The 57,671-nt window shown below is 37.1% G+C and carries 39 protein-coding genes (2 of these 39 cut by a window edge); 11 read left to right on the forward strand and 28 right to left on the reverse strand.

The features are described 5' to 3' along the window. From BMX24_RS10790 to rpsA, 4 genes are all read right to left on the reverse strand, one after another. Positions 1–936, reverse strand: the beginning of a protein-coding gene (locus BMX24_RS10790; protein ID WP_170835687.1) for a T9SS-dependent M36 family metallopeptidase. It extends 1,683 nt beyond the left edge of the window; the window shows 936 of its 2,619 coding nt (coding positions 1–936); its start codon is at positions 934–936; the stop codon falls past the left edge of the window. Positions 937–1,060: 124 nt separating this feature from the next. Then, complete coding sequence (locus BMX24_RS10795) at positions 1,061–3,655, reverse strand: T9SS-dependent M36 family metallopeptidase (RefSeq protein WP_228404783.1); 2,595 nt, start codon at positions 3,653–3,655, stop codon at positions 1,061–1,063. Between the two features lie 163 nt (positions 3,656–3,818). Continuing rightward, positions 3,819–5,327, reverse strand: a complete 1,509-nt coding sequence (locus BMX24_RS10800; protein WP_139176825.1) for a T9SS type A sorting domain-containing protein — start codon at positions 5,325–5,327, stop codon at positions 3,819–3,821. Between the two features lie 160 nt (positions 5,328–5,487). After that, positions 5,488–7,284 carry a 30S ribosomal protein S1 gene (gene rpsA / locus BMX24_RS10805; RefSeq protein WP_089792404.1) on the reverse strand — a complete coding sequence of 599 codons (1,797 nt, stop codon included), beginning with the start codon at positions 7,282–7,284 and terminating at the stop codon, positions 5,488–5,490. Between the two features lie 987 nt (positions 7,285–8,271). Between rpsA and BMX24_RS10810 the strand changes: the two genes are divergently transcribed. Then, a complete protein-coding gene (locus BMX24_RS10810) occupies positions 8,272–9,579 on the forward strand; it encodes a DEAD/DEAH box helicase (RefSeq protein WP_089792406.1) in 1,308 nt (435 codons plus the stop codon). Positions 9,580–9,755: 176 nt separating this feature from the next. Here BMX24_RS10810 and BMX24_RS10815 read toward each other — a convergent pair whose 3' ends face one another. Continuing rightward, positions 9,756–10,649, reverse strand: coding sequence for an SMP-30/gluconolactonase/LRE family protein (locus tag BMX24_RS10815; RefSeq protein WP_089792408.1), 894 nt, complete (start codon positions 10,647–10,649; stop codon positions 9,756–9,758). A gap of 197 nt (positions 10,650–10,846) precedes the next feature. Between BMX24_RS10815 and BMX24_RS10820 the strand changes: the two genes are divergently transcribed. Both BMX24_RS10820 and BMX24_RS10825 read left to right on the forward strand, forming a co-directional pair. After that, on the forward strand, positions 10,847–11,191 hold the full coding sequence (locus tag BMX24_RS10820) for a MerR family transcriptional regulator (RefSeq protein WP_089792409.1): 345 nt from the start codon (positions 10,847–10,849) through the stop codon (positions 11,189–11,191). Between the two features lie 131 nt (positions 11,192–11,322). Further along, positions 11,323–12,378, forward strand: a complete 1,056-nt coding sequence (locus tag BMX24_RS10825; protein ID WP_089792411.1) for a ComEA family DNA-binding protein — start codon at positions 11,323–11,325, stop codon at positions 12,376–12,378. 158 nt (positions 12,379–12,536) lie between these two features. Here BMX24_RS10825 and rluF read toward each other — a convergent pair whose 3' ends face one another. From rluF to BMX24_RS10855, 6 genes are all read right to left on the reverse strand, one after another. Then, entirely contained in the window at positions 12,537–13,259 is a 723-nt protein-coding gene (rluF, locus tag BMX24_RS10830; protein ID WP_089792413.1) for a 23S rRNA pseudouridine(2604) synthase RluF, read from the reverse strand. Continuing rightward, positions 13,259–13,834 (reverse strand): hypothetical protein, encoded by a 576-nt coding sequence (locus BMX24_RS10835; protein ID WP_089792415.1) that lies wholly within the window; start codon positions 13,832–13,834, stop codon positions 13,259–13,261. The genes rluF and BMX24_RS10835 overlap by 1 nt, the downstream gene beginning before the upstream one ends. Then, a complete protein-coding gene (gene truB, locus BMX24_RS10840) occupies positions 13,831–14,529 on the reverse strand; it encodes a tRNA pseudouridine(55) synthase TruB (RefSeq protein WP_089792417.1) in 699 nt (232 codons plus the stop codon). The genes BMX24_RS10835 and truB overlap by 4 nt, the downstream gene beginning before the upstream one ends. A 47-nt stretch (positions 14,530–14,576) precedes the next feature. Then, positions 14,577–15,395, reverse strand: a complete 819-nt coding sequence (locus BMX24_RS10845; RefSeq protein WP_089792419.1) for an undecaprenyl-diphosphate phosphatase — start codon at positions 15,393–15,395, stop codon at positions 14,577–14,579. 81 nt (positions 15,396–15,476) lie between these two features. Further along, positions 15,477–15,776 carry a DUF3098 domain-containing protein gene (locus BMX24_RS10850; protein ID WP_089792422.1) on the reverse strand — a complete coding sequence of 100 codons (300 nt, stop codon included), beginning with the start codon at positions 15,774–15,776 and terminating at the stop codon, positions 15,477–15,479. A gap of 2 nt (positions 15,777–15,778) precedes the next feature. Beyond that, positions 15,779–16,678 carry a cell division protein FtsX gene (locus BMX24_RS10855; RefSeq protein ID WP_089792424.1) on the reverse strand — a complete coding sequence of 300 codons (900 nt, stop codon included), beginning with the start codon at positions 16,676–16,678 and terminating at the stop codon, positions 15,779–15,781. A 92-nt stretch (positions 16,679–16,770) separates the two neighbouring features. Between BMX24_RS10855 and rsmA the strand changes: the two genes are divergently transcribed. Then, positions 16,771–17,541, forward strand: coding sequence for a 16S rRNA (adenine(1518)-N(6)/adenine(1519)-N(6))-dimethyltransferase RsmA (gene rsmA / locus BMX24_RS10860; protein ID WP_089792426.1), 771 nt, complete (start codon positions 16,771–16,773; stop codon positions 17,539–17,541). A gap of 209 nt (positions 17,542–17,750) precedes the next feature. Here rsmA and BMX24_RS10865 read toward each other — a convergent pair whose 3' ends face one another. From BMX24_RS10865 to BMX24_RS10900, 8 genes are all read right to left on the reverse strand, one after another. After that, complete coding sequence (locus tag BMX24_RS10865) at positions 17,751–20,123, reverse strand: choice-of-anchor L domain-containing protein (RefSeq protein ID WP_089792428.1); 2,373 nt, start codon at positions 20,121–20,123, stop codon at positions 17,751–17,753. A gap of 123 nt (positions 20,124–20,246) precedes the next feature. Next, a complete protein-coding gene (locus BMX24_RS10870; protein WP_089792430.1) occupies positions 20,247–23,828 on the reverse strand; it encodes a choice-of-anchor L domain-containing protein in 3,582 nt (1,193 codons plus the stop codon). A gap of 173 nt (positions 23,829–24,001) precedes the next feature. Further along, a complete protein-coding gene (locus BMX24_RS10875) occupies positions 24,002–26,371 on the reverse strand; it encodes a choice-of-anchor L domain-containing protein (protein ID WP_089792432.1) in 2,370 nt (789 codons plus the stop codon). Between the two features lie 207 nt (positions 26,372–26,578). Beyond that, a complete protein-coding gene (locus tag BMX24_RS10880) occupies positions 26,579–27,109 on the reverse strand; it encodes a DUF1003 domain-containing protein (RefSeq protein WP_089792434.1) in 531 nt (176 codons plus the stop codon). A gap of 12 nt (positions 27,110–27,121) precedes the next feature. Next, a complete protein-coding gene (locus BMX24_RS10885; RefSeq protein ID WP_394332535.1) occupies positions 27,122–27,892 on the reverse strand; it encodes a TIGR02757 family protein in 771 nt (256 codons plus the stop codon). Further along, positions 27,886–28,815, reverse strand: a complete 930-nt coding sequence (locus BMX24_RS10890; RefSeq protein WP_089792436.1) for a ribonuclease Z — start codon at positions 28,813–28,815, stop codon at positions 27,886–27,888. The genes BMX24_RS10885 and BMX24_RS10890 overlap by 7 nt, the downstream gene beginning before the upstream one ends. A 120-nt stretch (positions 28,816–28,935) precedes the next feature. After that, positions 28,936–29,511 (reverse strand): RdgB/HAM1 family non-canonical purine NTP pyrophosphatase, encoded by a 576-nt coding sequence (gene rdgB, locus BMX24_RS10895; protein WP_394332536.1) that lies wholly within the window; start codon positions 29,509–29,511, stop codon positions 28,936–28,938. Positions 29,512–29,614: 103 nt separating this feature from the next. Beyond that, a complete protein-coding gene (locus BMX24_RS10900; protein ID WP_089792438.1) occupies positions 29,615–30,445 on the reverse strand; it encodes a CPBP family intramembrane glutamic endopeptidase in 831 nt (276 codons plus the stop codon). A gap of 336 nt (positions 30,446–30,781) precedes the next feature. Between BMX24_RS10900 and BMX24_RS10905 the strand changes: the two genes are divergently transcribed. Both BMX24_RS10905 and BMX24_RS10910 read left to right on the forward strand, forming a co-directional pair. Next, entirely contained in the window at positions 30,782–32,377 is a 1,596-nt protein-coding gene (locus BMX24_RS10905; RefSeq protein ID WP_089792440.1) for a peptide chain release factor 3, read from the forward strand. A 485-nt stretch (positions 32,378–32,862) separates the two neighbouring features. Continuing rightward, positions 32,863–33,795 (forward strand): DUF4349 domain-containing protein, encoded by a 933-nt coding sequence (locus tag BMX24_RS10910; protein WP_089792442.1) that lies wholly within the window; start codon positions 32,863–32,865, stop codon positions 33,793–33,795. A gap of 278 nt (positions 33,796–34,073) precedes the next feature. Here BMX24_RS10910 and BMX24_RS10915 read toward each other — a convergent pair whose 3' ends face one another. Together BMX24_RS10915 and BMX24_RS10920 are read right to left on the reverse strand one after the other, a co-directional pair. Then, complete coding sequence (locus BMX24_RS10915; protein ID WP_089792444.1) at positions 34,074–34,436, reverse strand: hypothetical protein; 363 nt, start codon at positions 34,434–34,436, stop codon at positions 34,074–34,076. 27 nt (positions 34,437–34,463) lie between these two features. Then, complete coding sequence (locus BMX24_RS10920; protein WP_089792446.1) at positions 34,464–35,603, reverse strand: acyl-CoA dehydrogenase; 1,140 nt, start codon at positions 35,601–35,603, stop codon at positions 34,464–34,466. 267 nt (positions 35,604–35,870) lie between these two features. Between BMX24_RS10920 and BMX24_RS10925 the strand changes: the two genes are divergently transcribed. Continuing rightward, positions 35,871–37,649 (forward strand): AMP-dependent synthetase/ligase, encoded by a 1,779-nt coding sequence (locus BMX24_RS10925; RefSeq protein WP_089792448.1) that lies wholly within the window; start codon positions 35,871–35,873, stop codon positions 37,647–37,649. Positions 37,650–38,026: 377 nt separating this feature from the next. Here BMX24_RS10925 and BMX24_RS10930 read toward each other — a convergent pair whose 3' ends face one another. The 3 genes from BMX24_RS10930 to BMX24_RS10940 form a co-directional block, all read right to left on the reverse strand. Then, positions 38,027–38,803: a zinc ribbon domain-containing protein gene (locus tag BMX24_RS10930; RefSeq protein ID WP_089792450.1), complete on the reverse strand. Its 777-nt coding sequence runs from the start codon at positions 38,801–38,803 to the stop codon at positions 38,027–38,029. A gap of 3 nt (positions 38,804–38,806) precedes the next feature. After that, on the reverse strand, positions 38,807–39,904 hold the full coding sequence (locus tag BMX24_RS10935) for a Nif3-like dinuclear metal center hexameric protein (RefSeq protein WP_089792452.1): 1,098 nt from the start codon (positions 39,902–39,904) through the stop codon (positions 38,807–38,809). A gap of 143 nt (positions 39,905–40,047) precedes the next feature. Continuing rightward, on the reverse strand, positions 40,048–40,896 hold the full coding sequence (locus BMX24_RS10940; protein ID WP_228404785.1) for a hypothetical protein: 849 nt from the start codon (positions 40,894–40,896) through the stop codon (positions 40,048–40,050). A 250-nt stretch (positions 40,897–41,146) separates the two neighbouring features. Between BMX24_RS10940 and BMX24_RS10945 the strand changes: the two genes are divergently transcribed. After that, positions 41,147–41,974 (forward strand): ion transporter, encoded by an 828-nt coding sequence (locus BMX24_RS10945; protein WP_089792456.1) that lies wholly within the window; start codon positions 41,147–41,149, stop codon positions 41,972–41,974. 44 nt (positions 41,975–42,018) lie between these two features. After that, the gene (locus tag BMX24_RS21185) at positions 42,019–42,177 is read left to right on the forward strand and encodes a hypothetical protein (RefSeq protein ID WP_170835688.1); all 159 of its coding nucleotides are present in this window, start codon (positions 42,019–42,021) and stop codon (positions 42,175–42,177) included. A 460-nt stretch (positions 42,178–42,637) separates the two neighbouring features. On the opposite strand, the gene BMX24_RS10950 is transcribed toward BMX24_RS21185, so the two are convergent. From BMX24_RS10950 to dnaE, 4 genes are all read right to left on the reverse strand, one after another. Beyond that, positions 42,638–44,614: a T9SS type A sorting domain-containing protein gene (locus BMX24_RS10950; protein ID WP_089792458.1), complete on the reverse strand. Its 1,977-nt coding sequence runs from the start codon at positions 44,612–44,614 to the stop codon at positions 42,638–42,640. A gap of 138 nt (positions 44,615–44,752) precedes the next feature. Then, positions 44,753–46,609: a T9SS type A sorting domain-containing protein gene (locus BMX24_RS10955; RefSeq protein ID WP_089792460.1), complete on the reverse strand. Its 1,857-nt coding sequence runs from the start codon at positions 46,607–46,609 to the stop codon at positions 44,753–44,755. Positions 46,610–46,950: 341 nt separating this feature from the next. Further along, positions 46,951–49,710 carry a T9SS type A sorting domain-containing protein gene (locus BMX24_RS10960; protein ID WP_089792462.1) on the reverse strand — a complete coding sequence of 920 codons (2,760 nt, stop codon included), beginning with the start codon at positions 49,708–49,710 and terminating at the stop codon, positions 46,951–46,953. A gap of 352 nt (positions 49,711–50,062) precedes the next feature. Continuing rightward, positions 50,063–54,739, reverse strand: coding sequence for a DNA polymerase III subunit alpha (gene dnaE / locus BMX24_RS10965; RefSeq protein WP_089792464.1), 4,677 nt, complete (start codon positions 54,737–54,739; stop codon positions 50,063–50,065). Between the two features lie 266 nt (positions 54,740–55,005). On the opposite strand from dnaE, the gene BMX24_RS10970 reads away from it, so the two are divergent. Together BMX24_RS10970 and BMX24_RS10975 are read left to right on the forward strand one after the other, a co-directional pair. Further along, complete coding sequence (locus BMX24_RS10970) at positions 55,006–57,108, forward strand: S8 family peptidase (RefSeq protein ID WP_089792466.1); 2,103 nt, start codon at positions 55,006–55,008, stop codon at positions 57,106–57,108. A 77-nt stretch (positions 57,109–57,185) separates the two neighbouring features. Next, positions 57,186–57,671 carry the 5' portion of an alpha-ketoacid dehydrogenase subunit alpha/beta gene (locus BMX24_RS10975; protein ID WP_089792468.1) on the forward strand. 1,587 nt of this gene lie beyond the right edge of the window, so the window shows 486 of its 2,073 coding nt (coding positions 1–486); the start codon lies at positions 57,186–57,188; the stop codon falls past the right edge of the window.

Below are 57,671 nucleotides of genomic sequence, written 5' to 3' on the forward strand. Positions count from 1 at the left end.
TCTTGTTGCTCCACCATCAACTGTTGTACCTGTAAAAAAATCATCATCATATAAATCCTGATAAGCAAAAACGTTATTTCCCTGAGCGGTTGTATAATGAATTGTTCCGTCAGAATGCCATCCTTCCGGTGAAGCCGTAAGATTCCATGGATTTGTTACCACTGATCTTGATCCGAAAGTCGGAGCTTCTATTGGAAAAGGAAATACATTATAAGAGGCATTGTCCGGAGATAATAATACACTTGTTTTCGGAATTGCAGATTCATAGTTTTCTTTTCCTAAAGGGAAAACAGCCAAACTGTTTTCATGTGAATGTCCATATGGATGATCAACGAAATTACAGCTAAGATTTAAATTATTTTTTTCAATAATTTCTCCTGTATTGGCATTTACTAAAATATCCCAGTAATTCGAAGTCTTTCTCTCAGGAAAAGTGAATTCGTAGCATAAAACCAAATCTTCACCTTTCTTTACATATACCAATTGATGCTTCGCGAAAGCATCTTTAGTGTCAGCATCATGAAAATTAAGAATCTTTACCTTGCTTGGATCTTCAATATTGGTTCCTTTCGAAGCAAACCCAAAAGCAGTTTCTTTTGAAATTGCAGGAATATTAGAATCAACATTCTGGTAATCTTTTTCAAAACTATCATTATAAAGTACAACCTGATTATTTTTAATCAAAACAGATCCTAATGATCTATAAACAGGTAGACCTTTATACATTTGTTGTATTTTCACAACATCTCCATTCATACTTTCAGAATGGTCATTCACATCAATACTAAAATTAGTAAGGTCAGATTTCTTATATTCCCTGATTTTATTTTTAGAGATATAATTTTTAATTAATGTCTCATTATTTTGAGAAAATAAGCTTGAAGATGAGAAAACTGCTAAGGCAGCAAACATAAGGGGTAGAGTTCTCTTTTTCATATTGATTAATAAAGGTGCTAATTTACAAATATTATTCAATTGAAAAGTTTTTTAATAATATATTTTAAAACAAAAATGACCATTCAATATTGAACAGTCATTTTTATTAGTATTTAAGTTAATATTATTTTCTTACAATTACTTTTGAAGTTGCATCGAAACCTAAACCTTTTACTTTAACCATATACGTTCCGTTGATCAGCTTGTCTGTAGAAATTGATTTTTTAGCATCGGGAGAAATCTTGTCTTCAGAAGACACCAACTTTCCAGACATATCATAAATCTCAACACTTACTTTTCCTAAAGTATTGCTTGGGAATTTGATAAAGAACTCATTTTTAGCCGGATTTGGATAGATTGAAATATTATTTTTAACTGTATTTACCTCATCCGTTGCTAGCACACATTCTGCCGGTACCGTAAAATCCTGAACCTGGTCATTGATGTTGGTTTTAGATCCTGCAGAAGCATTCACTCCTAATCCTCTTTTTGCAAAGGTTCTCCAGATCATACATTTGTCAACACCACCCGTCGTTGCAAGATCTGCATTTAAAATTGCATTTCTTCCATCAATAAAAGTAGGGTTACAAATCTGAAGCTTCAAACCATCCGTTACTAATTGTAGTACTCTTGAGCTACCGTTAGTCGTATTCGCCATCACGTCTGAAGAATAACCGTATTGAGCAACATATTGCCAGTGAAGATCCCACAGCATCGTTGCCCAAATAAAACCGATAGAGTGTGAATCAGGAACGAGTTGACCACTTGTATTGGTATATTCCATTCCGTTTGTATCTCCGTAAGTAAAGCCATTAATTGTAAAATCAGGTGAATATTTTGCAGGTCTGATTCCACCACCTGTAATTGGCTGTCCCATGACATAAGTCCCGGTTCCTCTTGGAACAGAGGCATTGTCTCCTGGTTTATTTGTTAACATTAGCGCAAAGAAATCAGACCAGCCTTCTCCCATTTGTTCCTTATCAGCACTTGAACTTAAACATCCTGAACCTGTACCTGTTAATCTATTAGAAATTCCATGTCCGTATTCATGAGTAACGATTCCGTTATCAAAACTTCCATCCGGAGTGATGCTTGTTGCAGGATCGTTTTTCAACGTTACGTTTACTATTGTACTTGCTGAAAGCTGGCTTTTAATATATTCTCCCTCCGAATTAGTAATTAAAACAGAAGGAATGGTAATCGTAGCATCAGTTCCCGACATATTCGACAACGTAGAACCATTTGCCGTATTATTATAAATGATCGCTGCAGTAGCACCGGCATTCTGTACATTTTTAACCTTAACTGTAAATGCACATGTTCCTCTTTCTACTAATCCTATTTTTCCTGCAAGTGAAGCCGCCGGCAATGCTGTACATCCATCCAGAACAGATGAAAGCTGCACATCTCCTGTAACTCCCGTTGCATCTAAAGGATTTCCAAATAATGCCGTTCCTACACTCGGTTGTCTCGGAACTGCCGCACTTGGCGCATTATAAAAGAAATTTCTATTTCTGGTAGACCAAAGATACATTTGCATTCTCGGCTTAGTTCCATCGGCAGGGGTTGCAAAGTTGGCATTGTTTATACCTCCTCCATCTTGTGCTTCTGCATTTACATAATCACTTCCCAAACCGCCAAGTCCGAAGTTGGTCTGCTGGAAATTTCTTGCCGCTGGTGTAAAGCCAAACATATAAAATATATCGTGTATCTTATTATTCATGTAGAATAAATTGGTAACAGATGCACTTAAATTGCTGGAAGGATCTGCATTAATACTGAACGGATAATCAAAATTTCTTGCAGCACCTCCATCAGGTGAAAAACCGATTATATTCGTTCCTGCAGTATCCTCATATGCATAGACATTATTTCCTCTTGTGTAGGTATATCGGGTTGTTCCGTCATAATGCCAGCCTTCCGGAGATGCCGTAATTATCCATGGATTATTCACAATTGATCTTGAGCCAAAAGTAGGAGCCTCCAACGGTAATGCAAAAATATTATACGAAGCATTATCCGGTGCAAGGAGTGAAAAACTTTGCTGAGTTCCATTCACGGGCCCAATGAAATTGTTCTGAATTTCTGTGTGATCATGTGAAAATGCATCATCATTGAAATTACAGGATAAATTCAAATCCAGTTTGCTGATGATATTTCCATTAGTTGCATCGACCAAAATATCCCAGTAATTCGGGGAATCCGGTTCCGGAAGGGAAAACTCATAGACAAGTTTTAAAACACCTCCGTTTTCAACATATACCAATCGCTGTTTAGCTGCCTGCTGATTTACCGGATCTGCATCAGAAAAGCCAAGAATAGGATAATTTTCAATTTTTTGCTTTTGCAGGTTCTGTGATATTTTTTGAAGTGCCGCAGTTTTACTGATTAAAGCATTATTTGGGGTAGCCGAGCTGTAATCCTTTAAAAAATTATCAATATAATACGTAATTTTATTATCTCTCACGATGGCTGTCCCTGCTGCATTGTAGACAGGCAATCCATTATAAGTCTGTTGAAATTTAACAACATTCCCATTCAATGATTTTGAAGGATCTACATTTTCTATAATAAAATTGGTAAGATCAGATTTCTTATATTCTCTAATCTTGTTTTGAGAAATGTAATCCTTAATCAACTTCTCATTATCTTGTCCGTATAAAACAGACGGAAAAATTGCCGATACGGCAAATAAAAGGGGTAAAGCTAACTTTTTCATATACACTAATAAAGTTGTTAATTTACAAATAATTAACAATAAAATAATATTTTATTTAAGGGATTATCATTAAAAACAGCAATCATTATATTATTTATAATTTTAAAATAAAAAAAGGCTGTCAACTGACAGCCTTTAATTAAATTTTTATTGTTTATTGATCTTATCTCTTAATTATTTTTTCTGTGTAAGTTATATTCTTATCAGAAACTATTTTCACAAGATAAATCCCTTCTTTTTGAGAATGCAAATCAACGTTTACTTCTTTTTCATTATTAAATGATGTGTTGTAAACGGTATTTCCGTTCAGGTCAAGAACCTGTAACTTTCCTGTTTCAATTCCTTTATTTAAAACAACTTTAAACATTCCATTGGTAGGATTCGGCGTAAGCTGCAATTTTTGTTCAACTGTTACCAAATTCTTTTTGTAATGATTCGGATCGGCATTTCTGTCCAGTTTAAAATCATTATTATTATTTTTTTGTTTTAAAAGCGGAGTACTTGGAACGCCTTTCATACAATCGAAATTGATATCATAACTAAAGAAAGGATACGTATTCCAGCTGGATGTATAATAGGTCTGACCGCCCACTTCATAAGCTAATGTCAGTAAGAATTTAAACTGCCCCGTTAAAGCACTTGGAGGAACACTGCTGAAATCGGCAGCTGTCATCCATTGCCAGAATCCGTTTGGAGGAGTCAATGTAGGGTTATATGAAACCGGATATTCATCACCAGTTGTAAGACTTACTATTGATAAATTTAAACCTATAAATGTTGCTCCGGCAGGTAAATCATAAGTTCCGAAAACAGACTGTACGGTATTGAATCCGCCACAATCATTTGGTTCATAATACATTTCTATATTTCCACCACCTGAATTTTCACAAACACCTTTCGTGATTTCTGTGATTTCGTCCGGCGTTAATAAAAAACTAGGCTTCCCGAAATATAATCTTGGAGAAATTCCGAAATCAGGATCATCTGTATTGTTTTCAACTGTCCCGAAATAAGAACCTCCCGCACTTGCAATAGATGCTGCAGCCTGAGTTGAATAGCTGTCATAGCTCACGTGCACGACAGCAAATTTTGTTTTTCTGTCTCTTTTGAATACTGTTACATTTTTAAATGCAGCCGGATCAGCATAGGTCGTGTCATAGTAATTTACAAGATAAGAACCACTTACGAGATCTCCTCCTGCTCTTCCTGCATCCGTGAACAAAATAAAGACAAAAGAATTTGAAGGATCTCTGTGTAAAGTAGTTTGAGGGCTCACAATATCCGGGTTGGGAGTACCATCCAAAGCATTTCCTACCAGCCCTAAAGCTTCATGAAAATGATCTCCGACGTCTAATCTTCTTACAAAACTTTGAGCCGTAACTATATTATTCGTAAAATCTGACTCGATATAAATGATCGGGTGGCTTGGTGAGCTTCCCAACAGGGCTGTTCCGTAGTGAACCACACTTACCCTGTTTTTTGGATTACAGGCTAATATTTTCTCGATAAGTTTTTTAGCACTGATTCTCATTTCCTCATAAGCCTGACTGCCAATGGAGGCACTGTTGTCGATACAGATGATAAAATCGGTTCCGGCGCCCGGTGTCTGGGCTTTTGAGAAGTTTAATGACATAAAAAATGCCATAAGCAAAAATAAAAATGCTTTTTTCATAGTTAATATTTTGTTTTTTGATTCAGGTAAAAGTAATAATTTTTCTTTATTTGGTGATATATTTTTAAAAAAATAAATCAAATTATTAAAAAAGCATAATTTGATAAACAAAAAAAAGCCACTCAAATGAGTGGCTTAATTATTTAAATAGAGGTCAGGATTATTTACCTTCTTCCATTTTTCTTTTCAATTCTGCTAATGCATCGATATCTCCTAAAGTAGATCTTTCTTCATTGTTTGAAGAAGATACATTGTTAGATCTGTTGTTAGAAGCTTCTCTTGCATTTTTCTTCTCTTCATCTCTGAAGATACCTGTGTGAGAAACAACAACTCTCTTGAATTCTTTGTTGAATTCGATAACTTTGAATTCAGCAGTTTCACCTTTCTTGATTTTAGATCCATCTTCTTTCTCTAATAATCTTGAAGGGCAGAACGCTTCAACTTCAGCATCTTCGAATTGTACAGAAGCTCCTTTATCGTGAACTTCTACAGCAGTTCCTGTGTGTACAGTTCCTTCAGCATATTTAGTTTCGAATGCATCCCATGGGTTTTCAGTCAATTGTTTGTGACCTAGAGATAATCTTCTCGCCTGGATGTCTAATTCTAGAACTACAACATCTAATTTATCACCTACTGCGCAGAACTCAGATGGATGCTTGATTTTCTTAGTCCAAGAAAGATCAGAGATGTAGATCAACCCGTCGATACCTTCTTCCAACTCTACGAATACACCAAAGTTTGTGAAGTTTCTTACAGTTCCTACATGCTTAGATCCTACAGGATACTTAGTTTCGATATTTTCCCATGGATCTTTAGATAATTGTTTGATACCAAGAGAAATCTTTCTTTCGTCTCTATCTAAAGTAAGTACTTCAGCTTCCACCTCGTCACCTACTTTTACGAAATCACCTGCAGATCTCAAGTGAGTAGACCAAGACATTTCAGAAACGTGGATCAATCCTTCTACACCTGGAGCGATTTCTACGAATGCACCATAGTCAGCAAGAACTACTACTTTTCCTTTTACTTTGTCACCTACTTTCAAGTCAGCAGAAAGAGCATCCCAAGGGTGAGCTTCTAATTGCTTCATACCCAATTGGATTCTTGTTTTCTCATCATCGAAATCAAGGATAACTACTTTTACAGTTTGTCCGTCCTCAAGGATTTCAGATGGGTGATTTACTCTAGACCAAGAAAGATCTGTAATGTGGATCAATCCATCTACACCACCTAAGTCGATGAACACACCGTAAGAAGTGATATTCTTAACAGTACCTTCAAGAACCTGACCTTTCTCTAATTGAGAGATGATTTCTTTTTTCTGACCTTCGATATCTGCTTCGATCAATGCTTTGTGAGAAACTACTACGTTTTTGAACTCAGGGTTGATTTTCACAACTTTGAACTCCATAGTTTTTCCTACGAACTGATCGTAATCTTTAATTGGCTTAACATCAATTTGAGAACCAGGTAAGAATGCTTCGATTCCGTGTACGTCTACGATCATACCCCCTTTTGTTCTTGATTTTACAAAACCGTTTACGATTTCTCCAGTTTCGTGAAGTTCGTTTACTTTATCCCAAGCTTTAAGCGTTCTAGCTTTTCTGTGAGATAATTGTAACTGACCAGTTTTGTCTTCTCTCTTGTCAACCATTACTTCTACTTCATCACCTACCTTAAGACCTTGGTTGTAACGGAATTCGTTTAGAGAGATTACACCTTCAGATTTGAAGTTGATGTCTACGATAGCTTCCTTGTCAGTTAATCTTACAACTTTCCCAATTAGAACGTCGTTATCGTCTAAGTTGTTTAAAGATCCGTTGTAGATTTCTTCTAGATCGCTTTTTTCTTTTCTCGCATCTGCATCAAGACCTGATTCGAAAGAATCCCAATCAAATTGTTCTGGTGCTACGTTTTGGTTTAAAATAACCTCTGCTGAATTTGTCTCTTTTGACATTTTCTAATAAAATTTGTATTCCTTCTTTTTTAACGGTTTGAATAAATGCGGATTAAAAAATACGGAAGTAATTAATTTTTAGTAATTTACTCTTCAAACCTTCTCGCCACAAAAGTGGGTGCAAAGATATGAAAATTATTTAAGAAAAACAACAATTTCAAAAGTCTTAAAATAACACTTAACACATTCATAATCAACCTACAATATTTTCAGGAGCTTGATCTCGCTATCCACTTTTACTCCTCGTTCCGGCGCTGTCCAACACCAAACCCTCCCCTTTCCATTCCTTACTGCGGGGTAACCGTTACTATCGAGGCTAGGGTCGCGGGGTCTGTTTCAATATCTGTCATTACGAACAGACTGAAGGTTTGCGAAAGTAGTTCAGAAACAACGAAACAACCTCAATAAGTGTAAACTTTTATTGCATCAAGTTTGTCATACTGAAAGGATCTCAACAATGATATAATTATAATGTTGTATCGTATGTCATTGCGAAGAGCGTAGCGACGAAGCAATCTCACTTTCTAATTAAGCCTAGCGTTACTCTGGATACTTCCAGCCTGACAAATTTTGAGTATAATTATCAAAGACCTTTGAGTCTGACTTTTGGTGTTATTGTAACGAGATTGCTTCGTCGCTACGCTCCTCGCAATGACCTAAACATGTTGAATCAGTCGAAATATTGAATAACAGCCAAAAACCCTAGCCCCGATTGAAGTGAAAATCCCGCAATGGAGCGGCGGAGCGAAGCGGAGCCGCGTAATGAGGAATTGCAATGGAAAGCGGGAATAGCTTCTAATAAAAGAAGGAAGCGGGAGGATGGGTGATGGAAGTTTTACAGGGTTGAAAAAAGAGATTCTTCACTTCGTTCTGAATGACACAACGCAAAAAAACTCAAAACATTCAACTTTAAACATCGAACCTTAAACTATAAACCAGCAACAGGCAACCATCAACAACCAACCCCAAATTCATTACCTTTGCAGCATGGAATTAGAATCTATCTACAAAAAACTGCAGATTCAGGATATGAATCAGATGCAGAAATCTACATATAAAGCCACTGAAAACAAGCAGGATGTGGTTTTGCTCTCTCCTACCGGTTCGGGAAAAACGTTGGCTTTTTTATTTCCTGTCCTTCGAAATCTTAAGAAAAATGGTTCCGGGATTCAGACTTTAATTTTGGTTCCGGCGAGGGAATTGGCACTACAGATCGAACAGGTTTTTAAGGCGATGGGTACAGATTTTAAAGTTTCCGTTTGTTACGGAGGCCATGATAAAAAAATTGAAGTGAATAATCTGATTGAAGCTCCGGCGGTATTGATCGGAACTCCCGGAAGGGTTGTTTACCACCTAAGAAATAACAATTTTGATCCGAAAACAATTCAGACATTAGTGCTGGATGAGTTTGATAAAGCTTTGGAACTTGGATTTCATGATGATATGGAATTTATTTTAAACGCTTTAAAAAACACTTCACAAAGGATTTTGACTTCCGCTACAGCGATGGATGAAATTCCGCAATTCACTGGGTTAAAAGATGAGAAAATCATAGATTTTTTAAAATTAAGTGAAGTAAAACCGGATATTCAGTTGCGAAAAGTAATGACTATTTCTGAGGAAAAATTAGATACTTTATTTAATCTAATCTGTAAAATCGGGAATAAAAGAACGCTGATTTTCTGTAATCACCGCGACGCCGTCGACCGTATTTCCGAGCTTCTGCGTGAAAAAGGAATCGACCGTGAAACCTTCCACGGCGGAATGGAACAGGACGAAAGAGAACGCGCTTTATTGAAATTCAGAAATGATTCTGCGAGAATTCTGATCACCACCGATTTGGCGGCAAGAGGTCTGGACGTTCCGGAAGTTGAGTCGATTGTTCATTATCAATTGCCTCCGAAAGAAGATGCTTTCATCCACAGAAACGGCCGTACCGCAAGGATGAATGCCAAAGGTTTTGCCTATCTGATCATGACGGAGGAAGAAAATTTTCCTTTCATCAAAAGTAATACGCCCGAGGAAAGTGTTGCTGGCTTCAATAAAGTTCCTGAGAAAACACCTTTTCAGACGATTTACATCAGTGCTGGAAAAAAAGATAAAGTGAATAAAGTAGACATCGTAGGATATCTGCTGAAAAAAGGTGAACTTCAGAAAGAAGATGTGGGCTTAATCGAGGTTAAAGACACGACTTCTTATGTTGCCGTATCCAGAAATAAGGTAAATGCCTTGCTGAAAAAACTGAGCAATGAAAAGCTGAAGGGGAAAAAAGTGAAAATGGAGGTTGCTTATTAACCTTAAACACGAATTCCACTAATTTTACACGAATAACACGATTATTTATCAATAGGAACGGGCTTTAGCCCGTTTTTTTATAAGTAAAATCAATCAATTTGGCTTTAGCCAAAACTTAGAACTTCTTTTTGAATTTGTGATATTCGTGTAAAATTAGTGCAATTCGTGTTTAAAAACTATTTCACACCCTTCACCTTTGTCGGTAAAATATACACTGATTTTGATGCGGTAATGAATAAAATTTCGTTATTCTTTCCTCCGAAGGTTACGTTTGAAGTCCAATCTTCTTCAATTGGGATATGGTAGATTTTTTTTCCTTCACGGCTGAAAATGTGGACACCTTTTCCGGTTAGGTATAAATTTCCGTTTTTATCCAGCGTCATTCCATCCGAACCCATTTCGCAGAAAAGCCTTTTTTCGGATAATTTTCCTTCTCCCAGAATATCATAAACATACGTTTTTCCGGCATCAATATCCGAAACATATAATTTTTTGAACTTCTCACTTCCAACAATTCCGTTGGGTTGGGTAAATGTGTCAAGTTTTGAAATTTTACCGTCTTTATTTCTGTAATACAAACTTTTATGGGGAATTTCCTGTTTGAAATTTTTCCAGTATTCTCTTTCATACAAAGGATCGGTGAAGTACATTCCTCCAAATTCGTCGTTCCAAACATCATTAGGTCCGTTGAGTCTTTTTCCTTCAAAATCTTTAAGCAAAACCTGTATTTTTTTATCTTTCGAAATTTTCCAGATCTCGCCATTGTCGTCCGAACAGGTAATCAGATTATCATCCTTATCGAAATGTGTTCCGTTTGCTCTACCTGTTTTACTCAGAAATTCAATGATTTTATTGGTTTTCCAGTCCCAATAATAGATTTTATCATTAGGCTGATCCGTAAAATAAACATTGCCTTCCTTATCCGAAGAAGGCCCTTCCGTAAAACTGAACTGATCCGAAACTTTTTCCGGACTTACACCATCATAAAACATACTATTCGTATTTACTGATTTACAGTTAACTAATACTAAAACCAAACCAACCCAGCCGATTTTAAAGATATTTTTCATACCACCTTATTTTAAGTGTGTACAATTTACGATTTGTAAGCTCAGATTCAAATATTATTTTCTCATTTTGAGAAATCAAAGTAGTTTAAAAGAAGTAAGTTTTTCAAATTTCAATTTCATCATAGAATGAACTTTTTATGTGTTCTATTTGTACTAAAATTTAAAAAATTTTATCTTTGAACATTAGGATTCGAAAAATGAAGATAAATTTACCCGATAAACTGTATTATTCTATAGGAGAAGTGGCTAAAGCATTTGATGTAAACACCTCATTGATACGGTATTGGGAGCAGGAATTCCCTATCATTAAACCTAAAAAAAATAAAAAAGGTAATCGCTACTTCACTCCCGAAGACATCAAAAACCTGCAAATGATCTATCATCTGGTCAAAGAAAAAGGCTATACCCTTGATGGAGCGCGTGTTGCATTAACAACGAACAGTAAAATTTCCGAAACTGTTACAATAATCGATCGTCTTGAATTTGTAAAAGCTGAATTATTAAAACTAAAGGAATCTTTGGTTGAAAAAGACAGTGAATAAGTTGAAAATTTCACGTCCTGCGTTGGTTCCAGTGTATTTTTTGAAAGGATAAATCACTATTTCTATTCTAAAATAATTCAATTTCAATCTGTCCATTGCGATGACTTACAATTATTGTTAAGTTTACAGCGATGAAAAAAATATACTACCAAAAAGTAGCATTCATGGGAATGCTGCTCATTATTTTATTTGCTTTCCAAAAATATACAAGTAAAAATAAGGAAGATTTTTCCAATGTAAAATTCATTGCGGAAAACGCCACTCCAATGCATCTCACTGCTTTTGATCCCAATGATCTGGACGAAAAACAGTGGCAAGATCTTGGTTTCACCGAAAAGCAAATTTCAACCATTCTTAATTACAAAAAAATAGTCGGCGGAAAATTTATTTCGAAGGAACAGTTTAGAAAGTGTTATGCTGTTTCTGGTGAAAAATTCAGTGAACTGGAATCGTATATTTTACTTCCGGAAACTAATAAAGACACTAAAAATAACGATTACAAAAGCTTTCCAAATAGTTTTAATTCTGAAAAAGCTAAAATCATTTATCACAATTTTGATCCCAATACTTTAGATTTTAACGGCTGGAAATCTTTTGGTTTTTCTGACAAACAGTCGCAAACGATTCTCAATTATCGCGACAGAATTCTAAAAGGTAGTTTTAAAAATTTAGAAGATATTCAAAAATGTTTTGTGATTTCTTCTGAGAAATTTAGTGAGCTGAAACCTTATATTAAACTGAATCCATCGACAATTGCCCAGAACACCGATGCTCCGAAAACTAAGGTCATTCAGGAAAAAACAGATTTCTCAAAAACAGATTTGAATGTCATAACTTTTAAGCAGCTTTTAGAATTTGGCTTGGATGAAAAAAGTGCTGGAATGATCATAGGTTTTAGAAAAAAATTAGGAGGATTCGTCAATAAAGAACAAATTTTAACGACTTACAATATTGATAAAGAACTTGTACAAAAACTCCTTTCCATCGCACCTTTAAATACTTCAAACGTTCAAAAATATACCTTAATTGATGCTCCGGAAGAATGGCTGAAAAATCATCCTTATTTCAAATATTCTGCAGATAAAATTATTTTTTACAGGTTAAGCGAAAAAGATGAGAAGAAAATTTGGAAACTTTTGAGAACAAAACCGGAATATGAGGCGAGGATGAAGCTGTATCTGAAGTGAGATGCGAGGTGCGAGGTTCGGGATGCGAGTTGCTAGTTGCTGGTTTCTAAGTGAATTGCTTAGTTTGTGTTGAGATACTGAGCCGAGTCGGAGCATCTTGTAACTTAAAATCAAAAACTAACAACCAAAAACAAGCAACTAGCAACCAGCAACCAATATTAATCAAAAGTCTTACTAGACCCTTCCACCAATGCATTCAATGTTGAAAGTTCTTCATCCGTTAAATCCCTCCATTTTCCGATAGGAAGATCCAGTTTGATATTTAAGACACGGATTCGTTTCAGTTTTTTTACTTCGTAGCCAAGATATTCGCACATTCTGCGGATTTGTCGGTTTAGACCTTGTGTCAGAACAATCCGGAAATTCATTTCGTCGATTTTTTCAACTTCACATTTTTTTGTGACAGTATCTAAAATAGGAACTCCGTTTCTCATTTTATCGAGGAATTTAGGAGTGATGGGTTTATCTACCCTTACAATATATTCTTTTCCGTGATTATTTCTTGATCTTAAAATTTTATTCACAATATCACCATCACTGGTTAAAAGTATCAACCCTTCACTTGGCTTATCCAATCTTCCGATCGGGAAAATCCTTTTTGGATGGTTGATATAGTCGATGATATTATTTTTCTCACGTTTGGTATCGGTCGTGCAGACAATTCCTACCGGTTTGTTGAAAGCGATGTACACATGATTTTCCTGTGGTTCGCGGATAGGCTTTCCGTCAACTTCTATCACATCTTCATCGGAAACTTTCGTTCCCATTTCCGGAATTTCACCGTTGATTTTTATTCTGCCTTCCTCCAAAAGCTTATCTGCAGCTCGCCTTGAACAGTAGCCGACTTCCGATAAGTATTTATTGATACGTGTTTTTTCCATTAATCTTCTCCGTAACCTGTATAATTTTTATTACTGAAAATGGTAATTCCATAGCTCAATCCAATGAAAAAAGGATTGGCTCCTCCTATTGCATGTCTTTCAAAAGTAATTCCTCCTTCCTGACTCAACCGTTTTGAATACGAAACCTGCATTCCCAATCTTGCACCCCAAAATTCAGCATCAGAAACAACTGAGTTGTTGATTTGCTTTCCATAATTAATATCGATGTAAAAAGGACGGTCACCAGGAGCAAAAATAAACTTCGGCTGGATTACAAAATATATCAGATGATAATTATCCTCTATAAAACTATATCGCAAACCACTTCCAATGGCAAAGTTAGGAAGAAAATTATAACCACCGATTGCCGTAATTCCATAAGTGATTTTATTAGGTGGTTGAGTTTGAATATATTGAGTATTGTTTGGGATCTCTTTTTCTTTATTTAAATTAAGACCAATGTTTAACGATGGATTAAAATAAAAATCCATTTTCTGTTTTTTCGATTCTGTTTCCTGAGAAAAAGCTTTAAAACATACAATTAAACCAAGAATAATAAGTAATTTTTTCGTCATAAACTTTCAAATCTAAAATCATTTTCCAAAAAATCAGACGTTGCATCTTCAATTTTATACTCTCCGATTTTCGTTCTTCTTAATTGTGTTAAATAAGCGCCGACTCCCAATTCCTGACCAATATCATGAGCCAGACTTCGAATGTAAGTGCCTTTTGAACATCCCACCGTAAAACTTACCAATGGAAGATCGATTTTAATATCCTGAATGTAAAAAATAGTTGTTTTTCTGGATTTCATTTCAACCTCTTCTCCTGCTCTAGCCAAATCGTAAGCTCTTTTTCCATCAATTTTTATTGCTGAAAAAACCGGTGGCGTCTGATCAATTTCACCTACGAATTTTTCCAAAGCCGTTTTAATTTGTTCTTCCGTAACACTCGAAATGTCCTGTTGAAGGATTTCCGGCTTCTCGGTGTCGTAAGATTCTGTCTGAACCCCGATCTTTATTTCTGTCCAGTATTCTTTCGGAGCATCCTGAATTTCAGGGATTTTCTTTGTAAATTTCCCGCAGCAGACAATTAAAAGTCCTGTCGCTCTCGGATCCAAAGTTCCGGCGTGCCCGATTTTAAATTTCTTAGGAAGATTAAATTCTCTTTTGAGTTTATATTTCATTTTATTGACTGCCTGAAAAGAGGTCCAATCCAGCGGTTTGTCCAATAAAAATATATGTCCTGATTGTAAGTCTTCTGCGGTCATTAATTATGAGTAATGGGTAATTAGTAATTATACCTTCTAACTGAATTTTATTGAAAGAAATAGAAATAAATTAACAACGCTACTCCGACAAAAATACGGTACCATCCCCAAGGTTTGAAACCATATTTATTCAAAACGCCGATGAATGCTTTTATTGCGATCAATGCAACGATAAACGCCACAATATTTCCTACAATAAAAATCGTGATATGATCCTGAGAGGAAAGTATCATTTCGTAACCTTTTTGAGGATTCGGTGTTTCTTTCCCCCATGTTTTCAGGAAAACAGAATACACCGTCACCGCCAACATCGTAGGAACCGCCAAAAAGAATGAAAACTCTGCTGCTGCCTTTCTTGTCAGCCCCTGAGCCATTCCACCGATTATGGAAGCCGCACTCCTACTCGTTCCGGGCATCATAGCCAGACATTGCCAGAAGCCGATTGTGATGGCATTTCTTACTGTAATTCCTTTTTCGTCGTCGATTTTAGGATTTTTAAACCATTTGTCTGCAAATAATAAAATAACTCCACCCAGCACCAATACTGATGAAATGGCAATCTGATTCCCCAGAACCGCTTCAATTTTATCATCAAACAAATATCCCAAAACCAAAGCCGGAACTACAGCAAAGCCTAGCTTAAAATAAAACTGTAAATTTTTCAAATCAAAGAATTTTTTCCAGTAAGCCACTACTACAGAAAGAATCGCCCCAAACTGAATGGAAACCTGAAACATTTTTAAAAATTCGTCTTCCTGTAAGCCCAACAAATTTGCTGTAAAGCCCATATGCGCCGTAGAAGATATCGGAAGATATTCTGTTAATCCTTCAATAATAGCAATAATAATTGCCTTGATTAAATCCATAATTTATCGTTTTATCAAAAAAAACTTTGTCAAAGTTTAGAACCCTGACAAAGCTAATATATCATTTGCTTTACAATGCATTTATTTTCTTTTCAAAATCGCATACACTTCGATTGCGAAACCGATCACTACAAACAGTGGTGCAATTCTGATTCTGCGAATGGAAAAAATTCCGTCATTCCAGGAATTGGGATCAAATTTTCCATCAACTGTATTGGCATCCGAACCCATCATGAGAAGGAAACCCACTACAATAAATGCCAAACCGATAAGCATCCATTTAAAGTTTTGCTGTCCGAAATAAAATGTGTTTTCCTGTGGAACTTCAGGGATGTCTTTCCCAAAACTGTCTGCGGAAAATTTATTTGTTTTTTTGCTCATTTTTAAGAGTAATATAAGTCGTCAACGTTTGATCTTAAGAATCTCCAGGTTGCAATAACCGTACTTAAAACCGTAATAAAAATTCCCACTCCAAGTACCAGAATTACCAACCAGAAATACTGATTATTGTCCTGTACAAATGCAGACCCGATCTGGCTTGTGAAGTAATACCAAACTCCAAACAAGGCAAGAAGCCCGATGACAGAGCCAATAGCGCCCAAGATCACTGCTTCTATGATGAAAGGTTTCAAGATAAATCTTCTCTTCGCTCCTACCAGCTGCATGGTTTTAATGATAAATCTTTTTGAGAATATTTTCAGACGAATTGAATTATTAATTAAAACAACCGCTAAGATTAAAAATAATATAGAAAAACCTAAAATCCATTTAAGAATTCTGCTCAGGTTGTTGTAAACATCCACCATTAATGTGCTGTCGTTCTTCACATCAATAATCCCCGGAACAGCTTTGATCACCTTGATCGCACCATCAATCTTTGCAGGATCTACGTATTCAGGTTTTAAAGCAACTTCTATAGATGATGGGAAAATATTTTCTTCGAAAAGCGCATCTGTATCGATCCCCATGCTTTTTTTAGCTTCTTGTGCGGCCATTTCCCTGGAAATGTAAGTCGCCTTTTTTACAGGAGCCAACGTCTGTATTTCTTTGAAAACCTCAGCTTCCATTTTTGCAATTTTGGCAGAATCCTTAACATTATAATTTTCGTCAAAGTAAGCATTTACAACAAGCTGTTCTTTGATATAGTCGGAATATTTCTGGGCATTAATTAAAATAAGTCCCATTAATCCTAACAAAAATAACACTAAGGCAATACTTATTACTACTGTAATATTGCTAGACCTAAGCCTTTTCTTATTAAACTCATCTACAGATTTAGCCATTAATATTAAAATTTTTGGCTAAAATAGAAAAAAACTTCCGAAATTTGGGAACGAAAAAGAGAAAATCACTGTTAATAAAATCATAAAAAACATTGAGTGTAAAAGCAAAAAAGCATCTTGGTCAACACTTTTTGACGGATGAAAACATCGCAAGAAAAATTGTAGAAGGTCTTAGTTTTGAGGGCTATCAGAATGTCATGGAAGTAGGCCCCGGAATGGGGGTTCTTACCAAATACCTACTTGAAAAAGATCAGAACATCTACCTTGCAGAAATTGATAAAGAATCGATTGAATATCTGAAAAAAAACTACGCTAAAGTAACGGAAGAGACTTTCGTAGGAGATTTTCTGAAACAGGATTTTCAGTTCACCAAAGGAGAGCAGATCGCTATTATCGGAAACTTTCCTTATAATATTTCCTCACAGATTTTGTTTAAAATCATTGATCATTACGGGCTGGTTCCTGAAATGGTGGGAATGTTTCAAAAGGAAGTTGCGGAAAGAACAGCGGCGGTTCCAAGGACGAAAGACTACGGAATTCTGTCTGTTTTGGTTCAGGCATATTATGACACTTCATATCTGTTTACGGTGCATGAAAATGTGTTTAATCCGCCTCCGAAGGTGAAATCCGGCGTTATCAGACTGACGCGGAATCCCAAAGAGGGTTTGGCTGGAAATGAGGTTTTATTTAAACAAATCGTAAAAGCAGGTTTTAACCAGAGAAGAAAAAAACTGTCCAATGCCCTGAAAATTCTGAATATTCCTGAAGCTTTAAAAACGCATGAATTCATGGATAAAAGAGCGGAGGAATTGAGTGTTGCAGATTTTATTTCTTTTACTCAGCTGTGGAAGCAGAATCTTTAGACACGAATGACGCAGATTTTTGGCACAAATTTTACAAATGATAATGTATTATTTTAAGTTTTGGCTAAAGCCGATTTGAATATTTAATATCTTTTTAAACGGGCTAAAGCCCGCTCTTATCGAATCATTAAAATTCTTCGGAAATTTCATCATTAAAAAAGCCTTTCAATTTCTTGAAAGGCTTTTTTTGTTTGCATTATCGATTTTATTTATTCTCTGTTTTTAAGCATGATCCAACCTGATTGGCTCATATTAACTTTTGATTTCGGATACTGGAAGTTGAACTTATACCAGTACGTTGCAGTTGGTAATTTTTTACCGCCTACTGTTCCGTTCCAGATAGGATTTTGTTTTGAGAATCTGAACATTTCAGAACCGTATCTGTCGTAGATAGATCCCGTAAAGTTTTGGAAGTCTCCTAATGCTGTAAGATCTAAAGTATCATTAACACCATCCTGGTTCGGAGTGATAATATTTGAGATATGAAGTGTAAAGAATTCAAGTGCGCCAACACAATGAGTTCCTACCGTTCTTACCTGAATATGATACGTTGTATTATTCTGAAGGTTTGTAAATACATTAGACGGCTGCCAAGAAATACCTCCATCAACAGAATATTCTACCGTTTGAGGAATATTATTGATCATCGGTACCTCTGCAGTGATCGTTAAGGTATTGTTGCTGTAATCAACATTCGTAACAAACGGAGAAGCTGCCGCTAAAACGTGAGCCGTAAATGTTTTTTCACAATATCCGTTTTTGATCGTTACCGTGTAAATTCCTAACTCATCTACATTAATGGTCTGTGTAACCTCACCTGTACTCCACTGATAAGAGTAGTTTGGTCCTGCACCTGCATCAAGAGTTACTCTGTCTCCCACACACATTTCTACGTCTGCCAATGGAGAAGTAAGCTCAGGAACCACTTCTACCGTAATTGTAGCAGGCTGTAAAGACTTACATCCTTTCGGACCTAAAGCATATACTGTGAAAGTTGTTGTATTGTAAACTGCAGCAGACTGCGTGTTTCCTGTTCCAGGGAAGTTACCCCACTGATAAGTTGTACCTCCCGTTGCTGTAAAATCTACAACTTCTCCAGGACAAACTTTTAATTTTGATGCTACTACATGAGCTGTTGGTGTAGCTTCTTTTAGTAATTTTAATTCAATCATTTTACTACAGAAACCGCCATTTGATACGACTACGTATAAAATCTGACCGTCATTTCCATTATAATGTAAAATATCCTGAATATAATCTCCATTTTGAGCTATCGCATCTGCCTGATCTTCATAAAAATGGAATACCGCACCTGATGTTGTACTAATCGATGGCATGGCATCTGTAAGGTCAAACCACGTGACGTCGGTCGTTGTACAGAGCAGCAATGTTGCATCAACAGCAGCAGGCGTTGTGCCTCCATTAATTTTTATATTGGCTTTACCCGGACAAGGATTTCCTGGGAAAGACACCTGAATTTCATAATTACCCGGTTGAGTTGCCGTAATCGTTGGCGTAGTAGCTCCCTGAATGGCAACACCATTGAAGAACCACTGGTACGTCATATTCGGGTCACTTACAGAAGCAGTGATTACCTGAGGTACATTATCACAAACGTTGATTTCTTCCGGCAAAGTAGCTCCTGTAGGATCTAATAATTCAACACCGATGTTGAAAGATCCCCCTTCCAGGAATACTGCAGAATCATAGCTGCTGTCAATCGCATCAGCCAAAACCATTTTAAAGTGATAAGACTGTCCCGGAATTACAGTTGCAGTCGCCTGTAAAGGAACTGTTCTACCATTAAAGTTGGTTTCGATATTTGATGTATTGTATCCTCCAAAAAAGCTTACGTTAGGAGCACCACACCCCATATCAAATCCTGTAAAGCTATTTTGAGGGTGAATATTGGTAACACTTACAGGTCCCGTACCCGGAGCAGGTAAAACGGCCATGTTTACGTAAGGTCCACCTGCGGTAGGTTTTAATAATAAAGCAAATGCATCTGAGAAGCTGCATGGGAAAGATCCTGTATATTCTTCAGAAGCAAAAAGGTAATTAAACTTCACCTGGCTTGAAGTAGGTACGAAGTCAAATTCCAGAATTACAGCATCATTAAGTGTTGCCGTAGGATTGGTAGCCGCTACCAAATCAGGATCACTTCCTGTTGACAAATCGTCTCCAAGAGTAGAGCTGATGTAGCTATTTCCCGCTTTATTAGCATATCCTGTCGTTAATACGATACCATCCGTAAAAGGGAAATTGGTAGTTCCTTTGTGGAAATACCCCCAAGATCTGTTGGCATCACTGGCTGGTAAGTTCGGACTTACCTGAACATTTGATACGTTTGGTGTCACGCATGAATTCGTTCCTGACGAGATCAACACATCTTTTACCAGTTGCAAAGGAGTATACGCCGTAGGTGCATAACTTGGTGCATTTACATCAATAAAAGCACCCGCTTTCATTGTTAAAGCAGAAGCTTTTTCTTTCTGAGGCTTCCTGGGTGTAATATTTTGCGAATAAAAGAGACTCGACGAGGAGACTATAAAAAAAGAAAACAATAGTAGATATCTCTTCATAATAATTTTGTTTTAACAAATTTAATTTTTTTTTAAATATACCACACATATATTTAACTTTTTTATCAAAAAAAACAAAAAGCCTCTCAGATTGAGAGGCTTTAATTTTATATAAATATTTTTTTAATCTCTGTTTTTTAACAAAATCCATCCGTTTCGCAATTCAAGTTTTTTACTTGCCGGATTTTCCCATTGTACACGATACCAATATGTCGCTGTCGGAATGTTGATACTGCTTTTTATCCTTCCGTCCCAAACGGTTTCTGTTTTGGTAGCTTTAAATACTTCCTGACCATATCTGTCGAATACAGAAGCCGCAAAATTATTGTATTTACTGATTCCTGTAAAGTCTATGAAATCATTTTTACCATCAGAGTTCGGTGTAATGGCATTGCTGATAACAAAGGTGAAATATTCTAATGAAGTATTACACTTTGCATCTTTCACTCTTACCATCAGGTTATAGCTTGTATTATCAAGAACATTATAGAAGATGTTTGAAGCCTGCCATGTAAGACCGCCGTCAATAGAATATTCCAATGTTCCGCCTGTAGGATTTGTTGTTGATAAAGTCAGGACATGATTATTATAAACAACATTCGTAAACTGTGGTAATGTAGGGTTTATCAATTGTGCACTGAAAACTTTAGAGCAAACACCATTACTGATCGTCACCGTATATGTTCCCGGCGTGTTCACAGATATTGTCTGTGTGGTTGCCCCGGTATTCCAAACATAGGTATAATTTGGTCCTGCACCAGCATCCAGAGTTCCGAAATCTCCCGCACATACATATACATCATGCAATGTAGACTCAATCGCCGGTACAACTTCAATGGTAATACAAGTCGGTGTAGCTACCTTACAGCCATTTCCACCTAGAGCAAAAACACAGTATGTTGTCGTAGTAGTAGGTGAAACAACCTGAGTACCTCCGTTTCCTGGTAAAGTAACCCATTCGTAAGTAACCCCGCCAGTAGCCGTTAAGGTAACAGATTCTCCCGCACAAATTTTAGATTTTGAAGCTGCTAAAACTGCCACAGGAGGACCAACAACTATTGTAATTGTTGCAGGATTTGCAGAAACGCATCCGTTTGCTCCTACCGCAAAAACCGTATAAGTAGTAGTCACCGTTGGAGAAACTACCTGAGTATTTCCATTTCCTGGAAGCCCCGTCCAATTGTAGGTAGCACCGCCGGAAGCAGTAAGAGTCACCGATTCACCAGGACAGATCTGCGGAAAAGTAGACGTCACCGTAGCCACCGGAAGTGTTGTATTTTGAGTCACCGTAACGTTTGCTGTATAAGTACAGGTTAAATTTCCGGGTTGGTTAACGTTCGTTACCGTTAAAGTATATACTCCGCCTGCATTTACCACAGGAGTTAAAGTATTAGCTCCTGAAACAATATTTCCACCTCCTGTTGTCGTCCATGCAATGGTAGAACCGGCAGGAATTACAGAAGCAGAAGCATTCAATGTAGTCTGTGTCGTTGTACAGGTAATCTGCTGTGGAGGAGCGATCGTTAAAGTAGTTTCCGGTGTAGCCAACAGTTGCAATGTAACAACATATCTACATCCGCCGCTTACCACCAAAACATAAATGGTCTGCCCTCCCGGACTGTTAAAAGAAGCCGGATTGGTAATATTATTCGTATTTCCTGCATTGGCATCTGCAAGAGTTAAATAATAAGTAAAAGTAACACCTCCCGCAGAAGTAATCTGAGGCTGAGCTTCCGTTAAATCATAATTAATCCCACCAGTCTGATAACACTCCAATAAAGTAGCGTTCTGCACAGTGATCGGCTGAGAAACCTGTATTGTGATTGTCGCCGGATTTTGAGAAACACAACCATTCGCTCCCACTGCCGTTACGGTATAGGTCGTGGTCGTCGTAGGAGAAACTGTCTGTGTATTTCCTGTTCCTGGTAAACCTACCCAGTTGTATGTAGTACCGCCGGAAGCCGTTAATGTTACAGATTCGCCGGAGCAAATCAAAACTTTAGAAGCCGTTAACCCTGTTGTTGGCGGAGCACTGTCTCCCGTCACCGTTACGTTTGCCGTAGCGGTACAGGTTAAATTTCCTGGCTGATAGGTATTTGAAATTGTTAAAGTATAGGTTCCTGCTAAATTCACTACCGGGTTTAATGTATTGGCTCCCGAAACAATATTTCCGTTTGCTGTCGTCCAGCTGAATGTCGCTCCTGCCGGATACACCGATGTTGTTGCGTCTAATGTAATTTGTGAATTTATACAGGTTAAAATACTCGGAGGTGCAATTGTAGCCGTCATTTGAGGCGCTTTCACCAATTGTAATTCGGCTACTTTTGAACAGAACCCGTTTTTAACCAAAACATAAATGGTCTGCCCTGCACTTGGAAAAGCTGTTGTATTGGCAATTGTATTGGCATTTCCTGCCAAAGCATCTGACTGTAATAGATAATAGGCAAATGTCGCTCCCGGAGTCGTACTGATAGAAGTTTGTGCCGATGTTAAATTAAATGTAGCATTTCCCTGAGTATAACAAGCCGTGAGCGTGGCATTCTGCACTGTAGGAGACGTTCCCCCGACAATGGTGACCGATGCTGTTCCCGGACAGGTATTTCCGGGTAAAAATACCTGAACGGTATAAATTCCCGGCTGTGTTGCCGTATAAGAAGCATTGATAGCTCCCGGAATAGGATTATTATTAAACAACCATTGATACGTAGCTCCACCTCCCTGAACTGAAGCTGTAAATGTCTGTGGTGCATTATCACAAACATTAATTGATGGAGGTAACGCAACACCTGCAGGATTCAGAATCTGAACACCGATATCAAAAGATCCGGCTTCAAGGAAAACCGCAGAATCAAAATTGGAATCCTGATAATCTGCCAAAACCATCTTGAAATGATAGGTCTGACCAGGGATTACCGTTGCAGTAGCAGTTAAAGGAATCGTACGACCGTCAAAATTCGTTTCAATCTGAGGGTTGTTCATTCCTGCAAAATATTGTGCATTTTTAGGCCCACAAGGTAAGTTGGCAGGAATAATATTGGTAACACTTACAGGCTCCCCACTTGGAAGTACTGCAAGGTTTGTATACGTAGGATCTCCTACTTTTTTCAGCAATAATGCAAATCCGTCTGAGATACTGCACGTAAAGTTGCTGAAATATTCTTTAGAGGCAAATAAATATCTGAAGGTAACTTTAGTAGAAGCCGGCACAAAGTCGAATTCTATATACGTTGCGTCATGCAATTCTGAATTAGGCACACTTAATGCCGTTGCCAGATCGATATCTCCACCGGTTCCGAGTCCGTCACTTAGAGTGGATTGAAATGTATTTCCGGTCTTTCTTGCATAGCCCGTCGTTAAAACAATTCCTTTAGCAAAAGGAAAATTGGTCGTTGCTTTATTGAAATATCCCCAACTTCTGTTCTGATCTGTCGCTGGTAAATTAGGAGAAACCACAACGTTGCTTACATTGGCTGCAGAACAGGTAGACCCGCCACTGATAAGTACATCTTTTACCAATTGCGTGATGCTGAAATTGGTTTCCGGATAGCCGGCAGCATTCACATCAATAAAAGCTCCTGCTTTCATACTTTCAGGCGCAGGCTTTCTGGCAACGGCTTTACTCTGTCTATTCTGAGCAAAAACGAAGCTTCCCGCAAGAACTAAAAATAAAGTCAAAAGTAAACTTCTTGTCCTCCTATTTAACATTTTATATTATTTTAAACAAAAATACTATTTTTTTTGATTGAAATTCAATTCAAGTTAAATTACATTATCACTAATACAATATGATTTATTTTAAAATGTCAATTTCAATTCGTCCTTTAAACGAAAAAAAGACCAACAAATTGTCGGTCTTTCTTTATTATTAATTAAATATCTTATTCAAGATTTTTCAGCAAAATCCACCCTGTTTTTACCGCAGGCTTTTTGCTGGCAGGATCTTCAAAGCTCACCTGATACCAGTACGATGCCGTAGGAAGACGTTTTCCTTGGAAATATCCGTCCCAGTAAGGCTGCAAGGTGCTTGCTTTGTATACTTCTTTTCCGTAACGATCGAAGATAGAAGCTTTGAAATCTTTGTATTTAAGAACACCTCTTAAATCGATCATATCGTTTATGTTATCTCCATTCGGAGTGATCACGTTCTGCATTACAAATGTGAAATATTCAAGGAATCCTACACAGCTTGTATTTTTCACTCTCACTCTGATAGAAACTACAATATTTCTAGGAACATTAGAGAATACATTTGAATTCTGCCAAGTTACTCCGTTATCGATAGAATATTCTAAAGGTCCGTTACTTGGATTGCTTGCTGTAAGAATCATTGTCCCGTTTTCATTGTAATTCACATTGATGATTTCAGGAATAATCGCCTGAATAACCTGAGTAGTAAACACTTTGGTACAAACTCCGTTGTTGATGGTTACAGAATAAGTTCCAGGCGTTCCAACACTGATGGTCTGTGTTAAGTCTCCTGTATTCCAAGTATAATGATAGTTTGGTCCTGTTCCTGCGTCTAAAGTGATCACGTCGCCTTCACAGATCATTCCTCCTTTAAGCGTTGATACGATGGCAGGAACAACTTCTATCGTAATAGAAGCCGGCTGTAAGGATTTACATCCCTGTGGTCCGATTGCATATACTGAATAAGTAGTCGTCTGAGTCGGAGAGACTGTTTGTGTAGCTCCCGTTCCTGTTATATTCGACCATTGGTATGTAGCTCCGTTTGAAGCCGTTAAAGTTGTAGATTCACCCGCACAGATTCTCACTTTTGTAGCCTGTAACTGTGCGATAGGTGTAGCTTCTTTTTTCAATGTTAAAGTAACCATTTTACTACAGAAAGCTCCGTTTGAAACGACCACATATAAAATCTGTCCGTCCGTTCCGTTATAGCTGGCTAAAAGGCTCGGATTGATAAAACTGTTATTTTGAGCAATGGCATCTGCCTGATTGATATAGTAACGAACGATAGCCGACGTTGAACTCGTAATCATCGGTGTTGCATCATTTAAATTAAATGTTGAAACAGAAGGCGTTGTACAAAGCTTTAAAGTAGCATTTTGTGCCGGAGGAGTTGTACCACCAACGATGGTAACACTCGCATTCTGACACTGGGTACCGCCTACAAAAGTTCTTACCGTATACACACCTGGCTGAGTCGCTGTATACGTAGCACTTGTAGCTCCCGGAATTGCCACATCATCTTTGTACCACTGGAAAGTCATTCCCGGTACAGAAGCGATTTGCGCTTTTAGAATCTGAGGTGTATTGTCACACATATTTACATTGGTGATCGGGTTTCCATTGCCGTCAACAATTGTCATTCCGATATCGAAAGATCCCCCCTCCAGGAAAACTGCAGAGTCGTAACTTGGGTCGGAAGCATCCGCCAAAACCATTTTAAAATGATAAGTCTGCCCCGGAATTACGGTTGCAATTGCCGTTAAAGGAATCGTTCTTCCATTAAAATTCGTTTCAATATTCGGATCAGGATTCATCCCTCCAAAGTAAGCTTCGTTGATAGGTCCGCAAGAAAAACCATTTCCTGCAGGTACGATATTCGTTACACTTACAGGTCCTGCCGTTCCCGGTAAAACCGCAAGGTTGGTATAGGTAGGATCACCTACTTTTTTCAGTAATAAGGCAAAACCATCAGAATATACCCCGCAAGGGAAATTGGATGTATATTCTTCAGAAGCAAAAATATAATTAAACTTTACCTGAGTACTGTTTGGAACGAAATCAAACTCGATAAAAACAGCATCTTTAAGTGGAGCCAAAGGGTTGATCGCCGTCACCAGATCCGGATCACTTACCGTAGATCCCGGAACGCCGTCACTCAGACCGCCTTCAAAAACATTTCCGGCTCTTCTGGCCTTCCCTGTTACCAGGACAACACCGTCTGTAAATGGAAAATTGGTAGTCCCTTTATGAAAATACCCCCAAGCTCTTTCAGTATCCGTAGCCAGTTGATTTGGAGAAACCGTTACGTTTGTTACGTTTGCCACTGCGCAGCTGGAACCGCCTGAGATCAGAACATTTTTCACAAGCTGTTCTATATTATAGCTGGATGGCGTGTAGGTAGGAGTATTCACATCGATGAATAAACCCGCCTTGAAATTTTCGCTAGTAGACTTTTCAGGTATAGGCTTTCTTGGTGCCTTTGCCTTTTGGGCAAATACCATACCTGAAACCAAAAGCAATACTAGAAAGAAAAAGTAGTTTTTTAGTCTATAATTTAACATTTTGTTGTTGTTTGTTCAAAAATACTATTTTTTTGGATTAAAACTGTATATAATCAAACGAATTCGCACCGATAATTTATTTTATTTTAAATCTTAATAAATCGTAGATAATATATCTGGAATAATAAAAAAAAGACCAATAAAATTATTAGTCTCTCTTTTTTCACTTCCGAGTATTATTCTGTTTTTGAACAAAAATTCAGAAAATTATTCTTTTTTAAGCTCATTAATTTTATTTTGAAGCTCATCAATTTTATCTTTTAAAGCCTTAATCTCATTTTTATTGGAGTTCACATTGCTTTTTAATATCACATTTTTAGCACGTTCGCTGTGGATTTCTTCATCCTCATCATCATTGATTTCTTCGATATCCTCCTGAATATCTTCAATATCTTCGGTAATCTCTTCAATATCTTCACTGATTTCTTCGAGGTCTTCGCTGATCTCCTCGATATCTTCCTGGATGTCCTCAATATCTTCCTGGATATCCTCAATTTTTTCGTGGCTTTTATTCACCGACATCTGGATGAAAATTGCAAGATAAATCGCTTCCAAAGAAACCACTGTGGTAAGAATAAGAAGCATTTTGTCAAACTCCACAATCTTTAGCAAAGGAAGGAGGAAGGAAATTAAAAAAAATAAAGTATGCACCATTAATGAAGGGATAGAACCAATCCACCAGGTAATTCCGTTTGCTATTTTTTCTAAAATTTCTGCTTTTTCGTCGTATTTTTTCATTGTGTTTCCTTTTTATAATAATTCCTTAGTTACTCCCAATCCAAACAATGCAAAATCGTATTTTGCAGGATCTTTTTCATCAAATTTTCTAATGATAAGATCGAGTTCCTCAACTGTTTTCCAGTCGTTCTGCGTTCTTGAAATCAGTCTCAGTTTCCTCGAAATATTTCCCGTATGCACATCCAACGGAATCGAAAGATATTTCTGATCTATGCTTTCCCAGATACCAAAATCCACGCCACGTTTATCCTTACGCACCATCCAGCGAAGAAACATAATGATTCTTTTTGTGGAGGAATTTTTGTAAGGCGAACTTACATGCTTGTGGCTCCTGTGCTTTTCAGTCCCCAAAAACTGCGACCTGAATCTTTCAATCGAGTGAAGAAAATTGGTTTCCTGATCATTTACTTTAAATAAATTTTCAAGACTTTCATTTTCCTTATAAATCCGCTGAAACTGTTTGATAAAATAAGTAAAATCTTCCCCATTAAAGGTTCTGTGAATGCTTTTTCCTTCCAGGCTTCTTAATTCTTTTTCAGAATGATTCAATACAAAATCGTACGGTGAGTTGCCCATGATATCGAGCATTTTTTCCGCCGATTTGATGATGGCTTTTCTGTTTCCCCAAGAAATCGTCGCCGCCAAAAATCCCACAATTTCCACATCCTGCTTCAAAGAAAAACGATGCGGAATCTGGATCGGATCATTTTCTATAAACTCAGGATGATTGTACTGATCTGCCTTTTCATCTAAGAAACTTTTTAGTTCTTCAAACTTCAACATACATTTTTTTCAATTTTTACAGCTTCTAAAGCCTTTGGTAAAAAAGTATTCGGAAAAATATTTCTTGCTTCATCTGTAAACACCGTCAGATCTCCATATCTGTTGGAAAAATGTCCCAAAATCAATTTCCCGACCTGGGCTTTCTGCGCAATTGTTGCCGCTTCCAAAGCTGTCGAATGTCCCGTATAATCTGCCATTTCTTTCAAATCATGCAGAAATGTTGACTCGTGGTACAGAACCGTCACATTTTTAATAATCGGAATTACACTTTCCAGATATCTTGTATCGCTGCAGAATGCATACGAAACAGACGGCGTAGGATCAAGAGTAAGCAATTCATTTTTAAGAACATACCCATCACTTAATACAAAATCTTTTCCTGCTTTCAGATGATGATAATCGCAGGTTTCAATTTCATCGTATTTTGCAATTTCCTTCATGTTCAGATGCCTTTCTTTCGGCTTTTCTTTAAATAAATAACCGTTACAGTAAATTCTGTGATCCAAAGGAATCGTATATACTTCTACTCTATTGTCTTCGTAAATTTTTTCGGAATAATCTTTATCCAGCTCATGATACACCACCTCAAAACCACGATGGGTTTCCGTAATGGTGAAAATAGTTTCCAGCATATTTTTAATGCCTTTGGGACCATAAACATGAAGCGGAGTCTCTCTCCCCAACAACCTGAAAGACGCAATCAAGCCCGGCAAGCCAAAGCAATGGTCGCCATGAAGATGCGAAATAAAAATATGATTTATCCTTGAAAATTTTGCTTTTGCTTTTCTCAGCTGTACCTGAGTTCCCTCTCCGCAATCGATCAGAAAAGATCTTTCCTCCATTTCCAGCAATTGTGCCGTAGGAGAAGAATTGATGGTCGGAATCGCTGAATTAAAGCCTAATATCGTTAAATAAGTACTCAAATCGATAGTTTATTATGGCGACAAATGTACGACAGAAAATCTAATTTTTCTTTTGTCTTGAAACAAAAGAAACAAAAATTCAAGACTTGAAAATTGTTTAATATCAACTTGACCTTAAACTTATTCTTTAACTTTTAAAAAATCCAAAAACAAATCCAACGCCTGTTTTCTATGGCTGATTTTATTTTTATCCTCCGGTTCCATTTGCGCAAATGTCATGTCATACCCCTCCGGAACAAAAATCGGGTCGTATCCGAAACCTTTGAAACCTTTATTTTCTGTCAGTAAATTTCCGTGAACTCTTCCATCAAAATATCTCGGTCCGTTTTCATCATAATAACATAAAACCGTGATAAAATAAGCTTTTCTGTTGTCAATACCTTCCATTTCACCCACCACTTTTTCAATATTTTTGGCGAAATCATGATCTCCCGCATAGCGTGCAGAGAAAATTCCCGGTCTACCGTCCAATGATTCAACAACCAAACCACTGTCGTCACCCAAACTTGGAATTCCGGTTTTTTCGTAGCAATATTTAGCCTTAATCAAGGCATTGGCATTGAAAGAGTCACCATCTTCTACAATTTCCTCATGAATATCGTAATCCGTAAGACTTTTTACAACAAATTCATCGCTTAAAATCTGCTGAATTTCTTCTTTTTTATGTACGTTGTGGGTGGCTACCAGTAATTCCATATTCAATTTCATTTTAATTCTTTTTTTTTTTAAAACACAAATAGCACAAATATTTTCACGAATAACGCTATTTATGGAAACAGTTGTTCTATAGTATTTAGACTTAAATTTCGGCGTAATGCACCTTATATTTTTTCACAAAAAGATAATAAAACAAGGAAAAAATTACAATTCCCACTGCAAGTAATATCCATTCTGAAACTTTAAAATAATCTGCAAAACTTTCATTTTTTGTATAAATCATTAATAAAGATGAACACAAATTATTAAAAGCATGAAGAAGCATTGGCAAAAGCAAAGATTTCGTTTTATAATACACCAATCCTAACACGCAGCCTAATAAAATGGCTCCGACAAACTGCCAAGGATTTGCATGAACAATTCCAAAAATAATAGATGCAAAAATAATAGCTTTCCACGGTTCCACCCCTTTATTCATCAATCCTTTTTGAATGATTCCCCTGAAAATAATTTCTTCAAAAATCGGGGCACAGATTACCGCTGTAATGACCATCACTACAGGGTCATCCGTCAGCTGATTCATTAATTCATTAAAAAATTCATAATATCTTCCAAAGAAAGGTCCTGTCGTAGGAATCTGAGCGGTGATAAATTCTGCAATAAACATCATCCCAATCATCAAAGGAAAAATCAACAGATAGGTATAAAAATTGGTGGGAGAAAAATTAAAATTAAGTTTTTTCCCGGTCGTTCTTCTTACAATGAAAAAATCAAAAAAAGCAATAGCAGTAAGGAATCCCGCCGCATTCGAAAGCATGAAAAACCAATCTCTGTACTGCAGATTTTCTTTAAAAATGAACATCCAGAAAACATTAAAAAAAGAGACGAACATTGTTCCTACAAATAATCCTGCCAATAAAACAAGACCTCCGATCCATGTAAATGTAAACTTTGGATATCTGCTGTTTTCCATGTTTTCTTAGTTAAAATTTAATAAGACAAAGATAATTTTTTTGAATTAAAAAAGGCGGATAAGTGGTTTTTGAATTGTGAATTTGAAATTTTGTGAAATCTATGACAGGCGGTTACTAGATCCTTTGACTGCTTCGCGCTCAGGATGACAGCGCTAATACCAGCTGCTAAAAATATGCAGTGTGATATGCCTGTGTCATCCTGAGCGCGAAGCAGTCGAAGAATCTTTAAAATAATTCATCATTAAATCTAAACTTTAAACCTAAAATCTTCAACCCGACAATTTCATTTTTAATTTCCATTAAAATTCCCGATTTTTGCAACTTCAAAATACGATATGTCAGACTTAATCAAAGAAATACAAAAAAGAAAAACTTTCGGGATTATTTCTCACCCCGATGCCGGAAAAACCACTCTTACGGAGAAATTACTTCTTTTCGGGGGTGCAATTCAGGAAGCGGGTGCGGTAAAATCCAACAAAATAAAAAAAGGAGCTACCTCCGACTTCATGGAAATCGAGCGCCAAAGAGGGATCTCGGTGGCTACTTCCGTGCTGGCTTTTGAATACAGAGACCACAAAATCAATATCCTGGATACTCCTGGTCACAAGGATTTTGCAGAAGATACGTACAGAACTTTGACTGCCGTGGATTCCGTAATCGTTGTAATAGACGTTGCAAAAGGGGTTGAGGAACAGACCGAAAAACTGGTTCAGGTGTGTAGAATGAGAAATATTCCGATGCTGGTTTTCATTAATAAGCTTGACCGTGAGGGTAAAGATGCCTTCGATTTGCTAGATGAAGTTGAGCAGAAATTAGGCTTAACGGTTGTTCCACTTTCTTTGCCGATCGGTATGGGAGCAGATTTCCAGGGAATTTATAATATCTGGGAAAACAATATTCAGCTATTCCTGGAAGAGAAAAAGCACAAAGTAGGTGAAGCTATTAAGTTTGATGATATTAATGATCCTTCCATCGACGAGGTGATCGGCGAAAAAGCTGCCCAAACATTAAGAGAAGAGCTTGATCTGGTACAATCCGTTTACCCTGAATTTAACCGTGAAGATTATATGAAAGGTGATCTGCAACCGGTCTTCTTTGGTTCGGCTTTGAATAATTTTGGAGTTCGTGAATTACTGGATGCCTTTATCGACATCGCTCCAATGCCTCAACCGAAAGAAAGTGATACGCGTCTGGTAAAGCCTGAAGAAAATAACTTTACGGGATTTGTATTTAAAATCCATGCGAATATGGATCCGAAGCACAGAGACCGCTTGGCCTTTGTGAAAATTGTTTCGGGAACATTCAAAAGAAACGAAAATTATTTATTGGTAAGAGAAGGTAAGAAAATGAAATTCTCTTCACCCAACGCATTCTTTGCAGACAAAAAAGAGGTGGTAGACGAAAGTTTCCCGGGAGATATCGTAGGTCTTCATGATACGGGAAGTTTCAGAATCGGAGATACATTGACGGGTGGTGAAAAGCTGAGTTTCAAAGGAATTCCGAGCTTCTCGCCGGAACATTTCAGATATATTAATAATAACGATCCATTGAAGGCAAAACAGCTGGCAAAAGGTATCGATCAGCTGATGGATGAGGGTGTTGCCCAGTTGTTTACGCTGGAAATGAATGGCCGAAAAATCATTGGAACGGTGGGTGCACTTCAGTATGAGGTGATCCAATACCGTCTGGAGCATGAATATGGTGCAAAATGTACGTACGAACCACTTTCTATGCACAAAGCTTGTTGGGTAGAGGCTGATGAAAAGTCAGAAGAATTCAAAGAATTTGCAAGATTGAAGCAGAGATTTTTAGCAAGAGATAAGTATAATCAATTGGTTTTCCTTGCTGATTCTTCTTTCACGATTCATATGACGCAGGAAAAATTCCCGAATGTGAAGCTGCATTTTATCAGTGAATTTCAGAATGCTTAATTAAATTAATAAACATATAAGCTAATATTTAATTAGCCTTACTATTAAAATCCGTTGAAGTTTTTCGGCGGATTTTTTTGTTTTAATTCTTGTTGGTGATCGTGAAATATCAAACTTGTTTAGTTTTTTTAACCACAAAGACATAAAAGATTAATGCACTATTTTAAGTTTTTATTAAACCGTAAATAAGAACACATAAGTTTTTAAAAATCTTTGATTTTTATCTTTTTGAGAATTTTTTGTTTTCTGATAATTTTAAAAGTAAAATATTCAAATATCTTTTGTTTCTTTTGTGGTTAATATTTTTTTTGATTTTCTTGTTTTTAAGGCATTTTCTTTCGAAAAACTCTTTGTAAAACTTTTGTAAAATAATTATAATAATTTGGTTTTAAATTGATTATAATTTTTACGACTGGAATACACTTCATTTACAATCTTTACAAAAACTTCCCTCCTAATTTTACTTCATCGAAAAATTTAACGCTATGAAAAAATTCATCCTACTCGCTGCTGTATCAAGCACCTTCATTATGTGTAAAAAGGGAGAAGCGACAACATCTCAATTGGAAAATGCCGTAAATTCCGCAGACAGTGCTGTTTCTGTGGCCTCTGAAAAAATTAACAATATCAATGATAAAGCCAACGCAGCCCTAGATTCTGCCAATGTAAAAATCAAAGAATTTGAAAATACCAAAAATGATGTAAAGGACAAAATTGAAAACACTTCAAAAATTGTCGATTCTTTATCTGAAAAAATTTCATCGGTAAAGCTTGAAACCAAAACAGAAAAGAAAGATTCAACCAAGAAAAATGAAAAAATTGTTGTGAATGTTCCGGCTCCGAAAGTCATCAAGGAAACGAAAATTGTTTACAAAGACAAACCAAAAAATGAAAATTATGAACTGAATGTCCCGAAAAACAAACTATTAAAAACCGGAGTTCTGGAACTGACCGTTGATGATGCCGAAACCGCAAAAGAAATCGTAAAAGCAGAAGTTTCAAAATATGACGGATTCATCAGAAGTGAAAATATTTCGCTAAACAACGACGAGAAGAAAATAGCTTATTTAAAAGTAAAAGTTCCGATTCAGAAATTTGATTATCTGATGGAAGATTTGAGCTACAATATCGGAAAGATCGAGAACAAAGGCGTAGAAGTTTCCGGACAGGATTATGTACAGAATACCATGTGTGAAGTTGATATTACCCTGTATGGAAAATCAAATGGTTTGGCAGAAAATGAAGAACCCAAAACTTTTGGTGAAAAATCTTTCGCAGCTATTTCCTCCGGGTGGAATGTGATTACTTCTATTTTCCTGTTTATTCTTCCATTGTGGCCCTTATTTTTAATTCTTGGTATTGGATATTATTTTTATAAAAAAAGAAACAAAAACATTCCTAATAACGATTCTCACTAGATTAAAAGATCCATCCCCGTGATGGATTTTTTATTTTAATAATATTTTAATCAATATTTCGTTTTTTGAATAAAACATTGTCATATTTTTAACTTATAATTAAAAATTTAGTCTAATAGATAAAGAACAATGAAATCAACATCTAGATTAAAGGATAAATATATATTGATATAGGAAGAGGGAGACAAAAGAAAATTATTAAATAGAAAAAAATATATTATTAATATTTTGTGGTTCGTGTGTATGTAAAAAGGCTCTCAATCGAGAGCCTTTTACTACTATTTCATATTGACTATTTTATCTACAACATACTTTGTATTTCCTCTCCAGGGCAGAGCTCCGTTGTATTCTTTGTAATGAAGATCGAAAGTTTTCCCACTGTTCATTTCCAATTGCTTGAAAATTTCAGGATCTTTTACAGAAAATTCAAACTCGTAGCTTGTAACGGTTCCCGTTTTTCCTCTTCCGAAGCCTTCCTGAATCAATTTCCCTTCATAGGTTTTGAAGACATAACCTTTTTTGATGGCATAATTCAGATAGCCGGATTTTACTCCTTCTCCGAAAACGAAGAAATATTTATACCAGATAAATACTCCTAAAAACAGGAGAACTACCCCTAAAGTGACCCACAAGTATTTCATAGTATAGTTTTTATTTTTAAAGCAAAATTACTTTGCAATGCTTCTTGAAATAACAATCTTCTGGATTTCAGAAGTTCCTTCATAGATCTGAGTGATTTTTGCATCTCTCATCATTCTTTCTACGTGATATTCTTTCACATATCCGTATCCACCGTGGATTTGTACTGCTTCAATCGTAGTATCCATCGCCACCTGAGAAGCGTATAATTTTGCCATTGCTCCACTTTCAGAGATATCTTTTCCGGCATCTTTTTCTACAGCAGCCTTTAAGCAAAGCATTCTTGCCGCCGTGATCTGAGTCGCCATATCTGCCAATTTGAAAGCAATAGCCTGGTGGTGGATAATTTCTGTTTTGAAAGCTTTTCTTGTTTTAGCATATTTCAACGCCAATTCGTAAGCTCCCGAAGCAATACCTAAAGCCTGAGAAGCAATACCGATTCTACCGCCGTTCAATACAGCCATCGCAAAATTGAATCCGAAACCGTCTTCACCGATTCTGTTTTCTTTCGGTACTTTTACGTTGTTGAACATCAAAGAGTGCGTATCACTTCCTCTGATTCCCAATTTGTCTTCTTTCGGCCCGATTTCAAAACCTTCCCAACCTCTTTCAACGATGAATGCGTTGATTCCTTTATGTTTTTTCTCAGGATCCGTCTGTGCAATTACGATATAGTAAGAAGCCGTTCCACCGTTGGTGATCCAGTTTTTGATACCATTTAGTAAATAGTAATCTCCCTTGTCTTCTGCAGTCGTTTTCTGAGAAGTCGCATCAGAACCAGCTTCAGGCTCAGACAAAGCGAACGCTCCGATTACCCGTCCGCTTGCAAGAGGCGTAAGATATTTCACTTTTTGCTCTTCAGAAGCGAATTTTTCAAGTCCGGCACATACCAATGAATTGTTTACAGACATTACAACAGCCGCAGAAGCATCAATTTTTGCAATCTCCTCCATTGCCAAAACGTAAGAAACGCTGTCCATTCCCGCACCACCATACTTAGGATCTACCATCATTCCCAAAAGTCCCATTTCTCCCATTTTCTTCACCTGTTCTGTAGGAAACTTCTGATCGCGGTCTCTTTCGATTACTTCCGGTAATAATTCGTTTTGTGCAAAATCTCTTGCAGCCTGCTGAATCATCAGCTGTTCTTCTGATAAATTAAAGTCCATAAAAATTGAATAATTAGATGGTCGCTAATTTACACTTTTTGAGCAAATCTGAAAATAGAATTAAAAGTAAGTATTCGGAAGCAAAAAAACACCTAAATAAAGGGTGTTCAAAGGATTATGCTAATTTTTAAATTATCCTTAAAGTATCCTCCTTTTTATTAAAATATTATGGAAAACATTGCAGTAATCTCTAATTATTAACTTCTCATTTTAATAATTAAAAAAAATGCTTATATTTAAAATTCTTTAATTATTACTTAAAAAATCATGACAATCAAAAGATTATTCGATATACCTCAATATGCTTTAGAAAAGTATCCTAAGCCGGACATGTTTGTTACCAAATATCAGGGCGAATGGAAAAAAACATCTACGCAAGAGTTTATAAATGAAGGAAATAAAATATCAAGAGGACTGTTAAAGCTAGGGATAAAACCTGGGGACAAAATTGCTCTTATCACTACAAATTCCCGTACAGAATGGGCCATTATGGATCTTGGACTTTCCCAGATCGGTGTGGTTTCCGTACCTGTTTACCCGAGTATTTCTCCGGAAGATTATGAATTTATTTTCACCAATGCCGAAATAAAATACTGTTTTGTTTCCGATAAAGATCTTTTGAATAAAGTAATGAAAGTGAAGCACAACATCCCTTCTTTACAGGGAATTTTCACTTTTGACAATATCAGCGGCGCTGCCAACTGGAAAGAAATCCTTGACCTTGGTGAAGACGATTCTACGCAAATCGAAGTGGAAGATCTTGCCAATACCATTAATTCTGAGGATTTGGCAACCATCATTTATACCTCCGGAACAACCGGAAAACCTAAAGGCGTAATGCTGACCCATCACAATATTGTCTCCAATATTTTAGGGTCAATGCCGAGAATTCCGAAGAGAAAAAGCCTTGATTACAAGGACACAAGAGTACTGAGCTTCCTTCCGATCTGTCATATTTTTGAAAGAATGCTTTTCTATCTTTTCCAATACAACGGTTTTTCAATTTATTTCGCAGAAAGCATTGAAAAAATGGGTGAAAACGTGAAAGAAGTAAAGCCACATTACATGAGCGTCGTTCCTAGACTGGTAGAAAAAGTGTATGATAAAATCTATGCTACAGGCTCTTCTGCAGGAGGTCTGAAACAAAAAATATTCTTCTGGGCCTTAAATTTAATCAGCAAAAAGAAAACTGTATCGAAACCATCCGGATTACAGGAAATCATTGCAGACAAATTGGTTTTCAAAAAATGGAGAGAAGGTTTAGGCGGCGAAATCATTACTTTAGTTTCAGGTTCTGCAGCTTTATCTACAAGGTTAAATTTAATGTTCCAAAACGCGGGAATTCCGATTCTGGAAGGTTATGGCCTTACGGAAACTTCACCCGTAATCTCAGTAAACAGCTTTGAGAAAATGAAGATCGGAACCGTTGGTCTGCCATTGGATAATCTTGATGTAAAAATTCAGGAAGATGGTGAAATCACAGTGAAAGGTCCTTCTATTTTCAAAGGTTATTTTAAAAATGATGAAATGACCAAAGAGGTATTTACAGAAGACGGATATTTCAAAACCGGAGACATCGGACATGTCGACAGTGACGGATTTTTACAAATCACAGATCGTAAAAAAGAAATGTTCAAGACTTCCGGCGGAAAATACATTGCCCCTCAAACCATTGAAAATCTGGCCAAAGCGTCTAAATTCATAGAGCAAATCATGGTCGTAGGTGACGGCGAAAAAATGCCGACAGCATTGATACAACCTGATTTTGAATTTGCTAAAAGCTGGGCCATGAGAAACAATTTAAACATCGGCTCCACTCCACAGGAAATTGCAAAAAGTCCTGAATTAAAAGAAAGAATCGAAAAAGAAATGGAAGGTATCAATGAACATCTTGGAAATTGGGAAAAAATCAAGAAAATTGAGCTGACACCGGAAGTCTGGAGTATTGATGCGGGACTTTTAACGCCTACTTTAAAGCTGAAAAGGAAAGCCATTAAAGAGAAATTTATTGATCTGTACAATAAGATGTATGAACATCATGAATAATATTGAAACCGCTTCTTTGGAGCGGTTTTTTTGTTTTTTTTAAAAACACTAATTGCACTAATTTTTGCACGAATGACACTAATATTTTGTAAAAATGAATTATACAAATTAGGCCAGTCTATTTGTCTTTCAGAACACAGACTGAAGATCTGCGAACGTAGTTCAGGAGCGTAGTGAAGAATCTATCCAAGAAGATAAAATAAATAATATTCCATTTCAATAGGATCAATAGGAACGGGCTTTAGCTCGTTTTCGTTTTAGAAAAAACATTCGTGTCATTCGTGCAAAAATTAGTGCAATTAGTGTTTTAAAAAAGAACAAAAAAAAGCTGTTCCAAACATTGAAACAGCTTATATTTTAAAAATGTAATTAAAAAATTAGAATTTAATTACAGTTTTCATTCTTTCGTTTTCTTCCATTACCAATTCGTCATCTACAAGGATTTTCCCTGAATGTTCATCGATAATGATCTTCTTTCTCTGAGCGATTTCCATTTGCTTTTGAGGTGGAATTGTGAAGAAAGATCCTTTCGGAGCACCTCTTTCCAATCCTACTACAGCAAGACCGTTTGGAGAGTTTGTTCTGATTCTGTTATAAGAAGCCAATAATCTTTCGTCGATTTTTGCAGCATATTCTTTAGACTGCTCGATCAGGTATTCTTCTTCTTTTTGAGTTTCAGAGATCAATCCGTCTAATTCTTCTTTTTTGAATTTCAAGTGATTTTTAAGCTCATCGATTTTTGTATTCAATTCGCTTAATGTTTCATTCTTGTGACCGATTTTAGCACCGAATTCTTTGATTCTTTTTTCAGCAAGTTGAATTTCAAGTTCCTGATATTCAATTTCTTTACCTAATGCTTCAAACTCTTTATTGTTTCTTACATTATCCTGTTGAGACTTGTACTTTTCAATTAAAGTTTTTGCATGGTTGATAACCTCATGTTTTGTTTTGATCTGATCGTCTTGATCTTTGATATCTGCATGAAATTTTTCAGCTCTTTTTTCAAGACCTTCGATTTCAATCTCAAGATCCTCTACTTCGATTGGCAATTCTCCTCTTGTATTTCGGATTTCGTCCAATCTAGAATCAATGATCTGCAAATCGTATAAAGCTCTTAACTTCTCTTCAACTGAAATATCGTTGGTTTTTGCCATATTTTAAATGAAATAATTTACCGGGTTTGTTTTCTCAATAGATTTTGAGATTGCAAATGTACTAAATTTTTGTGATAAAATTTCAAATAATTGTTGAGTCACAAATTGTTCTGACTCAAAATGTCCTATATCACAGATCAGCATTTTGGATTCGGCAAGGAAAAAATCGTGATATTTGACGTCTCCTGTAAGATATGCATCACATTTTTTAGAAATGGCAGACCTTATTCCGCTAGCTCCGGAACCACCCAAAACCCCTACTCTTTTAATCTTTTTATTGTTAAAATCCGAGTGTCTTATTACCTCCAGACCGAATTTATCTTTCACCATTTTCAGGAAATCTTTTTCGTCCATCGCTTCTTCAAAATCGCCGTACATTCCCAATCCGCTGTGGTGATTGGTGTTGTCTAAACTGTAGATCTGATGGGCAACCTCTTCATAAGGATGTGCAGATTTCATGGCTGCAACGATTTGACCTTGTTTATAATCTTCAAAAATCACCGAAATCATGTCTTCATCGGCATTTTCTCTCACATTTTGCTGTCCGGAAAAAGGATTTGAGCCTTCAATGGGTCTGAAAGTTCCGTTTCCGTTGATGGTAAAGCTGCATTCGTCATAGAAACCGATGTTTCCTGCTCCGGCTGTAAAAAGCGCTTCCTTTACTTTTTCGGAATAATCTTTAGGCACGAAAACCGTTAACTGCTTTAAATTATCCTTTTTAGGCTGAAGAATTTTCAAGTTTTTTAATCCCAACTGATTGCAGATTCCCTGGTTGACCCCAAAAAAATCATTGTCAAAAGCGGTATGAACTGCATAAATGGCAATTTTATTTTCAATGGCTTTTATCACTGCTCTTTCAACGTAATTTTTCCCGGTTAAAGATTTTAATCCTGAAAAAATAATCGGGTGAAAACATACGATCAGGTTGCAATTTTTATGAATAGCTTCCTCCACCACATTTTCCAAAGCATCGTGGCATACCAAAATTCCGCTCACGTCACGGTCCCAAGATCCGCACAGCAATCCTACGTTATCAAAATCTTCCGCCTGGTGTATCTGTATTCTTTCTTCAATCTTTGATATGACAGATCTTAGTTTCATTGCTTACAATTTGTCTTTCAACGAAGATATTAATTTTTATTGAGGCTGAAAAAAAGAAAAATTTAATCTTATTCTTATTTAAACAAAAAAAGAACCGACTTACCATAAAGCCGGCTCAGATTTGAAGCTAAAATAAACTATTACTAATCTTTAAACAGAGAAACTCGTGTGAATGAATCTACCAGAACATTACAATTGGAATCTGACTCCACGAAAAGCTGATAACCTCTTCCGGGATCAAGACTTGCCGCATCTGCAATGGTGTAGAAATAAAATGTAAGTAAATTTCCGACTCCGCTGGAACCACTTGGTAAAAACTGAATAGAAGTTACCTCGAAACCAGAATCCGGGTTTCTGAAAGTCGCTTTTACCGACCCCGACGAGTTGTTACCGGGAGTTACATTGGCAATAAGCCTCCAGATATGCACCTGTCCGTTTATTTCATTTTCTCTCCATTTTCCTGTTGCAGAAAGATAAATATTGGAAGTTACGCCGGGAAAAGGAACCGTAGTTTCGGGCCAGCTCGTTGTAGGACTCGCCGCAAAAACCAACGGTGTAGCATACAGAACCTGTTGTCTGGGGCCATAGCCGCTTCCTGAAGCCGATAGATTAATAGACGGTTTTACATTTGCGTTTCCAGAATTTACTTTGACAACACCGTCGTTGCCAGCCTGAGAAGATGTGGTAACAAAAAGCTGTCTCCAAACTGCACCATCCCAATATTGAAAAGTATTGGAGGTTGTATTGAAAATAAGAGTGCCATTAGTGAGACTTGCATTGGCAACACCTGCAGGAGGGACTGTAAGTGGGTCGTTGTCTGCTAAATTTGCGTTTCTGTCTGCATCTGAAAGACGCGGAATTAAAATTCCTTTCTGATTTGAAAAAATGTCTAAAACTGCTGCTCCATTTGGAGTAGTCGTGTTGATCCCAACTTGAGCATAGGATAAACCATACAGAAAAATTGGGATCATTAGTGTAAAAATTCTTATCATGATGTTAGTTTTATAGAATAAAAATACATTCTTTGCTTTAATTTATGTTAAAAAAATAACTTTTATATGTCATATTTTATTCGTAAATTTACATTAATTAAGTCACTGAAAACCATTACTTTAAACTGTAATAATTCACAATTAAATGATGAAAAAACTTTTAACATTTCAGAAAACATTTTAACAATCAAATATTCCTTGATCTGAACTTTAAAATTATTAACTTCGTTGTGAAATAAATAAAAACCTGATGGAAAGAGAACATAACCTTGTTCCCGAAGACAAACTCTGGAAAAGACATCTTTATCGAATAATTTACCGTTCCGATACGAAGCTTGGAAAACTGTTTGATATCATTTTACTCTCTTTAATCCTTATCAGCACCACCATCATCATGATGGAAAGTGTCCCAAAACTGGACGAAAAGTTCCATTATACTTTTATTATTTTAGAATGGATCATTTCTTTGATTTTCACGGTAGAATACATGTCCAGAATTGCCATTGTAAAGAATAAAAAACATTATATTTTCAGCTTTTTCGGAATTATCGATTTTCTGGCATTGATACCTTTTTACCTGAGCCTTTTCATTCCGGTTACCAAGTATTTCCTGATTTTCAGAATGTTGAGAATGCTGAGGATTTTCAGGATTTTCAATTTGCTGGATTTCATGAATGATGGTTACCTCATCGTAAGAGCGTTAAAGAACAGTTCACGAAAAATCTACATTTTTCTGCTGTTTCTGATTATCTTTTCGGTGATTGTCGGCTCGCTGATGTTTATGGTGGAAGGAGGAAGACCGGGCTTTGAAACCATTCCGCAATCGATCTATTGGGCGGTTGTTACGGTAACTACTGTTGGATACGGAGATGTTTCTCCCATTACTCCGATGGGGAAGTTTTTTGCTGTTATTTTAATGTTGGCGGGTTATTCCATTATTGCTGTTCCCACGGGAATTGTAACCGCAGAAATGCGCAACAAAAGGCAAAACCTGGAAAAAACATGTGAACAATGCGGAAATGAAGATATTGATGATGATGCAAGATATTGTAAGCAGTGTGGCAAGAAATTAGCTTAGTATTAAGTATCACTTTAAAATATTAACTAAATACCGCAAAAATCATGGAACCGAAAAAGAAAAACAAACCCAACAGTTTAGTAATTATACTTTTTGCTTTAGTTGTACTGATGGTCATCGTCTATTTTATCCTTGTAACATTTTTCCCGGCTGTTTTCTCAAGTCTGAACACTGGTGATCTGCAGCCCGTACCCAACAAATAAACTCTTTTAACAAACATACAAAAAGGTGGCAAATTGCCACCTTTCCTCATTGTACTATAAACTAAATATTACTTTAACAGCTATTATGGTCAGCTGTTCAACCACCTTGGTTATAAATAAATTAATCAATACACTCCTATCCCGATCTTCACACACAATTTTAAAAAACTTTAAAATATCAGAAATAGAAATCCATTTTTGCATTAATCCTGAAGCAATTTTAAGAACTTAAAATATTCTTTCAAAAAAAATATGTTGAAAAAGTTTATTTTAAATTCTTCATTACAGAGTGAGAATACTTACAATTTTACTTTATAATTGAATTTAAATTAATCATTTTAATATTTTTAATAAAAACCAAAACACTTTTTCAAACAAAATTATATTTCACGGAAAAATATTTTAACCATAAAAAAAGACGACTCTAAGAGCCGCCTTTATTTTTTTCTATAAAGTTTGATTATTTCTTAATTGTTTTAATAGTCTGCTTAGAACCATCTTTCATATTAAGAGTTACCAAATACATTCCTTGTTTCAATTCTCCCAATTGAAGCACTGAACCAGGATTTTCGATCTGTCTTACCAATCTTCCGGCAACATCAGAAATATAAACCGATTTTACATTCGCCGCATCTGAGATATTCAACACATCTGAGAATGGATTCGGATAAAGCTTAATCGTGTTTTTGTTTGCCTTCACATCAGAAGTTGCTAACACTCCTTTGGTGATATTGATGGTAAATGCTCCTTCCGGTTCATCAGACCATCCACTGTACTGTCCAACATTGATATAATACGTGTTTCCTGAAAGTGTAGGAATAGATACTGTTTCCGTACCTCCCTGACCTCCGTCATCTACTGTATTTTCGCAAGATAAAGCTGAGCAGCTTCCGCTGAAAACACCAATCTGAGGGTCAAAATCACTTCCTGCAGGCATTGTAACGGTAATATTGAATGTATCACCATCTCCTACGAAAGTAAACCATGTACCGTCATTCATATCATTGCTTGAACAAGCTGTGATCATTCCTGCGTTATTGGTAGCACCCGCACCGTCATTTTGTACGTAAGTGTATGGGAACGTAGAAGCTGTTAATGCTCCAAAACATTCGTCATTTGCCGGTGGCGGAGGGAATGTTCCTACACAGATGTCAAAACTTTGGTTGCTTCCATTGTCATAATAGCTATACACTCTTACAAGATAAGTTTCCCCTACTGTAAGGCCTGTAACAACTCCCGAAGCCGGATCTGAACATAAAATGCTTGATAATGCTCCACATCCTCCACTGAAAACCTGGAAGTAAGTATCTGTATCATCCGCATTGGTTCCTACCGACTGAATATTCAGAAGAGAAATTTTATGTGTAGCAGCTGTTGCTACAAATTTAAACCAAACATCATCGTCCGGAGTTCCATAACAAGGATCAGGAATAGTTCCGGAATCTGTAGCTCCGATAGTATATCCTGGTGTTACGGTTCCGCAATTCAGATCAGGGTTTACCGTTAAAGTAACTGCTGTTGCACACTCATCATTCGTTGGTGGCGGTGGCGCACTTGTGAATGACAATTGGCTACATCCCGCAGATTCTCCTCCAGGACCTACTGCTGTTACTTTTACATAATGTACTGTGTTTGGTGCTAATGGTGTTGCAGGTGTAAAGCTGTTTGTAGCCGAAGTTACCTGGTTGGCCACATCTGTTCCTCCCGGAGTAGTTCCGATCGAAACTTTGTAACTTGTTGCACCTGAAGAATTGTTCCATGTAATGGTAGGTGTCAAAGGTACAAAAGTAGCATTGTTGCCCGGATAAGTAATCAATGGACAAGCCGGAATCGGGCTAGCCGTTAATCCTAAAATAGTTACAACAGATTTATATCCTTGCAATTGCGCGTCCATCGTAGGTGGAGATGCCGGATCCGGATCTGTGTAATCATTTTTGTAATAAAGAAGAGAATTGGAAGCTCCCGGGTAGACATAGATTACCTCATCGTAATCATTACTATCATATCCAGAAGAGTTTTCTTCCGCTGCCAACACCAGATTATCCGTGTTGTTGTACGGGAAAGGTGTGGCAAAAGTAACTTCAATTACTCCGTTTGCGTTGGTCACAGTACCGGAATATACCTGCGTAAGCTGTGCCAAAGGAACCCAGTCGGTATCCGAAGTAAATGAACTTTTAGTAGTATGTCCCAGATATACTACCCATTGCGAAGAACTTGCAATAGACATTGCCGGGTCCATATAGAACTTCAGTCCTGTGATGTTTCCCGCAGCATTGGCATTGATTTCCTGCTTGGTATAAATTTGCTGCACATACGAATAACCATAATAGGTACTTATTGGAGCGACTCCAACATCGGTGCTTCCGGCGCCCAAATCTATTTGGGCCGAGAGGGTCATACTTAAGAACAATAAGCATGAGAGTAGAAATTTTGTCATAAACTAATATATTTTGCTGATTTAACTGCTAATTTAATAATAAACTTCGTATATGAGCATTAATAATAGGATTTTTTTCCAAAAAAAATAGCGACTAAAAAATTAGCCGCTATGGTTATTTATAATAATAATCGAAAATTATTTTTTAATTGTTTTTATCGTTTGCTTGGAACCGTCTTTCATCTCTAATGTTACGATATACATTCCTTGTTTTAATTCCCCCAACTGAAGAACTGAACCAGGATTGGCAACGGTTTTCACCAATCTTCCTGAGACGTCTGTTACTAAAACATTTTTCACATTAGCAGCATCAGAAATATTTAATACTTCAGAGAACGGATTCGGATATAATTTGACAGCATTTTTAGCATCTCCTTTCACTTCATTTGTAGCAAGAGCTAATGAAGCGTCATATGCTGAAATCTTAAATTCTCCGTCTGTAACACTTGAATTTCCGGTATATTTCCAAACACTGACGTACAATGTAGCACCCGGTGTCTGACCTGTAAGAGAGATCAATGAGAATAATCCGTCTGTAGAATCATCATCGTCACACTCGATTAAAGTAAGAGCTCCGCAAGTTCCGGAATATACCGACATTACTGTATCTGTAAAGGTTGATCCCGTCACGCCTTTAGTTTCCAATGTAATATTTCCGCTTGCAGGAACTACTACAGAATACCAAACATTATTGTTTGAAGAAGTCTGGCAAGTAGCAATCGTATTATTTGTTGAATTTACGTTTGTTGCTACAATCGCATTCTGGTCAAAGTTTCCTCCCGGATTTAATGAAATCGCTCCCGTACATTCGTCGTTTGCAACAGGTGTTGTAGCAATCGTGGTGAATTTTCTTTCCGTACAAGAAGCACTGGTAGCACCTCCTGCATAAGCATTAACAGTATAATAATAATCTGTATTAATGCTTAGTGGTGAGGAGAAAGTATATGACGTAACATTTCCTAAATCTACGTTATTTACAATATTTGTACCTCCGGCTGTTGTTCCCACTGATAATCTATATCCTGATGCACCAGCAGAAGCCGACCATGAAATTGTAGGCTGAAGTGAAAGACCGGTAGCATTGTTTGCCGGTGAATTTACAGTAGGGCAAGTAATTCCTCCTGTCGTAAAGCTTCTTTCCGTACATCCTGCAGAAGTACCGGCAACATTCGTAGCATAAACCGTAAGGTAATATTGAGTGCTATAATTAAGCGGAGTGGTTAAGGTATAACTTGTAACATTTCCTACATCCACCATGTTCATAATATCAGTACCTCCAGGAGTAGTTCCCAGGTTGATTTTATATGAACTTGCTGTCGCAGCTGCCGCCCAGCTGATGGTAGGTAAAACCGAAACTCCAGTTGCTGCCGCCACAGGTGCACTTACAGAAGGACATGCAGGAGCATTTGGTGACAATCCTAGGAAAGTAATTCTTGATTTGGTTGCACTTCTCGACGATGCTGACGGAAGCGTCCCTGTCGGATCCGGATTGTTGGTATCACTTCTATAATAAATAGAGCTGTTCGAAACACCGCTGAATGTATAGAAATAATTATCTGCATCATAGTCTGCTTTATTCTCATCCACTGCAATCACAAGATTGTCTGTATTGTTGTACGCAAAAGGAGTTGAGAATGTAACGGTAACTTCACCGCCGGTATTGGAAATTTCACCATCGAAAACCTGAGTAAGCGATGCCAATGGAATCCAATCTGATGAAGAACTGAATGAAGTCTTGGTCGTATGACCGATATACACCTTCCATGTCGTAGAATTGGTAATGACTGAGCTTGCTCCCAGATAAAACTTTATGCCGGTAATATTTCCTGAGCTTGCAGCGTTGAGTTCACTTTTTGCAAAAATCTGTTGAGAATATGTGTATCCCCAGTTTGTCAACACAGGCATTACACCTGTAGATGTTCCGCTTCCTAGCGAAATTTGCGCCGATGCTCCTATCCCCAGAGCGATCATGCACGCGAGTAAAAGTTTTTTCATACTTAGTAAAAAAATAATATTAGGTTTTTAAAATTAACAATAAATTCAAATAAGAATGTTAAAAATTCATAAAATATTAATATTAAAAATTAAAATAAATCTATTTATTAAACATTTTTAAACAAACATTTAAATTAATTATAAAATTTATAAAATTAATTTTTCAAATAAAACATTGATTGTCAATTGATTATATTTTAGTCACAAAATCATGAAATAACCACTCTTCATGACTTAACATAATAAAATAATTAAATAAATTAATATTCATAGCATAAAATAATTCAAAAAAAAATAGCGGCTAAAACCAGCCGCTATTTACTTTAAAAATGTTTCAGAAGTTATTTCTTGATAGCTTTTATCGTTTGTTTAGATCCGTCTTTCATTTCTAATGAGATTAAATACAATCCTTGTTTTAATTCCCCTAAATGAAGCTCAGCTCCAGGATTAGCAATAGTTTTTACTAATCTTCCTGAAATATCGTTCACCAAAACGTTTTTCACTTTAGCTGCATCAGAGATATTCAATACTTCAGAGAACGGATTCGGATATGCTTTAATCATATTTTTATTACCCGCAACTTCGTTTGTCGCCAATAGAGAAGCATCGTAAGCAGACAGCATAAACTCTCCTGTTGTACTTCCTCCTCCGGCTGTTCCTGTATATCTCCATACACTTACGTATAATGTAGCTCCAGGAGTCTGGCCTGTTACCGTAACTAAAGAAAAATTATCTACTCCACTGTCATCATCACAAGCAATACTTGTTAAAGAACCACAAGTTCCTGAATGAACAGAAAGCACCGTATCTGTAAATCCTGAACCGGTAACACCCTGTGTTTCGAAAGTGACACTTCCACTTGCCGGTACCACTACGCTGAACCAAACATTGTCTCCTCTGTTTGTCTGACAAGATGTAGTACCATCTGTGATAGCTCCTGCATTTGTAGAAGTAATGGCATTGGCTGCAAAGTTTCCTCCAACCGTTAAAGCTACTGCTCCTGAACAAGCATCATTTGCAGGCGGCGGCGGCGGAGTTCCGATACAGATATTAAAGCTGTTGCTGTATCCAGAACCGTTGCTGTTATAAGCTCTTACATAATAGGTCTGCCCAGGTGTCAATCCTCCTACAGTAGTCGTATTTGTAGTACCGCAGGCAACACTTGTTAAAGTACCGCATGTTCCGCTGAATAGTTGTGTATATAAACTTGTAGACGATGAACTACCTGTAGAAACCACATTCGACAACGAAATCGTATGTGCCGTAGAAGTTGCCACAAAAGTATACCAAACATCATCATCCGCAGTACCAGTACATGGAGTAACAGCGATATTAGAATTGGTAGCACTTAAAGTAGTACCTGCAGTTGTAGCCCCGCAAGCTAAATCAGGATTCACCGTTAACGCTACAGCATTAGCACACTCGTCGTTTGCAGGCGGCGGCGGCGGAGTTCCGATACAGATATTGAAACTTGCATTATATCCAGCCCCTGAATATGTGTAAACTCTTACATAATACGTCTGTCCCGGCGTTAAACCACTTACAGTTCCCGTATTCGGATCTGAACATAATAAACTCGTCTGAGAACCACATGTTCCGCCCAATACCTGGAAGTACATATCTGAAGCAGTGGTTGTTCCTGTAGAAACAATATTTGATAAAGTTACTACATGCACTGTGCTTGTTGCTACAAATTTAAACCAAACATCATCATCCGGATTTCCATTACAAGGTGCAGCAGCCATAGATAAAGATGCTCCTAAAGTATTCCCCGGAGTTGTAGCTCCACAGGTAAGGTCAGGATTTACTGTCAAGTCAACTGCCGCAGAACAATTATCATTAGCAGGCGGTGGCGTTGCCGTAGTTGTGAATGATCTTACCGTACATGCTGTTCCTGAGTTGGTCGTTGCATTGTAAGCAGTAACTGTATAATAATAAGTAGTTGTCGGGTTTAACGGTGCAGAAAATGTATAAGAAGTCACATTTCCTAAATCTACATTATTAATAATATCCGTACCTCCAGAAGTAGTTCCTACTGTCAGTCTGTAGCCCGTTGCACCGGTAACGGCTCCCCAAGCAATAGTAGGAAGCGTAGAAACTCCCGTAGCTGCTGCTGCCGGTGAACTTACCGTCGGACAAGGCATTGCCAATGTTGTGAAAGTACTTTCGGTACAGCCTGTAGCTTGCCCGATAACATTTTTCGGGAAAACAGTTACGTAATATTGTGTAGAATAACTTAGCGGTGTTGCAGAAGGAATTGCGTAAGAAGTTACGTTTCCTACATCTACTCCATTCATAATATTTGTTCCGCCCGGTGTTGTTCCCATGTTGATTACATAGCTTGATGTAATCGGTGTTGCAGCCCATGTAATAGTAGGCGTTACAGAAACTCCCGTAGCCGCATTTGCCGGAGCAGAAACCGTAGTACAAGAAGGTGGTGTCGTTGGCGGAGGTACCGTTGCATCAAATGCAATAATAGGTCTTCTGTAGTTGGTAGAAGTAAGCGTTGCCCCGAAAGTACCTGTTGTACCTAGATATTTCGTTGTGTTACTGTTTGAAGTATTGATACAAGGCCCGCTGTATTCATACTGCCAATAAATGGTAGAAGCCTGAGCCGTCGTCTGAACATATTCTGTATACACTGCCAGATTACTTCCTGCCGTATACACAAAATTCGTAGAATGCTGAAATTGTTTATAACCGGATGTACTTCCCACTGCAGTCTGTGGATTAGAATCATACACCAAAGTCGCAGCACCCGTTTCCGTAGCCCAATCCGGAGCAGCGGAACCAAAATCTGTAGCCGTTGTGTTTTTTAGATAAATTTTAAAGGTAGTTCCCGCATTCAAACTTCCGGAAGCCGTAGCCCGTCTGAAATACGTAGAAGTGATGGTACCATTTGCAATATCAACCAATTGAGAAGCCGGGATAATAAAAGCCATCCTTTGTTTCTCATTTGCCGTTGTATTACTTCTCATTACCGAATAGGTGATGTTGTCTACATTCGATGAACACGTTGCCACCGAAAAGCTTTGCCCCCAATACAGCTGACATGCCATGATACTTGTCAAGAGTAAAAAGAGTAGATTTAGTTTTTTCATATGAAGGAATATTGAATTATTGGGTAAATTTAAAAAAAATATTAAACTAAATTCATTAAAAGTTAAAATCACTTAAGAATTAAACAACAAAATATCAATTTAATTAACAAATAAAAATATTTATGCAAAATAAATTAATTAATTCACAAATAAATGATAATTTTTAAAATATTTAAAATCAATACTTTAAACAAATAACTCTACTTTTACATACCACAATTTAAATCCTCATAATTCAACAAATCCAGAAATATTTTTAAGTTAAAATTTTCTATAATTTAAATTAATTCAAAATAAAAAAGTGACTTTAAAAAAGCCACTTTTATTGTCGTTTTATGCGAAAATATTCCCTTTAATTCAGATAAAAATCATATTTATTCAACAATTGGATTTCTTTGATCAGATCACCATTCAGATTCACCGAATGTTTCATCGACTGTACTTCCAGATGCTCAACACGGGAATCATCATCAATATTTTTAATATAAAATTTCAGCTTCTGATTGCCCTGGTTTCTTTCCAGCACCGTTCTGAAAAATGTAAGATCTTCCGGTCTGAAATCCATCACGTCCATGACAAGCGAAATGCTTTTTGCAAACCTTTCAAACGCTTCCTGAAGCTCAATAACATCGTTTACATTCACGAAAACACGTCCGTCTTTCACCTGGGCAAATTTAATTTTAAGAATAACAAACCTCTGAACCTCAAGCTTTTCCTTCAATTTCATATAATCCCTGTCTCCCAGCCTGAAAGAATACGACCCGGAATAATCCTCCAGCGTCACAAAAGCCACTTTTTCGCCGCTTCTGAAACCGTCTTGTACGCGATATTCAGTAATCAGCCCAGCTACGGTATATTCTTTTCCGCCACCGCCGTTTTCTCTTTCTTTCTGAATGGTTTTCCAGTCTTTTTTCTTTTCTTCAAACAATTCTTCCTGCTTATTCGCAAAAGCCTGTTCTTTGTAGGCATCCACCTCATCAAGATTCAGGAAATGGAATACCCCTTTCGGCTCTGCTTTTTTCGTTATTTCTTCTACAATTTCCTCTTCGCCTGTCAGCAATTCATCGGATACAATTTCTATCAAATCAGCTGTTTCATCAATAGAATCTTTTTCCAGAATCGGAACCTCATCTACCACTAGTTTTACCTCTTCTTCTTTTTCCAAAACCGCTTTTTTAGAAAGCTGCCCCTGCATAAACTGGTATTGATATTTAAACTCATCCAACGGATGCGCAGAAAGATAGAAACCGATGATTTCCTTTTCTTTATTAAGCTTATGCATATTCGGCCATTCCGGACAAGGCGGTAATTTCGGCTGCTCGATCTGAACTTCTTCCGCAAAATCCGCAAAAAGAGAATTTTCCATCTCGTTTTTACTTTCCTGGAAGCTTTGTCCGTATCGGATTAATCGCTCCAGATTGGTTCTTCCCGCCATATCAATATCAAAATACTGACCTCTGTGGAAGTTATCCAATTCGTCAAAAGCACCTGCCAATACCAAACTTTCCGCAACCCTTTTATTCATCTGCGAAGGCTGAATTCTTTCGAAGAAGTCATAAATATTTTTAAATCTTCCATTCTCCCTTTCCCTTGTGATCGCCTCACTCGGACCTTCCCCAATTCCCTTGATCGCACCCAGACCAAAACGGATCTGGCCTTTTTCGTTTACCGAGAATTTGTATTGAGATTCATTAACGTCAGGTCCCAGAACATCCACACCCATACTCTTACAATCTTCCATGAACATGGTGATCGAATCGGTATTGTTAATGTTATTACTCATCACACTCGCCATATATTCTGCGGGATAATTGGCCTTTAAAAATGCCGTCTGATACGCGATAAAAGCATAGCAGGTCGAGTGGGATTTGTTGAAGGCATATTCTGCAAAGGCTTTCCAGTCGTTCCAGATTTTTTCCAATCTTCCTTCATCAAGGTTATTTTTGCGTCCGCCTTCGATGAATTTCGGATACATTTTATTAAGAACATCAATCTGTTTCTTACCCATTGCCTTTCTCAATGTATCGGCTTCACCCTTTGTAAAGTTGGACAATTTCTGAGATAAAAGCATTACCTGCTCCTGATAAACGGTAATTCCGTAAGTTTCCTTTAAATATTCTTCTGTTTCCGGTAAATCGTAAACAATTTCCTCAATTCCGTGCTTCCTGTTGATAAAGTTTGGGATATATTTAATCGGACCCGGACGGTAAAGGGCGTTCATGGCAATAAGGTCGGCAAAAACCGTTGGTTTCAGCTCCCTCATGTATTTTTGCATCCCGGGACTTTCGTATTGGAAAATCCCTACCGTTCTTCCTTCTTTAAACAACTGATATGTTTTCGTATCATCCAAAGGAATCAAATCCGGATCGATATCCACTCCATGTCTTTCCTTAACGAGTTTTAAAGCATCTTTAATGATCGTTAATGTTCTCAGACCCAGGAAGTCCATTTTCAGAAGACCTGCACTTTCCGCCACCGAGTTATCAAACTGAGACACCAAAATATCAGCATCTTTTGCAGCAATCGTCACGGGAACAAGATTACTTACATCTTCCGGCGTAATGATCACCCCACAGGCGTGGATTCCGGTATTCCTGATACAGCCTTCCATCTTTCTGGCACTCGCCAAAACGTCATGTCGAGGATCTGTGGGACTGTCGAGAACGAACCTCATTTCATCAACAAGCTGCTGTTCTTCCGGTTTTAATTTATCATATTTTGCTAAAGCTTTCGCAATGTTCATCCCCGGTGTAGACGGAACAAGCTTTGCAATATTATTGGTATCGGGAATCGGGACATCCAAAACCCTTCCGGCATCTTTAATTGCAGATTTCCCACCCAAAACTGAATAGGTAATAATCTGTGCCACCTGATTTTGTCCGTATTTATCGATTACCCATTTGATAATCTTATCCCTTCCTTCATCATCAAAGTCGATATCAATATCCGGCATGGAAACCCTTTCCGGATTCAGGAATCTCTCGAAAAGGAGATCATACTTAATTGGGTCTACATTGGTAATTCCGATACAGTAAGCAACTGCAGAACCTGCCGCAGATCCCCTTCCCGGACCTACCCAAACTCCCATTTTGCGAGCTTCGTTACAGAAATCCTGCACAATAAGGAAGTATCCCGGATATCCCGTATTGGCAATTACTTCCAATTCGAAATCCAGACGTTCCTTGATTTCATCGGTTATTCCGGTGTCTACATATCTTTTTTTGGCTCCTTCGTATGTTAAATAAGTAAGATAAGCCATCTCACCACGCTTTCCGCCATCAACCTCATCTTCAGCGTGAATAAACTCTGCCGGAATATCGAATTTCGGTAGAAGTACATCCCTTTTTAAAGTATAAGGCTTAAACTTCGCAAAAAACTCTTCGTACGCCTCAAAAGCATCAGGATACGCTAAAAAAGTTTCCTTTATTTCATCGGCGTTTTTAATATAATATTCTCCCGTTGCCAGACCTCTTCTTTTTCCAAACCCTTTTCCAACGGGTGTTGACAGTTTTTCACCGTCTTTAATACAGCTTACAATATCCTGAATATTAGAATCGCCTTTATCAGTATAATATGTTTCGTTCTGGGCTAAAATTTTAACATTATATTTATCTGCAAAATGCAATAAAACATCATTTAAATGCTCTTCTTCAGGCAATTTGTGATTCTGAATCTGAACATAGAAATCATCCTGAAAAGTTTCTTTCCACCATTTGAAAAGCTCCTCCCCTTTTTGTTCACCGGTATTAAGAATCGCATCCGGAATATCCCCGTTAATCCCCGATGTTAAAGCAATTACACCTTCTTTATATTGAGCAATCAGGTCGCGGCTTATTCTTGGAACTCCAAAGTAAAATCCTTTTAAAAAACCTATACTTGAAAGTTTTGCTAAATTTTTATATCCATTAAAATCTTTCGCCAACAAAACAACTTGCGTTCTTCTGTCGGGATCGTCTTTGGTAAACTGTTTCTGCTCGTAACGGTCTGAGATATAGAATTCACAGCCCACTACAGGAATCAATGGCTCTGAAACCGGCTCTGCTTCATTAAATTCTTCTCCTTTTTCTTCGGCTTCCTGTTTTTTTGCTAAATATTCTTTATGTTTTTTTGCCCTGTCACCATTTGCCCCTTCCACTGCAGAAACGAATTTGAAAGCCCCCATCATATTTCCGAGATCCACCATTCCGACGGCTGGGAAATTATCTTCTATAGCTTTATTTATCAAATCATTAATGCTGGACGTAGCAGACAGTGTTGAGAAAACACTGTGATTGTCGAAGTTGAAATATTTTCCAAGATCAATCTCGTCAATACTTCCGAAATCCTGTTGTTTTTTCTTATTGTGAAAATCTGCAACCTGCCTTCTGATAACGATGCTGAACGGCTTGATCGGATCCGGATACAGGGTTTTAAAATAAGCAAGCTGATCTTCCGAAATTTTCAATACCTCGGCAGGAATCACCCCTATTCTCATCATTTCAAAGAACACCTGAGCCGTTGCATTCACGTCGGCAGCAGCGTTGTGGGCTTCATCGAATTTATGATTGTAAAGCTTTTCGTAAAGCTCTTCCAACTTAGGAGATTTGAATCTTCCGCCTTTTCCGCCTCCAAGCTGGCAAAAATTCGTTCCTAAAATCATGGTATCGGCTTTCGGCTTTTCCTGAAGGTTGTCTTTGATGTTTTTTCTGAAAAACTCGGCTCCTACAATATTGTAATCGAACTCTACATTGTGCCCGGAAACGACCCGTACTTTGTCTAAAACTTTTGAAAATTCTTCTAAAACTTCCTGCAGATCGCGACCTTCTTCATTCGCAATTTTTGTAGTAATCCCGTGAATCCTCGCGGCGTTGAAGGGAATGTCGTATCCCTCAGGTTTTATAATATAATCCTGATTTTCAATTAATGTTCCGTCGTCATCATGCAGCTGCCAAGCGATCTGAACCATTCTTGGCCAGTTGTCTGAATCTGAAAGCGGAGCATTGAAATTCTTTGGTAATCCTGTTGTTTCTGTGTCAAAAACTAAATACATCTAATTTTTTCTAGCTTTTAATTAAAAGAGAATGTAAAGTTAGCTCAATTTTTCCAAATCAATCTTACTTCAACTAAACAATTCTGTCTATGGCTACTATTAAAAAAGATAAAAATTATTAAGCAAATTAATTATTAAAATAAATATTTTTTACCAAAAAACATTAAATTTTAACCAATTGATGACTGGAATAAAACTTTAACAATTATTAACTGTAACTCTTTCTCTTCCAATATACATTTGTCAGGATTTCAATATTTTATTTTATGAAAAAACACATACTCCTGGTAAGCACTTTGGCGATAAGCTTAGTAAGTGCCCAAAGCAATGATGAATTAATGAGAAAATTTGAGAAACAAAAGAATGAAAACGAACAAAAGTTTGATTCTTATATTTCCAAATACAACAAAACCTCCACAACTGCAGAAATTGAAGCACAGAGAAGCAATCTTGCAGGTTTTGACCCAAGCGGAAAACCGTATTTCTATGAAGCAACCGATCTGGATCAGATAAAAAATTCTAATGCAGATTATCTTCAGAACGGAACTATTTCGGGACTAACAGGTTCTTTTAACGGAGAAAATATTAAATATACCGTATTTGACGGCGGAAGGGCGTTTGGTTCACACATTTTTTTCAACAATGCGCCGAACAGAGTCAATAACAAAGAGGCTTCCACGATGAATTACAGCGCTCATGCGACTGCTGTGACCAGCTTTATGGGAGCCAAAGATTATCCATATACCATTACATTTACTAATGGTACTACTCGTGTTACCAATTTCAGAGGAATTGCGCAGAATGCTACTTTTGATAATTACGCTTTCGCAACAACAACTCTTCCGGGAAATTCAACGACTAGTAATATATTTCAGAAAATACTTTTAGCACAGCCAAAAATTTCCAATCATTCATATGGTACTAACCCGGGTTGGGATCAGAAGACCGTTAACGGCTCTCCGGCATGGGTATGGAGCGGATATTATACAAGTCCTAGTACAACGTATGACCTGCAGGGAACGTACTTTACCAATGACCAGAACTATGATAATATCGTATATAACAATCCTTCTTATGTCATTGTAAAATCTGCTGGAAACTCATTCGGGATGGGTCCTACCGGAAATACGGTACCAAAATATTATGTAAGCAACGGTAATACGGTAGAATTTACTGCCACGGATACTGTTCCCTCCAACAATTGCAGCTTGGGCTACGACTGTATAGGATTTGGTTCTTTAGCTAAAAATATCATCGTCGTTGGTGCTTCGGATATCCTTACAGCAACTGACAAAAGATATTCTGCGCCTTCGGATGTCATAAAATCCAGCTACAGCAGTGCAGGACCAAGAGATGACGGTGCTATAAAACCGGATATTATTACTACAGGAACGGATGTGGCAAGCGCCTCTACAGCAGAAAATACGACAGGTAGTAACCTAATTTCTGTAGGTAGCGGTACTTCATATTCAGCGCCTATTGTAAGCGGAATTATTGGTCTTTGGATGCAGATATACAAGCAATTATTCCCGAATCTTGAACTTAATGCCGCTTCGGCAAAAACACTCATGGTGCACTCTGCATCCGAAGCCGGAACTGTGGGACCAGATCCATGGAACGGATGGGGATATATCAACTCTAAAAAAGGAGCAGAATTACTTGTAGGAAAATCAAATAATACAATCATTTTTAATGATGAAGTTTTAAATAGCGGAACTCCTAATCAAAAAGTTGTAACAGCTTCAGGAACCGAACCTTTAAAAGTAACCATCTCATGGATTGACCCAGAATATGTTATTCCTGCAAATTTAACCTGGGCTGATGCCTACAACAACAGAATTTCAAGACTTATTAATGATCTGGATCTAAGAATTATCGATACTACAGACAATACTGTATATTATCCATGGAAATTAAATGCAAATTCACCGATGACTCCTGCTACGAAAGCAGATAACACAGTGGATAACGTAGAGCAAGTTGTTATTGATGCTCCTGTTCCGGGTAGAAATTACAGGGTAGAAATTACCAACAAAGGAAACCTTGTAAATAACAGCGGTACAAGCGCGCCTCAGAATTATTCAATCATGGTAACGGGTTATACACAACAGGTTTTAGCAACGAATGAAACAAGTGCGTTAAATAATCTGACCATTGTTCCTACCATTACAAAAGACGTTGTGAATGTTCTTAAAGCTCCTAAAAAAGCTACATTTAACATCTATGATCTGTCTGGTAAAAAATTAAACAGTGGAACTATCAATTCAGATCGTGAAACTTTGGATTTATCTTCTTACACTAAAGGAATTTATATCATTGAAATAAAGACAGATAAGGATATTATTTCTAAAAAAATTATAAAAGAATAATATTATTTTCATTTGAATTATCATAGCAAAACACTAACAGTTGTTAGTGTTTTGTTTTTTGTTTATCTTTGCTTTCTATGGAAAATACACTTCACGAGAAAGTTTCTCAGGATATTTTGCTTAAAGCTTACAATCATATGATGCTTGCAAAAGCGATGGCAGACATTTACGAAGAAAACAGAAATGTTACTAAATACGTTCATAGTACTTCAAGAGGTCACGAAGCCATTCAGCTTGCTACAGCTTATCAATTAAAAAAGGAGGACTGGGTTTCTCCTTATTACAGAGATGAAAGTATTTTGTTGGGTATCGGTTTCGAACCTTATCAACTGATGCTGCAGTTATTGGCAAAAGCTGACGATCCTTTTTCAGGAGGAAGATCTTATTACTCCCACCCTTCGAGCAGAGATGAAAACAAGCCAAAAATCATTCATCAAAGTTCTGCGACCGGAATGCAGACCATTCCGACAACAGGTGTTGCGCAAGGGATAAAATATATTCAGGATTTTAATCTTCAACAATTTGAAAATAATCCGGTTGTTGTCTGCAGCCTTGGAGACAAT

Origin of the sequence: Chryseobacterium wanjuense (assembly GCF_900111495.1) — a bacterium.
GTDB lineage: Bacteria > Bacteroidota > Bacteroidia > Flavobacteriales > Weeksellaceae > Chryseobacterium > Chryseobacterium wanjuense.

What these genes read in the sequence shown, in the direction of transcription:
- BMX24_RS10795 (WP_228404783.1), bottom strand. Translation starts at nt 3,655, where the DNA reads ATGAAAAAGTTAGCTTTACCCCTTTTATTTGCCGTATCGGCAATTTTT.
- BMX24_RS10800 (WP_139176825.1), bottom strand. Translation starts at nt 5,327, where the DNA reads ATGAAAAAAGCATTTTTATTTTTGCTTATGGCATTTTTTATGTCATTA.
- rpsA (WP_089792404.1), bottom strand. Translation starts at nt 7,284, where the DNA reads ATGTCAAAAGAGACAAATTCAGCAGAGGTTATTTTAAACCAAAACGTA.
- BMX24_RS10810 (WP_089792406.1), top strand. Translation starts at nt 8,272, where the DNA reads ATGGAATTAGAATCTATCTACAAAAAACTGCAGATTCAGGATATGAAT.
- BMX24_RS10815 (WP_089792408.1), bottom strand. Translation starts at nt 10,649, where the DNA reads ATGAAAAATATCTTTAAAATCGGCTGGGTTGGTTTGGTTTTAGTATTA.
- BMX24_RS10820 (WP_089792409.1), top strand. Translation starts at nt 10,847, where the DNA reads ATGAAGATAAATTTACCCGATAAACTGTATTATTCTATAGGAGAAGTG.
- BMX24_RS10825 (WP_089792411.1), top strand. Translation starts at nt 11,323, where the DNA reads ATGAAAAAAATATACTACCAAAAAGTAGCATTCATGGGAATGCTGCTC.
- rluF (WP_089792413.1), bottom strand. Translation starts at nt 13,259, where the DNA reads ATGGAAAAAACACGTATCAATAAATACTTATCGGAAGTCGGCTACTGT.
- BMX24_RS10835 (WP_089792415.1), bottom strand. Translation starts at nt 13,834, where the DNA reads ATGACGAAAAAATTACTTATTATTCTTGGTTTAATTGTATGTTTTAAA.
- truB (WP_089792417.1), bottom strand. Translation starts at nt 14,529, where the DNA reads ATGACCGCAGAAGACTTACAATCAGGACATATATTTTTATTGGACAAA.
- BMX24_RS10845 (WP_089792419.1), bottom strand. Translation starts at nt 15,395, where the DNA reads ATGGATTTAATCAAGGCAATTATTATTGCTATTATTGAAGGATTAACA.
- BMX24_RS10850 (WP_089792422.1), bottom strand. Translation starts at nt 15,776, where the DNA reads ATGAGCAAAAAAACAAATAAATTTTCCGCAGACAGTTTTGGGAAAGAC.
- BMX24_RS10855 (WP_089792424.1), bottom strand. Translation starts at nt 16,678, where the DNA reads ATGGCTAAATCTGTAGATGAGTTTAATAAGAAAAGGCTTAGGTCTAGC.
- BMX24_RS10865 (WP_089792428.1), bottom strand. Translation starts at nt 20,123, where the DNA reads ATGAAGAGATATCTACTATTGTTTTCTTTTTTTATAGTCTCCTCGTCG.
- BMX24_RS10870 (WP_089792430.1), bottom strand. Translation starts at nt 23,828, where the DNA reads ATGTTAAATAGGAGGACAAGAAGTTTACTTTTGACTTTATTTTTAGTT.
- BMX24_RS10875 (WP_089792432.1), bottom strand. Translation starts at nt 26,371, where the DNA reads ATGTTAAATTATAGACTAAAAAACTACTTTTTCTTTCTAGTATTGCTT.
- BMX24_RS10880 (WP_089792434.1), bottom strand. Translation starts at nt 27,109, where the DNA reads ATGAAAAAATACGACGAAAAAGCAGAAATTTTAGAAAAAATAGCAAAC.
- BMX24_RS10885 (WP_394332535.1), bottom strand. Translation starts at nt 27,892, where the DNA reads ATGTTGAAGTTTGAAGAACTAAAAAGTTTCTTAGATGAAAAGGCAGAT.
- rdgB (WP_394332536.1), bottom strand. Translation starts at nt 29,511, where the DNA reads ATGGAATTACTGGTAGCCACCCACAACGTACATAAAAAAGAAGAAATT.
- BMX24_RS10900 (WP_089792438.1), bottom strand. Translation starts at nt 30,445, where the DNA reads ATGGAAAACAGCAGATATCCAAAGTTTACATTTACATGGATCGGAGGT.
- BMX24_RS10905 (WP_089792440.1), top strand. Translation starts at nt 30,782, where the DNA reads ATGTCAGACTTAATCAAAGAAATACAAAAAAGAAAAACTTTCGGGATT.
- BMX24_RS10910 (WP_089792442.1), top strand. Translation starts at nt 32,863, where the DNA reads ATGAAAAAATTCATCCTACTCGCTGCTGTATCAAGCACCTTCATTATG.
- BMX24_RS10915 (WP_089792444.1), bottom strand. Translation starts at nt 34,436, where the DNA reads ATGAAATACTTGTGGGTCACTTTAGGGGTAGTTCTCCTGTTTTTAGGA.
- BMX24_RS10920 (WP_089792446.1), bottom strand. Translation starts at nt 35,603, where the DNA reads ATGGACTTTAATTTATCAGAAGAACAGCTGATGATTCAGCAGGCTGCA.
- BMX24_RS10925 (WP_089792448.1), top strand. Translation starts at nt 35,871, where the DNA reads ATGACAATCAAAAGATTATTCGATATACCTCAATATGCTTTAGAAAAG.
- BMX24_RS10930 (WP_089792450.1), bottom strand. Translation starts at nt 38,803, where the DNA reads ATGGCAAAAACCAACGATATTTCAGTTGAAGAGAAGTTAAGAGCTTTA.
- BMX24_RS10935 (WP_089792452.1), bottom strand. Translation starts at nt 39,904, where the DNA reads ATGAAACTAAGATCTGTCATATCAAAGATTGAAGAAAGAATACAGATA.
- BMX24_RS10940 (WP_228404785.1), bottom strand. Translation starts at nt 40,896, where the DNA reads ATGATAAGAATTTTTACACTAATGATCCCAATTTTTCTGTATGGTTTA.
- BMX24_RS10945 (WP_089792456.1), top strand. Translation starts at nt 41,147, where the DNA reads ATGGAAAGAGAACATAACCTTGTTCCCGAAGACAAACTCTGGAAAAGA.
- BMX24_RS21185 (WP_170835688.1), top strand. Translation starts at nt 42,019, where the DNA reads ATGGAACCGAAAAAGAAAAACAAACCCAACAGTTTAGTAATTATACTT.
- BMX24_RS10950 (WP_089792458.1), bottom strand. Translation starts at nt 44,614, where the DNA reads ATGACAAAATTTCTACTCTCATGCTTATTGTTCTTAAGTATGACCCTC.
- BMX24_RS10955 (WP_089792460.1), bottom strand. Translation starts at nt 46,609, where the DNA reads ATGAAAAAACTTTTACTCGCGTGCATGATCGCTCTGGGGATAGGAGCA.
- BMX24_RS10960 (WP_089792462.1), bottom strand. Translation starts at nt 49,710, where the DNA reads ATGAAAAAACTAAATCTACTCTTTTTACTCTTGACAAGTATCATGGCA.
- dnaE (WP_089792464.1), bottom strand. Translation starts at nt 54,739, where the DNA reads ATGTATTTAGTTTTTGACACAGAAACAACAGGATTACCAAAGAATTTC.
- BMX24_RS10970 (WP_089792466.1), top strand. Translation starts at nt 55,006, where the DNA reads ATGAAAAAACACATACTCCTGGTAAGCACTTTGGCGATAAGCTTAGTA.